This window comes from Listeria sp. Marseille-Q6474 (assembly GCF_946902005.1).
GTDB lineage: Bacteria > Bacillota > Bacilli > Lactobacillales > Listeriaceae > Listeria > Listeria innocua.
The window spans coordinates 922,744-980,414 of sequence record NZ_CAMPPS010000001.1; the positions used below are offsets into that span (position 1 = coordinate 922,744).

At 37.9% G+C, this 57,671-nt stretch carries 62 protein-coding genes (2 of these 62 only partly in view); 3 read left to right on the forward strand and 59 right to left on the reverse strand.

Annotated features, from left to right (window positions below):
- Positions 1-909 carry the start of a MucBP domain-containing protein gene (locus OC533_RS04625; RefSeq protein ID WP_194323282.1) on the reverse strand. Its footprint begins 981 nt before the window's first position, so the window shows 909 of its 1,890 coding nt (coding positions 1-909); it begins with the start codon at positions 907-909; its stop codon lies off the left edge, out of view.
- Positions 910-1,434: 525 nt separating this feature from the next.
- Here OC533_RS04625 and OC533_RS04630 point away from each other — a divergent pair.
- Positions 1,435-3,408, forward strand: coding sequence for a MucBP domain-containing protein (locus tag OC533_RS04630; protein WP_262265232.1), 1,974 nt, complete (start codon positions 1,435-1,437; stop codon positions 3,406-3,408).
- A gap of 61 nt (positions 3,409-3,469) precedes the next feature.
- Here the strand turns inward: OC533_RS04630 and OC533_RS04635 are convergent, their stop codons facing one another.
- The 6 genes from OC533_RS04635 to glmS all read right to left on the reverse strand — a co-directional run bounded on the left by OC533_RS04635 (position 3,470) and on the right by glmS (position 9,387).
- Positions 3,470-5,023, reverse strand: a complete 1,554-nt coding sequence (locus OC533_RS04635; RefSeq protein ID WP_226894216.1) for a leucine-rich repeat domain-containing protein — start codon at positions 5,021-5,023, stop codon at positions 3,470-3,472.
- 248 nt (positions 5,024-5,271) lie between these two features.
- A complete protein-coding gene (locus OC533_RS04640) occupies positions 5,272-5,667 on the reverse strand; it encodes a DUF4064 domain-containing protein (RefSeq protein WP_003770937.1) in 396 nt (131 codons plus the stop codon).
- 147 nt (positions 5,668-5,814) lie between these two features.
- Positions 5,815-6,153 (reverse strand): GIY-YIG nuclease family protein, encoded by a 339-nt coding sequence (locus OC533_RS04645; RefSeq protein ID WP_070753477.1) that lies wholly within the window; start codon positions 6,151-6,153, stop codon positions 5,815-5,817.
- A gap of 13 nt (positions 6,154-6,166) precedes the next feature.
- Positions 6,167-6,646, reverse strand: coding sequence for a DUF6530 family protein (locus tag OC533_RS04650; protein ID WP_003765864.1), 480 nt, complete (start codon positions 6,644-6,646; stop codon positions 6,167-6,169).
- Positions 6,647-6,731: 85 nt separating this feature from the next.
- The gene (locus OC533_RS04655) at positions 6,732-7,469 is read right to left on the reverse strand and encodes an FAD synthetase family protein (protein ID WP_185547062.1); all 738 of its coding nucleotides are present in this window, start codon (positions 7,467-7,469) and stop codon (positions 6,732-6,734) included.
- 112 nt (positions 7,470-7,581) lie between these two features.
- Positions 7,582-9,387 (reverse strand): glutamine--fructose-6-phosphate transaminase (isomerizing), encoded by a 1,806-nt coding sequence (glmS, locus tag OC533_RS04660; protein WP_045553507.1) that lies wholly within the window; start codon positions 9,385-9,387, stop codon positions 7,582-7,584.
- 447 nt (positions 9,388-9,834) lie between these two features.
- Between glmS and OC533_RS04665 the strand changes: the two genes are divergently transcribed.
- Positions 9,835-10,047 (forward strand): LPXTG cell wall anchor domain-containing protein, encoded by a 213-nt coding sequence (locus tag OC533_RS04665; protein WP_185481758.1) that lies wholly within the window; start codon positions 9,835-9,837, stop codon positions 10,045-10,047.
- Positions 10,048-10,087: 40 nt separating this feature from the next.
- Here the strand turns inward: OC533_RS04665 and OC533_RS04670 are convergent, their stop codons facing one another.
- The 3 genes from OC533_RS04670 to OC533_RS04680 all read right to left on the reverse strand — a co-directional run bounded on the left by OC533_RS04670 (position 10,088) and on the right by OC533_RS04680 (position 14,521).
- On the reverse strand, positions 10,088-10,816 hold the full coding sequence (locus OC533_RS04670) for a C39 family peptidase (protein WP_070753480.1): 729 nt from the start codon (positions 10,814-10,816) through the stop codon (positions 10,088-10,090).
- A gap of 13 nt (positions 10,817-10,829) precedes the next feature.
- Positions 10,830-12,629: a methyl-accepting chemotaxis protein gene (locus tag OC533_RS04675; protein WP_185485126.1), complete on the reverse strand. Its 1,800-nt coding sequence runs from the start codon at positions 12,627-12,629 to the stop codon at positions 10,830-10,832.
- Between the two features lie 161 nt (positions 12,630-12,790).
- On the reverse strand, positions 12,791-14,521 hold the full coding sequence (locus OC533_RS04680; RefSeq protein ID WP_194323279.1) for a pyruvate oxidase: 1,731 nt from the start codon (positions 14,519-14,521) through the stop codon (positions 12,791-12,793).
- Positions 14,522-14,792: 271 nt separating this feature from the next.
- Here OC533_RS04680 and OC533_RS04685 point away from each other — a divergent pair, with 271 nt between their 5' ends.
- Positions 14,793-15,440, forward strand: a complete 648-nt coding sequence (locus OC533_RS04685) for a FusB/FusC family EF-G-binding protein (protein ID WP_185481760.1) — start codon at positions 14,793-14,795, stop codon at positions 15,438-15,440.
- Positions 15,441-15,484: 44 nt separating this feature from the next.
- Here OC533_RS04685 and OC533_RS04690 read toward each other — a convergent pair whose 3' ends face one another.
- From OC533_RS04690 to OC533_RS04930, 49 genes are all read right to left on the reverse strand, one after another.
- Positions 15,485-15,808 carry a DUF1048 domain-containing protein gene (locus OC533_RS04690; RefSeq protein ID WP_033533285.1) on the reverse strand — a complete coding sequence of 108 codons (324 nt, stop codon included), beginning with the start codon at positions 15,806-15,808 and terminating at the stop codon, positions 15,485-15,487.
- A complete protein-coding gene (locus OC533_RS04695) occupies positions 15,801-16,133 on the reverse strand; it encodes a PadR family transcriptional regulator (protein WP_003760998.1) in 333 nt (110 codons plus the stop codon). Before OC533_RS04695 ends, OC533_RS04690 begins: the two co-directional genes overlap by 8 nt.
- A gap of 166 nt (positions 16,134-16,299) precedes the next feature.
- Positions 16,300-16,731, reverse strand: a complete 432-nt coding sequence (locus tag OC533_RS04700) for a hypothetical protein (protein WP_070753483.1) — start codon at positions 16,729-16,731, stop codon at positions 16,300-16,302.
- 15 nt (positions 16,732-16,746) lie between these two features.
- Positions 16,747-18,099 (reverse strand): EndoU domain-containing protein, encoded by a 1,353-nt coding sequence (locus tag OC533_RS04705; protein ID WP_194323278.1) that lies wholly within the window; start codon positions 18,097-18,099, stop codon positions 16,747-16,749.
- Positions 18,099-18,458 (reverse strand): hypothetical protein, encoded by a 360-nt coding sequence (locus OC533_RS04710; RefSeq protein ID WP_003770917.1) that lies wholly within the window; start codon positions 18,456-18,458, stop codon positions 18,099-18,101. Before OC533_RS04710 ends, OC533_RS04705 begins: the two co-directional genes overlap by 1 nt.
- Positions 18,451-19,107, reverse strand: coding sequence for a DUF5081 family protein (locus tag OC533_RS04715; protein WP_003770916.1), 657 nt, complete (start codon positions 19,105-19,107; stop codon positions 18,451-18,453). Before OC533_RS04715 ends, OC533_RS04710 begins: the two co-directional genes overlap by 8 nt.
- Complete coding sequence (locus OC533_RS04720; RefSeq protein WP_003770915.1) at positions 19,097-19,408, reverse strand: hypothetical protein; 312 nt, start codon at positions 19,406-19,408, stop codon at positions 19,097-19,099. Before OC533_RS04720 ends, OC533_RS04715 begins: the two co-directional genes overlap by 11 nt.
- The gene (locus OC533_RS04725; protein WP_070753487.1) at positions 19,398-19,742 is read right to left on the reverse strand and encodes a hypothetical protein; all 345 of its coding nucleotides are present in this window, start codon (positions 19,740-19,742) and stop codon (positions 19,398-19,400) included. Before OC533_RS04725 ends, OC533_RS04720 begins: the two co-directional genes overlap by 11 nt.
- A 616-nt stretch (positions 19,743-20,358) precedes the next feature.
- On the reverse strand, positions 20,359-21,003 hold the full coding sequence (locus OC533_RS04730; protein WP_194323276.1) for a hypothetical protein: 645 nt from the start codon (positions 21,001-21,003) through the stop codon (positions 20,359-20,361).
- A 13-nt stretch (positions 21,004-21,016) separates the two neighbouring features.
- Positions 21,017-21,688, reverse strand: coding sequence for a lytic transglycosylase domain-containing protein (locus OC533_RS04735; RefSeq protein ID WP_194323275.1), 672 nt, complete (start codon positions 21,686-21,688; stop codon positions 21,017-21,019).
- 16 nt (positions 21,689-21,704) lie between these two features.
- On the reverse strand, positions 21,705-23,006 hold the full coding sequence (gene fliI / locus OC533_RS04740; RefSeq protein WP_003760993.1) for a flagellar protein export ATPase FliI: 1,302 nt from the start codon (positions 23,004-23,006) through the stop codon (positions 21,705-21,707).
- Positions 23,003-23,695 carry a FliH/SctL family protein gene (locus OC533_RS04745; RefSeq protein WP_003770910.1) on the reverse strand — a complete coding sequence of 231 codons (693 nt, stop codon included), beginning with the start codon at positions 23,693-23,695 and terminating at the stop codon, positions 23,003-23,005. Before OC533_RS04745 ends, fliI begins: the two co-directional genes overlap by 4 nt.
- The gene (locus OC533_RS04750) at positions 23,682-24,788 is read right to left on the reverse strand and encodes a flagellar motor switch protein FliG (protein ID WP_003760986.1); all 1,107 of its coding nucleotides are present in this window, start codon (positions 24,786-24,788) and stop codon (positions 23,682-23,684) included. Before OC533_RS04750 ends, OC533_RS04745 begins: the two co-directional genes overlap by 14 nt.
- Before the next feature lie 3 nt (positions 24,789-24,791).
- A complete protein-coding gene (gene fliF / locus OC533_RS04755) occupies positions 24,792-26,444 on the reverse strand; it encodes a flagellar basal-body MS-ring/collar protein FliF (protein ID WP_194323274.1) in 1,653 nt (550 codons plus the stop codon).
- A gap of 67 nt (positions 26,445-26,511) precedes the next feature.
- A complete protein-coding gene (gene fliE / locus OC533_RS04760; protein ID WP_003724447.1) occupies positions 26,512-26,808 on the reverse strand; it encodes a flagellar hook-basal body complex protein FliE in 297 nt (98 codons plus the stop codon).
- A 16-nt stretch (positions 26,809-26,824) separates the two neighbouring features.
- Entirely contained in the window at positions 26,825-27,235 is a 411-nt protein-coding gene (gene flgC, locus OC533_RS04765) for a flagellar basal body rod protein FlgC (RefSeq protein WP_003721832.1), read from the reverse strand.
- Between the two features lie 11 nt (positions 27,236-27,246).
- On the reverse strand, positions 27,247-27,648 hold the full coding sequence (gene flgB, locus OC533_RS04770) for a flagellar basal body rod protein FlgB (protein WP_003760978.1): 402 nt from the start codon (positions 27,646-27,648) through the stop codon (positions 27,247-27,249).
- A 20-nt stretch (positions 27,649-27,668) separates the two neighbouring features.
- Positions 27,669-27,950: a hypothetical protein gene (locus OC533_RS04775; protein ID WP_003760976.1), complete on the reverse strand. Its 282-nt coding sequence runs from the start codon at positions 27,948-27,950 to the stop codon at positions 27,669-27,671.
- On the reverse strand, positions 27,922-28,308 hold the full coding sequence (gene fliS / locus OC533_RS04780; protein WP_003724443.1) for a flagellar export chaperone FliS: 387 nt from the start codon (positions 28,306-28,308) through the stop codon (positions 27,922-27,924). The genes OC533_RS04775 and fliS overlap by 29 nt, the downstream gene beginning before the upstream one ends.
- A gap of 18 nt (positions 28,309-28,326) precedes the next feature.
- The gene (locus tag OC533_RS04785) at positions 28,327-29,616 is read right to left on the reverse strand and encodes a flagellar hook-associated protein 2 (RefSeq protein WP_185311237.1); all 1,290 of its coding nucleotides are present in this window, start codon (positions 29,614-29,616) and stop codon (positions 28,327-28,329) included.
- Positions 29,617-29,627: 11 nt separating this feature from the next.
- The gene (locus OC533_RS04790) at positions 29,628-30,503 is read right to left on the reverse strand and encodes a flagellar hook-associated protein 3 (RefSeq protein ID WP_003760970.1); all 876 of its coding nucleotides are present in this window, start codon (positions 30,501-30,503) and stop codon (positions 29,628-29,630) included.
- An 11-nt stretch (positions 30,504-30,514) separates the two neighbouring features.
- On the reverse strand, positions 30,515-32,035 hold the full coding sequence (flgK, locus tag OC533_RS04795; protein ID WP_194323273.1) for a flagellar hook-associated protein FlgK: 1,521 nt from the start codon (positions 32,033-32,035) through the stop codon (positions 30,515-30,517).
- A 19-nt stretch (positions 32,036-32,054) separates the two neighbouring features.
- Complete coding sequence (locus OC533_RS04800; RefSeq protein ID WP_160464117.1) at positions 32,055-32,483, reverse strand: Myocilin; 429 nt, start codon at positions 32,481-32,483, stop codon at positions 32,055-32,057.
- Between the two features lie 9 nt (positions 32,484-32,492).
- Complete coding sequence (locus OC533_RS04805; RefSeq protein WP_003760964.1) at positions 32,493-32,957, reverse strand: YaaR family protein; 465 nt, start codon at positions 32,955-32,957, stop codon at positions 32,493-32,495.
- Positions 32,958-33,063: 106 nt separating this feature from the next.
- The gene (locus OC533_RS04810) at positions 33,064-34,230 is read right to left on the reverse strand and encodes a hypothetical protein (RefSeq protein WP_033533291.1); all 1,167 of its coding nucleotides are present in this window, start codon (positions 34,228-34,230) and stop codon (positions 33,064-33,066) included.
- A gap of 22 nt (positions 34,231-34,252) precedes the next feature.
- Positions 34,253-35,638 (reverse strand): hypothetical protein, encoded by a 1,386-nt coding sequence (locus OC533_RS04815; protein ID WP_194323544.1) that lies wholly within the window; start codon positions 35,636-35,638, stop codon positions 34,253-34,255.
- Positions 35,639-35,661: 23 nt separating this feature from the next.
- On the reverse strand, positions 35,662-37,203 hold the full coding sequence (locus OC533_RS04820; protein ID WP_194323272.1) for a flagellar motor switch protein: 1,542 nt from the start codon (positions 37,201-37,203) through the stop codon (positions 35,662-35,664).
- A gap of 2 nt (positions 37,204-37,205) precedes the next feature.
- Positions 37,206-38,198: a flagellar motor switch protein FliM gene (gene fliM, locus OC533_RS04825; protein ID WP_003765817.1), complete on the reverse strand. Its 993-nt coding sequence runs from the start codon at positions 38,196-38,198 to the stop codon at positions 37,206-37,208.
- A 20-nt stretch (positions 38,199-38,218) separates the two neighbouring features.
- Entirely contained in the window at positions 38,219-38,455 is a 237-nt protein-coding gene (locus tag OC533_RS04830) for a flagellar motor switch protein FliN (RefSeq protein ID WP_003721819.1), read from the reverse strand.
- A 13-nt stretch (positions 38,456-38,468) separates the two neighbouring features.
- The gene (gene flgE / locus OC533_RS04835) at positions 38,469-39,704 is read right to left on the reverse strand and encodes a flagellar hook protein FlgE (protein ID WP_003721818.1); all 1,236 of its coding nucleotides are present in this window, start codon (positions 39,702-39,704) and stop codon (positions 38,469-38,471) included.
- Positions 39,705-39,723: 19 nt separating this feature from the next.
- Complete coding sequence (locus OC533_RS04840; RefSeq protein ID WP_003760952.1) at positions 39,724-40,146, reverse strand: flagellar hook capping FlgD N-terminal domain-containing protein; 423 nt, start codon at positions 40,144-40,146, stop codon at positions 39,724-39,726.
- A gap of 1 nt (position 40,147) precedes the next feature.
- The gene (locus OC533_RS04845) at positions 40,148-41,194 is read right to left on the reverse strand and encodes a flagellar hook-length control protein FliK (protein ID WP_185562538.1); all 1,047 of its coding nucleotides are present in this window, start codon (positions 41,192-41,194) and stop codon (positions 40,148-40,150) included.
- A gap of 15 nt (positions 41,195-41,209) precedes the next feature.
- Positions 41,210-41,620, reverse strand: a complete 411-nt coding sequence (locus tag OC533_RS04850; protein ID WP_010990560.1) for a hypothetical protein — start codon at positions 41,618-41,620, stop codon at positions 41,210-41,212.
- An 18-nt stretch (positions 41,621-41,638) separates the two neighbouring features.
- Entirely contained in the window at positions 41,639-41,938 is a 300-nt protein-coding gene (locus OC533_RS04855) for a flagellar motor switch protein FliN (protein ID WP_003724429.1), read from the reverse strand.
- 12 nt (positions 41,939-41,950) lie between these two features.
- On the reverse strand, positions 41,951-43,807 hold the full coding sequence (locus OC533_RS04860) for a chemotaxis protein CheA (protein ID WP_070753496.1): 1,857 nt from the start codon (positions 43,805-43,807) through the stop codon (positions 41,951-41,953).
- A gap of 19 nt (positions 43,808-43,826) precedes the next feature.
- The gene (locus OC533_RS04865) at positions 43,827-44,186 is read right to left on the reverse strand and encodes a response regulator (RefSeq protein ID WP_003721812.1); all 360 of its coding nucleotides are present in this window, start codon (positions 44,184-44,186) and stop codon (positions 43,827-43,829) included.
- 274 nt (positions 44,187-44,460) lie between these two features.
- Positions 44,461-45,324 (reverse strand): FliC/FljB family flagellin, encoded by an 864-nt coding sequence (locus OC533_RS04870; RefSeq protein WP_003738355.1) that lies wholly within the window; start codon positions 45,322-45,324, stop codon positions 44,461-44,463.
- Positions 45,325-45,560: 236 nt separating this feature from the next.
- Positions 45,561-46,469: a chemotaxis protein gene (locus tag OC533_RS04875; protein WP_003760944.1), complete on the reverse strand. Its 909-nt coding sequence runs from the start codon at positions 46,467-46,469 to the stop codon at positions 45,561-45,563.
- Positions 46,470-46,481: 12 nt separating this feature from the next.
- Complete coding sequence (locus OC533_RS04880; RefSeq protein ID WP_010990558.1) at positions 46,482-48,395, reverse strand: glycosyltransferase family 2 protein; 1,914 nt, start codon at positions 48,393-48,395, stop codon at positions 46,482-46,484.
- Between the two features lie 22 nt (positions 48,396-48,417).
- Positions 48,418-48,918 carry a hypothetical protein gene (locus tag OC533_RS04885; protein WP_160464122.1) on the reverse strand — a complete coding sequence of 167 codons (501 nt, stop codon included), beginning with the start codon at positions 48,916-48,918 and terminating at the stop codon, positions 48,418-48,420.
- 9 nt (positions 48,919-48,927) lie between these two features.
- Positions 48,928-49,755 carry a flagellar motor protein MotB gene (locus tag OC533_RS04890; protein WP_003760940.1) on the reverse strand — a complete coding sequence of 276 codons (828 nt, stop codon included), beginning with the start codon at positions 49,753-49,755 and terminating at the stop codon, positions 48,928-48,930.
- Positions 49,715-50,566, reverse strand: a complete 852-nt coding sequence (gene motA, locus OC533_RS04895) for a flagellar motor stator protein MotA (RefSeq protein ID WP_003760939.1) — start codon at positions 50,564-50,566, stop codon at positions 49,715-49,717. Before motA ends, OC533_RS04890 begins: the two co-directional genes overlap by 41 nt.
- Positions 50,567-50,592: 26 nt before the next feature.
- Positions 50,593-50,928 carry a DUF3964 family protein gene (locus OC533_RS04900; RefSeq protein WP_003760938.1) on the reverse strand — a complete coding sequence of 112 codons (336 nt, stop codon included), beginning with the start codon at positions 50,926-50,928 and terminating at the stop codon, positions 50,593-50,595.
- A 24-nt stretch (positions 50,929-50,952) separates the two neighbouring features.
- Positions 50,953-51,741 (reverse strand): CheR family methyltransferase, encoded by a 789-nt coding sequence (locus tag OC533_RS04905; RefSeq protein ID WP_003760937.1) that lies wholly within the window; start codon positions 51,739-51,741, stop codon positions 50,953-50,955.
- Between the two features lie 28 nt (positions 51,742-51,769).
- Positions 51,770-52,549, reverse strand: a complete 780-nt coding sequence (locus tag OC533_RS04910) for a flagellar basal-body rod protein FlgG (RefSeq protein ID WP_003760936.1) — start codon at positions 52,547-52,549, stop codon at positions 51,770-51,772.
- Positions 52,546-53,769, reverse strand: a complete 1,224-nt coding sequence (gene flhF, locus OC533_RS04915; RefSeq protein ID WP_003770884.1) for a flagellar biosynthesis protein FlhF — start codon at positions 53,767-53,769, stop codon at positions 52,546-52,548. Before flhF ends, OC533_RS04910 begins: the two co-directional genes overlap by 4 nt.
- 21 nt (positions 53,770-53,790) lie before the next feature.
- Positions 53,791-55,866, reverse strand: a complete 2,076-nt coding sequence (locus OC533_RS04920; protein ID WP_003765567.1) for an FHIPEP family type III secretion protein — start codon at positions 55,864-55,866, stop codon at positions 53,791-53,793.
- A 46-nt stretch (positions 55,867-55,912) separates the two neighbouring features.
- Positions 55,913-56,959 (reverse strand): flagellar type III secretion system protein FlhB, encoded by a 1,047-nt coding sequence (gene flhB, locus OC533_RS04925; protein WP_003770881.1) that lies wholly within the window; start codon positions 56,957-56,959, stop codon positions 55,913-55,915.
- Between the two features lie 15 nt (positions 56,960-56,974).
- On the reverse strand, positions 56,975-57,671 hold the 3' portion of the coding sequence (locus OC533_RS04930) for a flagellar biosynthetic protein FliR (protein ID WP_003724417.1). The gene runs 65 nt beyond the window's last position; the window shows 697 of its 762 coding nt (coding positions 66-762); the start codon falls outside the window, past its right edge — the gene reads right to left on this strand; its stop codon occupies positions 56,975-56,977.

Consider the following 57,671-nt stretch of genomic DNA (forward strand, 5'->3'; position numbering starts at 1 on the left):
ATTATCAAGAACTACTTTAATCACATGTATGCCTGATTTAAAATTCGTTAACGGAATGCTAATATCCGATGTCAGCACCCCGTCATAAAGCACCTTGCCATCATTCGTATCGGTAATCGTCACATCATGGCCATCAAACAATTCCGAGTCAAACATATATACTACTTGTAAATTAATAAATGTAGGACTATTTTTTAAAAATGGCGTAAGCTTCATATCATTAGTTAGATTAGAAATAAAAGAATTATTCGCTTTAATATGACCGCTATACTCTGGTGTATTAGCTGGATAAATAAATGTATATGGTGAGTAAACACTTGGTTCTGGTTTTTGACTGTTAATCGTTACTTGGTTACCAGAAACATTTACTTCATTTGCGCCAGTTCTATTCTCATAAAGACTTAAAGGAAGTTGCCCGACTAATTTATTACTTTGCAAAGCGATGGAAGGAATATTTCCAAGACCATCCGGAATTTTTCCTGAGAATTGATTATAATCTAAGCGCAGTTCTGTTAGCTTTTGTAATTGACCTAATTCACTAGGAATCTCCCCTGATAAATTATTACTATAAAGCAAAAGTCTTTCGAGAGACACTAGGTTTTTAATCTCTGGTGGGACTTCTCCCGTAAGCGACCTATTGCTTAAAGAAATGGTCTTAATCTTAGCCAAATCCTCAAAAGTTAGATCAACACCGACTTTTTTCGGAGCTAATTGTCTATTTACCTCATTGATTAACCACGCTTGTCCTCCTAAATCTTCAGAAGTAACAATATCAGTATTATTTTGATTTAAATTAATTAGTTGATTTGTTTCTTTTGTTGTTTCTGTTGCTATTCCGGAAATGGGAAAACCCCAAACAAAATTTAATGAGAGAACAACAGCAGAAAGATAAAGAAAAGCTTTTTTCATTAATGTATAACCTCCAGTGTTTTTGATTACTCCTAAAATTATACGCTAAACAATATTATTAAAATGCCTAATAAGGTACCTAAAATTACCATTTGTGAACATTTTTAGAACATTTCATATCATAAAAGCAGCATGCCTTTTGATTTCCAAGCACTTTTCTTTGACACATTTACCTCAAAAAACCGAAAATTATTTCCGTGAACAAAACAAGTATCCACAGAAGAAAAATCTAATAACACATTGACACTACTTGTTTTCTAATTCAAAAAAGCATTCAAATCAATACCCTCTAAATAGCTCCCTTTAGTCTAAACAGCATCTAAAATAGTTATAAAACAGTTAAATCGGGTCTAAATTTGAACAAACCCTGTTTTTCGCCATTTTTGTGATTTCGTCACCAAATAGTCACATTTAAGAAATCATACGCGATTTTTAGGTCTGATTTTAGTACTACAGAAATATGGGAAAGGACTATAATTAACTCATAAATAATAAAACAAACTATAAAAGGATGTGCAATACCTCTTGAGAAAAACTTTTCTAATCCTCATTTGCTCCATGCTACTCGCAACACTCGTCCCCTTCACTTTCCCAAAAGCTACCACTGAACCGACGTCTTGGATTGAAACAGAATTAGATGGTAACGAAGCTTTTATCTCAGCCACAGAAAGAACCCTCAATAAAAAACGCGAAGATATTACATTGGCAGATTTAGAAACAATCACTTCTCTTGATCCAGAGGGTGCCTCTTCTATACCTGATAATATAACAGACTATAAAAATTTAACTAGGCTCTCTGTAACAAGAGGCTCTCTGACTGAAGTACCGGAGAGTATTAGCGAATTAAAAAAGCTAACCTTTTTAAGTTTTTATAGTAATAAACTGACAGAATTTCCAACGGTTGTTTTTGAATTACCAGCTTTAGACTCACTATCAATAGAAAAAAATAATATTAGTGAAATTCCTGAAGAAATTACGAATATGTCTTCACATTTATCAAGTCTCAATGTTCGTAATAACAATTTAATTTCCATTCCTGATAAGTTTTTTACAACTAAATGGGCTAGCCGCAGTGGCCTACTAATTATAGATACAGAAGGAAATCAAATTACTTCAGATATTCCTGTTGATTATTTAGATAACTATAATAATGGCGGAAACATGTTAGAGAATTACAATTATCGTCAAAAGCAAGATCAATTGGTTTATAAAGGCGATCCAATCGTAGTTCCTTACAAAACAGCCTTTAAACAACTGACTCCTGATAAATCCAAACTAGGATTAGCCTCTAATAATGCTTTATATCCTACTCACGAATTCGAATATTATGACGACGGTTCTTCAACGCTTGAAAACGGGGTAGCCACAACAGAAGGTGAAGGTTTCATTACGATTAAAAGCACCTTATCAACTACCTCCAACCCATTTGCAAAAGTACGGGTGCCAATCGTTGTGGAAGCTCCTCCAGAAGGCTCCGATGTCACAGTCGAATACAAAAGTACCACAGGAGAAACAATTGCTCCTTCTGAAACTTTAAAAGGTTTATTAGAAGCAAATTACACGTCTGAAGCTAAAACGATTCCTGGCTACACACTGACAGAAACACCCGCTAATGCGAACGGTACTTTTTTAAATGATCCACAAACAGTCACTTATGTTTATTCAAAAGACCCCGTTCCTGCTAAACCAGTTACTGTAAAATATGTTGATGATAAAGGTAAAGAACTAGCACCATCAGAAACATTCACTGGTTTTATAGACGATGATTATACTTCTACAGAAAAAACGATTGAAGGATACACATTAGTAGAAACACCAGCAAACGCCAACGGAAAATTAACAGCAGACCCACAAACAGTGAATTACATTTACACTAAAAATATTATCCCAGCTGAGTCTGTAACAATTAATTATGTGAGCGATACAGGTGAAGAGTTAGCAGAACAAACTGTCTTAGATGGCAATATTGGAGATTCCTATTCTTCTTTTGCCAAAACAATTCAAGGTTATAAGCTAACTACAACACCAACAAATGCGAACGGTACATTTTCTGATACTAAACAAAGCGTTAATTACGTGTACACTAAAGACAAATCTTTACTAAAAGCAAAAATTGGTAAAGTCGAAGTAGAATTTGTTGATTCCACAAACACGCCAATCAGTAATCCTTTAATAGTAGAAGGAGAAATTGGAAAAACGTATAAAATCACTCATAAAGAAATAGCAGGATACACACTAAAAAAAGAGCCCTCCAATGAGCTCGGAACATTTGATCAAACACCAAAAAAAGTCACTTTTGTATATCAAAAAGAAGACAGTTCAGAAAAATCACCATCGAACAAAACAACTTTTAATAAATCGATAACAAAAGCAGAATCAAGCACAGTAGGAATGCCAAAACTTCCAAAAACTGGTGATAAGAGTCCATTAATTCCTTCACTAGTAGGAATCTTCCTTTTAAGTTCTGCCATTGTTGTTTGGAGAAAGAATCAGCTGTAAATCTGAATAATAATTAATAAAAAAAGACGATAAACCGAGGTTTATCGTCTTTTTGAATGGCTTAAATTTGTTTTTTCTTCCAAAGTAAACTAGCAAATCCAACAAATAATAGCCCAATCAGCACCAAGTATAAGTTAGTATCACCTGTTTTTGGTAGTGTTCTTTGTTGTTTTGAGTCATCTAAAGAAGTTGCGTTTTCTGATGCCGCTATAGTTCCAGATTGTTCTCCCTTAATCTCCATATCACCCGATCCCTCGGAGGAGACTATTTCATCCGGTTTAACTGGATCTGTTGGTTTTGTTGGGGCAACTGGACTTGCAGGATCAACTGGATCTGTTGCTTGTTCTTCATACTGAGCATATAGTGTCATATTGTTTGCTGGCATTTTATCTGTAGCGAAGTTCCATTTCTTTCCACCAATTTTTGCATCGTACCAACCAGTGAACGTGAACCCTTTTTTGCTAGGCTTTGCGGGTTCAGTTACTAATTCATCACTAGCAAAAGTCCTTGTAGATAGTGTTCCTTCATTGTCAAAGGTTACTGTATATCCTCCAACAAGGGATTGTGTGACCTTTCCACTAAATTCCCCTGTCGATCTGCCAATTTGAGTTGTCTCAGAAAAAGAGTAATCTAGATTTGCGACAAAGCTTGGAAGTTGCCAAGATAAGATAGCATTTGAATAACTACCGCTATTACTAATATTCTTCGGCGTCACAAGTGTTCCATTGATATTTTTCACTTTATTTTCCAGTGTGAAATTTGTAGAAAAAGCTTTGGGTTGATTGACAATACTCTGATCCTCTGCAAAAAAGTAATCTAATTTGCCAAAATCAGCATTTTTCAACGAACTAATATCACTAATGTGGTTGTTGCTAATATCAATATAAAAATCATCTGTCAATGGATCCTCTGAATATAGTGTCATCTTACTTAACGGACTAATATCACTTATTTCATTATTGTTAAGTGTTAATTGTTGAAACGATTTACCAGCGAGCGGGCTAATATCCTTGATTTTATTATCGGCCAAATAAATATAAACAAATTGGTTTGCCGGGAAATCTCTTAACACACTTATATTACTTATACTATTATTATTTAGTCTTACCGAATTTAAATTTGGCAATGAGCTAAGTGTGCTTATATCACTTATATTATTATTCGATGCATCTAATATTTTTATTTTTGGAGATTTACTAAGCGGTGATAAATCATTAATATTATTTTCAGAAATATATACAGTTTCTAACTCTGATAATCCTTCTAACGGTGAAATGTTACTTACAGACTGCCCAGAAATATCAAATTCCGATAAATTTTGAAGATACTCGACACCCTCTATCGAATAAATTATTGGCCCCGGCATACGGTCAGAGGTGCTGCCATCTAACTTTGTAATGTTATCTAAATCTGCCTGAGATACTTCATCTGCTGAACTACTCTTATAAGTGACTTCAGCTATTACTTTAGCCATATTTTCATCAGGAAAAACCTCAATTATTGGTTTCGGTGATGTTAAAATACTCTTTTCGGCTGCATTGGCGTTTGGAGAACTAATAAAACTAATTAAGACGAGAGATACGACTAGTAGCGACATTGTGAGTGTTTTTTTCATGTAGTTAATCATTCCTCCTAGATGTATAAACGCTTATTTATGAAATTGGTACTTATCCAGTATACAATCAACATAAAATTAACAAGTACTAAAATCAGACTCAATTTTCTGAATTACATTTAAAATGTGAATAAAATGTGAAGTTCAAGAAACATTTACTGATTTCCAGTACTTTTTTTGTAAAAAAAATAGACTGTAAACAAAATGATTTCTCAAATTGTTACAATCTATTTTTTCTAAAGCCCCTTTTAGAAAGTTTGTACTTTTCTCGCTAGGCACATAATACCTGCGATAACTGCAAGTACGCCTGGAACGATCCATAGTAAGCTAACTAAGAAGAAACCGCCTACACCAGCTACTAGCGTTAAGATACCAAATACTTTCGCATTACGTTTAATTAATACTGCGAAAACTATCAAAGCAATACCAATAACTAAAGCGATTGCAGATAAAATTACTGCGAAACCTCCAGCAGCAGCAAGTGCTTCTGTATCAGTAGTAGACATTGTTGCAGCGCCAGATAGTTCTTCGCTACCAGATAAAGCAGCAAGAATACCTCCACCTGCGATTCCTGTAATACCAGCGATAATACCTGTAATTCCTGCTATTAATGTTAGAATGAATTCTGGTTTTCTTGGATTCATGTTGTAAAACCTCCCTTTTTTATAGTCATTTATTAGTATACCATTAATTCACACAAAAAATGTAGACATTTAGTGTATTTTTATTTAAATTATCTTTTTATTGTACAATTTTAACTGTTAAAAAAAGACCTCTCATCTGGAGAGGCCTTAAATATCTTCGCGTTCTAGCCATAAACTGAGAAGTACATCATTTTCTTCTTTAATATCTTCTTTTGTCATTTCAGGTTTAATGTCTACTTTTTCAAGAATTTCAAATTGAATGGTGTCGATACCATGTTCAGTTGCTTCTTTTGCCATTTCTGGTGGTAGCATATTTCCTGCTCCAATTTTCACTCCGAAAGCAAGCTTATTGGCTATTCCTTTTAAATCCATTGTATTATCGATTAAATATTTGCCAGTTTTTGTACTGATAAAACGGTATACTCCGGCGTCAGGGGCTTTTTCTTTGTATGCCCGAATCAGCTCTTTGCGGTTTTCTTTATCCATTTGTTTCACGTCCTTAGTATCCTGCTTCTTGTAAAAGTTTGCTAAGTGTCTTGAGGCGTTCGCTGAGTAGTTCATCATCATTTTTTAATGCTTGTTCAAATAATTGAATGTCTTCGTCGATATACTCGTTATCTTCACAAACTGCGATAGTCAGCGCATCTCCTTGCAAGCCGATACGATCAAGCGTTGGATTTTCTTTATCATAAAAATTTGGTAAACGGTAAGCATCTTTAAAATGAACCTTCGTTCTTGCAATTAAAATAGCTAAGTCAAGTACGCGGTGTAACGGAAGCTCTTCGGATTGACGCGACCATTTATCGCCCGTATGACGCCAAACTTTGGCTGAAATATCTACTTTTCCACGATCATTCCACTGCGCAAGACCAAGTGAAAGACCTTTAGCATCCGAGTGATACGCGCTTTTACCGTCTACTTCTTCGTAATTTTCGGCAACAATAACTGGTTTATGTTTTAAGGTAGTTGGAATCTTCATTAGATTTCTCCTTTTAAATTTTAGTAATTTACTAAATTAGTATATTACTAATTTTATAAAATGTAAAGAAAAACTTTCCTAATGACTAGGAAAGTTCATTTTTCATATGTAATTGTTGTAGTCCGTCTGGTAAATCTACTTTGATGGTTCGGCTATTCGTTACTTTTACGAGATTCTTGTCAGTTTGATAAGTGCCGGTTGCAGGAAGAACATAATCATCCAAGCCGACCATTTCACCATTTTCTACCATTCCTGTAATGTACCACGGGTGACCAAGAAGTTGTTCTGCTTCTAGGAAATGGCCGCGCCGAATAAAAGCTCGAATGTTTGTGGAGCTGATTTTTGTTTGGTTTGTTTCAATTACTGGGACAGATGTGACGCCGATACCATAGGGCTTGCAAAGGTCCCGGAGTAAATCCACATCAGAATCGCGCCCTTTTCCAAAATTAAACTCAGAACCAACGATGATATGCGATAATTGTAAATTGGTCAAATGGTCCGTAACAAATTCTTCTGGTGTTGTTTCCGCATACCTTGGTGTAAAAGCTGTTTCGATGAGATGGTCTACCCCGTAATGCGCGAGCCAGCGTTCTTTTTCCATTCTTGGTGTGAGCATTTCGCGGTATATTTCGATTTGTTTTAAAGCCCAAAGTGGATGTGGACTGAAGCTGATAGCAGTTAAAATTTCGTTTTCTTTTTTGATGGATAAAGCTGTATTTAAAATGGTTTGGTGACCAAGATGAACCCCGTCAAACTTACCGATTGTTAATACTGCGGGGCGACTATCTTTATTTGGTTCGAGTGTTACGTGTGATACTTCCATTGGCTGATTTCCCCCATTCCTCTCTAAGTTTATAGTATAACAAGGGGGTCGTGCAAATTTATTGATTGCATAAAAAAAGACCTTTTCGAAATTAGAAAAGGTCTTGAATACTTTATTCTACTGTTACACTTTTTGCTAAGTTTCTTGGTTTGTCGACATCGCAGTCACGGTGAAGTGCTGCGTAATAAGCTAATAGTTGACACGGGATAACGCTTGCTAGTGGTGTTAATAATGGATGTACTTGTGGAATAACAAAGCGATCACCTGGTTGTGCAACGTTCTCCATTGCAAATACACAAGTTTTTGCTCCGCGTGCTAAGACTTCATTTACATTTCCACGAATATTCCAATTGATAGACTCTTGCGTGATAAGTGCTAAAACTGGTGTGCCGTCTTCGATAAGCGCGATAGTACCATGTTTTAATTCCCCACTTGCAAAACCTTCTGCTTGAATATACGAAATTTCTTTTAGTTTAAGGGCCGCTTCCATCGCTACGAAATAATCGATGTTTCTACCTAAGAAGAAAGCGTTACGAGAAGTCGCTAAGTATTCGCCAGCAATATGTTCGATAACTTCTTTACTAGAAACCATTGCTTCCATTGCAGTTGCAACGATACCTAATTCAGCAGCCAAATTAATGCTAAGTGCTTCAGCGTCACCAATTTCGCGACCAAGTGAAACTGCAAGTACTGCTAAAACAGAAATCTGTGCGGTATATGCTTTTGTTGATGCAACCGCAATTTCTGGTCCAGCATAGAGATACATCGAATGATCTGCTTCACGGTCAAGCGTAGAGCCTGGTACGTTCGTTAATGTCAACGTCCGGTAACCAAGTTCTTTCACTTTTACAAGACATTGGCGGCTATCGGCAGTTTCCCCACTTTGGGTAATGAAAATGAATAACGGCTTTTTAGACATTAGCGGTAAATTATAGCCAAATTCACTAGAAACATGTACTTCTACAGGAATTTTCGCCATTTTTTCGATTAAATTTTTTCCAACTAAGCCAGCATGATAGCTCGTTCCGCAAGCGACAATGTGAATACGGTCAGAAGATAAAATTTCATCAAGGATTGTTTGATCGACGTTGATTTCCCCAGCTTCATTTTGGTAAGCTTGGATGATTTTACGTGTTACTGCTGGTTGTTCGTCGATTTCTTTTAACATATAGTGAGGGTAAGTGCCTTTTTCGATGTCAGATGCATCTAGTTCTGCAGTATAGCTTGCGCGGCTAACTTCTTCCCCTTCTAATGTTTCTAATGTAAAACCGTCTTTTGTAACGATAACGATTTCTTTATCCATAATTTCCACGAATTCATCTGTTTCTTTAAGAACAGCCATTGCATCACTTGCAATAACGTTGAAGTTTTCGCCTTTTCCGATTAGTAATGGGCTTTTGTTTTTTGCTGCGTATAGTGTTTCTGTGTCAGTTTGGTCAATTAAGCAAATTGCGTATGAACCGTGAAGTAACGATAAAGCTTTCTTGAATGCTTCTTTTGTAGAAAGATTTTCAGCAAATAATTCAATAAGCTGTACGATTACTTCTGTATCTGTATCACTAATAAATGAATGATTTTTTAAATATTCTTCTTTTAAAAGTGTGTAGTTTTCGATTACACCGTTATGCACAATAGTAAAACGACCTGATTTGCTTTGGTGCGGGTGAGCGTTCTCGTGATTTGGTTTACCGTGAGTTGCCCAGCGTGTATGACCGATCCCTGTTGTGCCAAATGCATCACTTGGTACGAGGCTCGCAAGGTCTGCAATCCGTCCTTTTTCTTTTACAACTGTTACTAGGTCTTTGTTTTGTAAGGCGATTCCTGCTGAGTCATAACCGCGATATTCTAATTTTTCAAGTCCTTCTAATAAAATACCTTTTGCATTGTTTGTTCCAATATATCCAACGATTCCACACATAATAAATTCCTCCAATAATTAACTTGAGGGCAGACTTGTCCAATTTCAAGCCCTCTACATTTTTTGGTTTCCTTGGAGGGTTCTTGCACATGTTTCATTACTACTCTGTCCACTTGGTCACCCAAATGATTTGTAAGTAAGACTTAACGACTGCATGCACAGCCGGGAGACTCCCGCCGAAATTTCGATTAATCTCCTCCTCGTCAACTGACTGTTTACTTTCCAGGAATTTCACCTTTAAGCATTTTCGTCCCAATCAGTTCTGGCGCTTCTATTCAGTTGTACTATCCTCCTTCAATACTTTTCAAGGAAACAAATCCATTTTACAATAATATGTATACTAGGTCAAGCATTATATATAGCCGTTTGTTTAAAATTGGTCTATACATTGACAAAAAATAACAAATGACTAATAATATAGTTATGATAGAAAAAGGAGCGAGCCGTATGGTTTTATCAAAAAAAATAGTTTCTAGTATTGCTTTAATTTTTTCGCTAGGTTTTATTTATTTTCGTGTGAGCACGGTTTATGCACTCGAGCATACAAGTAATACGTCACTTTTACCTTCGACCGGGGATGCATTTTCGGTTTGGCCGATTGTTATCGGAGTACTTCTAGTAGTCTTAGCAGTCGTTCTCTTCATTAAGAAAAAAATATAAAAAAACGTTTGGAAGCTTGCTTATGCTTCCAAACGTTTTTTTATGGTTTGCTTAAATAAATAGCTTGTTTTCCCATGGCAGACCAGCCTTCTTCTAAGACAGCTCTTTTTACAGCGCGATTTTTATGTCCGTATGGGTCGTTGATATAAAAATTCTCCTTATCAAATCCAGTAATGACAACACTATGCATGGAATAAGTGATCTTCTTTTTTCCTTCTTTTGTTTGGACGGTTTGCCAATTTTTTGGTGCATGGTAATCGGTCGTTGTGATAATCCAAACGGGTGCTCCTGTGCTAAGTACGGTGATAATATCGGTTATATCATTGCCGCTAATGTCATGTACATGCGCTTCATTAACATATTTAGCAGCAAGTTTGGCGATGGGAGCATGATTCACCCCGAGCCCTTTACTATCTCCACTGATGCTCCCAACAAATGCTTTATCAGGATTTCCGTGTAAGCCGTTTTGTTCAATAGGTGTGGTTGGAAGGTTCGCTGCTAATTCATTTTTGGTAACATTTTTCCCAGTGAACTGTAGGAGCATTGCAAGACTTGTTACTTCACAGCCGTTAAAAAGAATAGGCGCATCCATTTGATTAACGAGAGGAACGTCGAGTCTTACATTAAAAGGTTCATTATCTAATTTATAAACTACTTTGGCGCTTTCGAGTTTGACGGTTGGTGAATAAAAGGTATATTTCGTATTTAGAAGGGTCAAACTAAATATACAAGCTGTAATAACAAGTAGTGATTTTATCCAAATTCGCATTTGTACATGCTACCTAGACATTTTCGGCTAGGACTGGCTCTCCTGGTTCTTTTGTTTCCGGTTCTTCTTCTACTTCGACCGCTTCTTCGCTTACTTCGGTATTGAAGTTGGCGATATACCCTTCTAATGAGCCGGAAATTTTTTGCATTTCTTCTGAGATAACTACTAGCTCGTCCACTTTCATTTTGTTAACTTCCGCGAATTCAAGTGCGGCTGTGGATTTTTCACCAATTTGGTTAGAGATTTCTGTTACGTCGCTAATCGATGTGTTTACTTCTTCAATTCCAGCAGCCATTTCTTCTGTTTCTTGAGAGACGTTTTGCATTTGGGCGGAAATATCGTTCACACGGTTGAGTAAATCTGTAAATGTCGCTTCTGTTTCAGAAATGATTTTTTGACCTGCTTCTGATTCAGAAAGCCCAGTGTTCATTACTTCAATCGTTGTTTTTGATTCGGTTTGGATTTTTTTCAGTACCGTATTAATATCTACAACAGCAAGACGAGATTGTTCTGCTAACTTACGGACTTCTTCAGCTACAACTGCAAAGCCGCGGCCATGTTCGCCAGCACGTGCGGATTCGATTGCTGCGTTTAAGGCTAGCAAGTTCGTTTGGTCAGCGATATTTGTAACGGTATCAAGTGCTTTTTCGACTTCGCCAACACGATTAACGAGTTGAGATACGACGTCTGTGCTCGAACGCATTACACCGCTGATACGATCCATTTGTGATACTAAATTGTTAATAACAGCAATTCCATCATTTGTTTTTTCGGCGGAGTCTTTTGTTAAGTCAGATACTTTCAGGGCATATTCCGCAACGTTTTGAACGCCGCCTGTCATTTGATCCATTGCATCGGTACTTTCTTTCATGCTACCGATTTGCGTTTGGATTTGTTCGCCCATCATTTTCATTTCGATGTCCATTTCTGTTGTCATTGCAGAAATAATTTCAGAACTAATAATGACGTTATCACTGGAAGATTTAACGTCTGTAGAAGCTTTTTTAATATCTTCAATCATTAATCTTAGGTTTTCGCTCATTTCGTTTAGGTCATTCGTGATGTCGCCTAGCTCATCTTTACCATTGTATGTGCTACGGTATGATAAATCCCCGCTTGCTACTTTATGTACAGCTGTTTGTAAGTGACGAATTCCTTTTAAAATAACGCGTGTAATATAAGCGTTGAAAATGAATAGTGAAATCAGTACAGCAATGATAACGGCTGTGAAGATTAAACTAATTTTTACGCCAAAATCAGAAATAGCTTGCGAAGATTTTTCGACTTCATTATAGTTCATATCATTTAAAACGTTTAATTGTTTTGTAGCATCGTCAAATTTTGTTTTAACATTTTGGTAATATCGATTTTGTGCTCCTAAAAGTTCTGCGTCGTCCAGCGCACTTGAAGTATCACTGATGACAGAGGATGCTGCTGACTTCATATCTGCTAATTTTTCTTCAAAGTAAGCTAATTGTTTTTTATCTTCTGCTGTTAAATTGGCTTTTTTGAAATTATGGATTGCTTGGTCATTTTCAGCATAAAGCGTATCAATATCTTTAATAAGGGTTGATTTTCCGTTGATAGTATCGAACATGGTCAGGATGTCGATATTGATTTGTGCCATGTTTGTTTGGATTTTTGCGATTTCTTTCATTGGAGCAACATTATTATCAACCATATTATCTGAAAGTGTCGCTACATGACGAAATCCAAGGAAACTCGTTGCGCCAAGTCCGATTAACATGATGGTGGTTATAATAATATTAATGCTTAGTTTTGTTTTCAATTTACGATTTTTAATTAAATTCACCCATTCCACACTCCTATTCTCTAATTCTAGTTCATTATCTCATATTTTTTAAAAAAACTCCATATTTTATTGTAAAATAATTAGTTTTAATAAAAAAACATTATAATAACTAGCGAATATCGGCGTAAAATGGGTGATATTGTTATTTTTTTATTTATTTTTTATAAAAATCTTCGTAAAATAGTTTTAAGTGGTGGCATTTTGGCGAAACGGTGGTCTTCTAGGACTGATTGGATTTCGAATTTGGTGTAACCTAATGCTTCGTCCATCACGATTTTTCCTGGTAGTGGAGCGGCTGCGCTATCCACGGAAACGTCGATGATAACTGGTTTTGTTGCTAGTTTGGCGTTTTCGAAAGCAGCTTCTAGGTCTGCCATTTTTTCTACTCGGAAACCAATTCCGCCACAACTTTCGGCGAATTTTGCGTAATTGATGTCTGGAAGGTCGATTGCGTAATTTAATTCTCCGGCAGATTGTTGTTCATATTTAATAAATGATAGTTGTTGGTTATTTAAAACGACGACAATCATTGGCATATCAAGACCCACCGCGGTTACGAAATCTTGCATAACCATTGAAAAGCCACCATCACCGACAATTGCAATTGCTTGGCGGTCTGGATAGGCTTTTTTCGCTGCGATAGCTCCGGGAAGACCGCAGCCCATTGTACCAAGCCATGCAGATACGATAAAGTCATTTTCTGGTGTTAAGTGTAAATAACGCGTGCCCCAAACTGTTGCTGTTCCTACGTCAATGGAGAAAATAGCATCTTTATCAGCGATTTTTTGAATATTAGCCATCACGACTTCTGGGGCAATTGGGTCTGTTGTTTGTGAAATATCTTCTTCCAACCATTTCCACCATTCTTGCATGTTTTCTTGGCATGCTTGAAGGAATTTACGTTCTTCAACCGGTGCTATTTTGGTTGTTAAATTGCTAATTATTTCTGCGGCATCGCCAACTAAACCAACTGTCGCTTGATAACGTTTGCTGATTTTGGCTGGGTTAATATCGATTTGAATACATTCAGCTTTTTTAGGTAAGTAGTCGCTATAAGGATAATCATTGCCAAACATTAAGAGTAAATCAGTTTCTTGCATGGCTTCATATGCTGGTTTCGTTCCTATTTTACCAAGGTTACCAAGTGCATTTGGGTGGTCATCTGGAACGATTGTTTTTGCTGGTAAAGAATGAATAATCGGGATTTTTGCTTTTTCTGCAAAGGCGATTAATTCTGGTCCAGCGTGTTTTGTTCCTAGGCCTGCTAAAATAACTGGTTTTTCAGCTTTATCAATTAATGTTACAGCTTCTTGAATTGCTTTTTCATCTAGTTTTGGAATTTCTTGTTCAAATTTTACTGGTTTTGCTTTTAGGCTCGCTTTAATTTCTTGAGATGGAATGTCATTTGGGATGGTTAAAACAGCAACACCTTTTTCTTGATAGGCAGTTCGAATCGCTTCATCAACGACATCTGCAAGCGTTTCAGCATTATCGATTTGTTTATTATAAACGGCAACATCTTCAAAAATAGCTGGTAAATTGACTTCTTGGAAAAAGCCTGTATTTAAGACGTCCGTTGTCACTTGACCAGCTAAAACGAGCATTGGTACGTGGTCCATTTTTGCATCATACATACCGTTTAGAAGATGAATCGCACCAGGTCCGCCGATAGATAAAGCGACTCCGATTTTGCCGGTTAATTTGGTATAGGCAGCTGCTGCTAGTGATGCGACTTCTTCGTGACGCACATGAATAAATTCAATTGCCTCTTGTTCTTTTCTGAGTGCATCGACCACGGTATCAATCGAATCACCGGGTAAACCATAAACATGATCGATGTCCCAATTTTTTAATGTTTGTACGAGTGTTTCACTTGCTTTTACTTTTTTCATTTTACTTTCTCCTCCCATGGATGTTTTCTCTAATGTCCAATAGTTTTCGTTTACCCTGTTTTTAGAAGAATATTCATGAAAGAGAATTGACGAACAATTCAGAAGTGCTTATAATGAAGGCAAGGTGGTGATCAAAGAGATGCAAACAAAATTGCACTGCTCTCGACTTTCTAACAATGGCTTTAGGATTGTTTAGAAAGTAAGAGTGAAATAAACTCTTCAATCCTTCAGCTAGTTTAACCAAAATTAAACTATTAAAGGAGAATTATTAATGAAAGAGTTTATCGAACCATACCAATATAATTTTATCAAAAAACAATTAGAAAATGTCTCACGCGCTTATCGTTCCGCGAATGATAGATCCACTTTGAAGGCGTTAAAGTCTTTGACGGAGGAGAAAATCAACGAACTATTTCCGGAGAGCGTGCTAGAAGAGCATAAGGAACTTTTTAGCGAGCTCCATTCGATTACTTCAACCAAAGAAGCAGAGCCGTTTTTAGAAGGGTTAAAAGCCTATGTGATTCCTTTCGCTCCGCCTAGTGATGTGAAACTTAAAAAACTTTTTGCGAAAACGAAAAAATTAAAAATTCCTGCATGGTCGAAACTTGATTTGCGCGATTATACTTTTTACGGCTGGAATGATATTGCTCAGCAGCGTAAATATATCGTGACTTATGAGGACGGAAATTTGGTCGGCGTAAATGGGACTATTTCTCCGGAGATTCAAAAGGGTGTTTGTTCCATTTGCCAAACGCATTCCAAAGTATCACTGTTTATGGCGAAAACGAAATCTTCTAGTGATGGCGTTTATACGACAAATGGTAATTATATTTGCTACGATAGCGATGTTTGTAACGAGCAAATAAAAGCCCACGAAACATTAGATGAATTTATTGAAGTTGTGAAGAAACGCAAATAAAAAAACAGCAAGTCTCTCTTATATTCGGAGAGACTTGCTGTTTTTTATTTGATTGAATCGCGTAATTTCGAGCGTTGTTTATCCATCCATGTTTCTTCTGGATATTCGTTTAGTAAGCTGTCTGCGAATTCGGCTAGGTCATCGCCTACAACAGCTTTTAATTCTAATTGATCAGCGGCTGCGTTTTCGAACATTTCGAGGACATTTTTTAGGATTTCGAACATCCCTGCGCCTTTTGCGAAGTTCCATAAATAGGTTTCAACGGCTTTCATTGCTGTTTTATAGTCTTCTGGGAGCGCGTCTATTCTTTTTTTGTATTGTTTATAGTCTCGTTTTTCTTCGCGGTATTTTGTGTACCATTTAAACATATGCTGGTCCTCCTTTAATTTGGACGATTCTCGATTGGATAAAGTCCCATCGTTTCCAAAAAGTTGCTAGTTCTTCTTCGCCGGCTGGGCTTAATGTGTAAAATTTTCTAGGTGGACCTAATTCTGATTTTTTCTTTTCGATATTGACTAATTCTTTTTTCTCGAGGCGAACGAGAATGGTGTAGACGGTTCCTTCAACGATTTCATCAAAACCTAGGTCATTGAGATACTTGGTGATTTCATAACCGTATGTTTCACCTTTAGAAATTCGCTCTAATATCATTCCTTCTAAACTACCTTTGAGTAACTCGGTAAGTCCTTTCATTTGAATTCACTCCTCTACTAGTTGTTACTAGGTACAAGTATATAGTAATACAAAGTAGGTTGATTGTCAAATGGAAAATAAAAAGCCTCCTTAAATGCTTAGACAATCTTAAAAACGTAATATGATCGGCTTAATATCCAACATATTACGTTTTTAATTATAATATTCAAATTTCAAAAACCTCATCAGTCAAACCAAGATACCCATTATTTTTACTGTACGACTTTTTAATTTCATAAAAATGCTTGCCAATAGTTAACAGCACATCATTTTTTATCCAAGTTTTCTCAAAAGAAACTCCATCTTGCTCATCAATCCAATTCCAAATAGCAGTTTCTTTTGGATAAACTTGCCAACAAACAGCCTCTCCAGAATCATGCAAAGTTGATCCATCGGATTCTTTCGTATGACTATCCATTTGTTTAATTGCACATTCTAAATATTCATACGACAGATACTCACTACCCAGTAAAATACTTATATTATCGCTAAGCTCTTTGTTTTTTTCTCCATTACTTTTTAAAATATCAATACTAAGATTAAAATATTTTCCTCCGTTAGAAAAACATAGTTCTTTTTGGTTAAATTTATATCTCATGACTAACTCCTTTCATTAATCAATTATCGGAAAAGCACTTATGATTTTCCCTTCAGCATTAAGGTAAAACATTAGCTTCATTCCGGACTTCGTTTCCCCAATCCATTGATTTCGTGTGCCAGTGTATATTTTAGTCTGGAATGCTTCTTGTATCGCTTTATCAATTTTTTCTACACTCCAATTTTTAGGAAACATAGTCTTTTCTGCCATAACTTCTCCAGAAACCAAGTTTTGTTGAATTCCTTTATAAGGTTGGTTCTTAACTGGTGGGTTGGGAATAGTATCAATTACTTTAATTTCATTACTTAATGTATCCTCTATATGCCCACCAGCAATACTTCCTTTAGTTTTTGCAAATCCATGATAAGTGTGCCCTGCACCACCTTGACGAAGCTCTCCATTTATATATTTTGAATTCTGATATATATTTTCTGTTTCATCTAGATTATTAATAAATAGCATATTAGCTTGCTTTCTTAAAATTTTACTGAGCCCAAATCCTGCAACCATAAAGGCTATATCCGTCCCTGCACTCAGAATATATGCTTCACGTTCTTTTTGACTAAGTGGGTTGCCGTTTATATCGAGTCCAGTTATCGCATGACCGATAGACTGAGCGCTCATAATTCCACCTGCCACCATTGATGTTGTGCTTATCCATCCAGGTACAGCTATCCCCGCAAAAGTGCCCCCCGTTGCTACTACTAGACCTCCAACACATACAATAACTAGTCCTGTTGTAAGCATATTGGTTACTTTTTCTAAACCAGTTTCATAGTTAAAATCAGTCTGACGATAGAGAGTGTTTACAAAGGTTTCGTAATTAATTTGAAAGTCTAACTGACCAGTCATGGCTAAAAAGGTTTGATATTGTTCTTGTTTCATTTTACGTGTAAATGAACTATTCATCAAATCCATAAAATCTACATCGTTTTTGGTTTTAAATGTATTATAGGCCGTTGAAGGAGCAGAAATGCTCTCACCTGGTTGCCAAGCTTCTCCTTGAACAGCTATACCACTTGTTGAAACAGAGTGACGGTTAATATCTACTAAACTTAATCGTTCTGCAAATTGTTCCATATTTTTCTTAAATGGACTATCAATCTTCTCACTGGCTTCACGATAAATTCTAACAATATTATTTGTCAAATTCCATAATTTTTCGTTTAAATTATCAATTTTAAAACTCTGTGAAGAATAAGTGAAATAGAACTCATTGGCTAAGCCTTCATCGTGTAAATAATCATCCATTTGTTTGAATAAGTGGTCAACTCTATAAAATTGATTGACAGCCTCGTTCAAGCGGTTAAACAAATCTTGTTTATAGTTTTCTAATGAATCATCGTTTATATAAATTTGTTCTGCCACTATCCCAATGCCTCCTCACAAGTTTTCTCCCAAAGTTTAGCTATCTTTTCATCAGTATCTTTGAATGTGATCATAGCATCAATGCAGTATTCGTTGATAAGATTATAATAAGTTGCAAGCATCTGCACTTTTCCAGCAAAGTCCGCCCCCATTTGCATCATATCTGAACCATTCACTTCAATCATACTTTTACTTAAGATACGCTCCACTTCTTCTTTTGCTTCACCTTCAATATAGAAAGCACTATTTTTCACAGCATTAAGAGATGGCAGAGCTGTATTTATAATAGATTCCATTAATTGTTGTAAAGTGGTAGTTACTAGCTCTAGTTCATCCGGATTAATAACAATTTCACTCATGATTTTTTACCTCCTGGATTCGCTCTTGGGCGATAGTTACAATTTGTGGTACTTTATCAACAAACCATTTAAAAGGGTCAATATCAATTTTTGTAGTTAGTTTATTCCTTTCATCTAACTGATAATATTGATTATTATCTTGTCCAATAGCTAATTGAGCTTCGAGTTGATATTCATTGTTAAATATTTCTATCACCAAAGTGGGCGCGCTATGTGAAAAGGGAAGTGTTCTTTCATCTAATGTCTTAGTAGTTATTTTTTCATAATATATACTTGCTGACTGTTTTAGGATTGGATGACTAAGAGCTATCTCTAGCATACTCAAGGCATCGCCAACAAAAAGTTCAAATCGAATAGTATCTTGAACAGGGACTTGTTTCAAAATAATGCATAGCCCATCGTTAAATAAACCAAAAATATATTGTTGAATATGTACATAACGATCAGCTTGAGCGTATTTTTTTAGTACCTCCACATAGTTAATTGTAACTAATGATAAACCTCCAGTAGATGTTAGTATTTCTTTTTTTATTAATCCTTCTACAGAGGCAGAGCTTGGTGCTTCATAAGGGATTCCAAATAGCAAGGATATGTTTTGATACTCTGCTAAGTAGTAAAGTTCATCGGCATTTAATACTTTACCAGTCATAAACAATACCTTTTATTCCAAGATAGGATTCCATTCTTTCAAATTCTTTATAGGTTTGACCAAATTGATAAAGAGCTTCATTCAATTCAACAGAACTGTTCAATAAAGCACCATGATACACAACAACCATTTCAAGTAATGCTCGAATATGCTTGTAGTGTTCACCGTTCCAATTCATATTCTCAACATTTGCTTGTAAAGTTTTGGCTTGCGAAAGAGTATCATCTAACATTGTTTTTACTTTCGCTAGTTCTGTCCACGCTTCATACCAATTATCATTATATAATTGCTCACGACTCATTTTCTTTTGCCTCCAATTGATTGATTTCCAGTGCACAAGAATACAACTTTTTTTGCGCTGAGTTTTTCAAGTCACATAAATCTTCCAATTGATTATCATGCTTTTTACGCATTTCTCGAGCCATCTCAAGAACAAGACGAGTTTTGTCATCAATGAGCATATTGGGTTCGTAGTTGGTATCCAGCCAACCTATTGAATCTAAATCAATAGCACACATACGAGCGTTCTCAATTTGGGTTTTTAAATAGTTTGCTTTTTTAATTAAATCTTCGTATTTCTGATGTTTTATTTTTGCATTTGTTAATTCCTCACTTGCAAACAACGAATTAAACATGGTATATTCCTCCCGTATTTTATTTTGTATTAAATTTCACAATATACCTTTGAATCAATTATAATGTACTTTATTTTCTGATACAACAAAATTTTATAATAAATGCGATTATAAAGTTTACTAGTAATCTTGCAACAGAATCATTCCTATACTAAAATGAAACTATCAAATAGATGTAAAATAGAATTAAATTCCAACTTATCTACTTATACTTCTTAGAAAGGAACAATTAATATGTTATCTTTAATAAAAACTTTAGTATGGTCTGCCTGTTTTTTAGAATTTGTTTTTGCCTTTTATACGCTAAAAGTTCTGGGAGACGCGATAACTTTATTCCCTATCATTAGTTTGATAGCATTTCTTATGCTAGCTCATTGTCTTTGTTGCATTATCCGTTTAAGCTCTCTAACTCCTAACAATAAAATTATCTTTCTATTTATTAGTGGTATTCTATTGTTAGGCGCCAACCTAATAGAAGGTTTTTACATAAATCCGATTCCTGGTTCGCTTTATATTATAGCTGGTGTTATCGCGACTATTTATGATCGAAAAATCGATGCATCACAAAATTAGCTTTATAAAAAAGAGAGGCGCATAGTAGCGGCTCTCTTTTTGTTTATTGAAATAGTACTTCTGGGTTTTGTTTCATCGCGGTTAAATTGGCGATGTTAACTGTTAAAAATTTCTTTTTGGGCGCTTCTAATGTTTCAAGCCATTCGCTCGTTAAGTTTGCGGCCATTTCGGCTGCTGCATCATTTTGGCAGATGAATCCGATATTTTTGTATTGGCATTTTTCATGAAGGTTAGCGTAGTGATGTTCTTCGCTTTCTTCGGGGTTAAAAATATCCATATAAAAATTGCGGTTGCCTTTTAGAAATTGCATGTGGGTATCATGTGAGTCTACTAGATTGAAATCGCGTTTGGTAAACTGACTGATTGCTTCTGATTTTACGCTGGCGAGGTCGAAACTTACTGTTGTACTTGGTTTTTCTAGGTTTTGAAGTTGGCTTGCTTCGAATGATTTAGATGCTTCTTGGTCGGATGTGAAGGCTTGGAGTTGTTCTTCGACGCGGTTCATCTTTGCTTCAAAATCAAGTTCATTTAGGAGATTTTCGGTTTGTCTGATGACATTGATTGCTTCTTCAAATTGGTCATTTTTTATGTAGGAAGTTACTTTGTCGGCTGCTTCGATTTTAATTTCTTGCTGCATTGCTGCTGTCATATCGCGCCATGATTCCCACTTTTGTTGCCAGTTTCCCATGATTTATTCTCCCTTACCCGATAATTTTCGTTAAATAGTTTTGCGTTTCTTTGAATGGTGGGACGCCGCCGTATTTATGTACGTTGCCTGGTCCAGCGTTATAGGCTGCTAATGCTAGTTTTAGGTCACCATCGTATTTTTTGATGTAACCGGCAAGCTGTTTTGTCCCTGCGTCGATATTGGTTGCTGGGTCGGTTCGATTAGAGCCATACATTAGTTGCATTAGACCAGTGGCACCAGCACTTGAAACCACATTCGGATTAAAATTAGATTCTACTTGGATAACTCGTTTGATAAGCGCTTCTGGTACACCGTATTTGGTTGCTGCTGCTTTAATTAAATCGCTATATTTGCCTTCGTTCTCAGCGCTAATAGGTTTAATTTGGTAGTTGTTCCAATTAGTTAGTTCTCCGGTTGTTGCTGCTGGAGTTTCGGTTGTTACACTTGAACTTGCACTAGGAGTTTGTTTAGTTTCGGATTTATTTATTAAAGCTTCGTATGCTTCACGGGCGCGAGCTAGTTCGGCATCGGTGACTGTTTGCACATTAGCTGTTGTCGTTTGCTTTGTCGCATTTAAACGTTCATTTAATTTCGTTTCAAAAGTGGTAGCCGATTGTTTCGCTGCTTCAAAAGCGCTTTGAAACTCGGCTTGTCTAGCACTAATAACTTGTTCTACTGGATTCATCCACGGCACTCCTTTGTTATACTAACGTTTCCATCATTTTACTCGTTTCTTCTAGCGTGACACTCTCATCCCGCAGCTGTTTTAAAAATTGATGAATAAAATAGGATTTTTCCTTACTTGTAAAAATGGCTGCGTTGTCGCTTGTTTGTTCAATTGTTCCTAATTTGAAATACAGTTCATTTTCTTGGTAAATGCTCATCCATTCGCGGATTTTCGAAGCAGATTTCCACTGACTTTCTGGAACGATTTCTTCCATTACCCGGCTAACGGAGCCAAGGACATCAATGGCTGGATAGTGGTTTTTTGTTGCCAGTTCTCTGGTTAGAACGATATGTCCATCTAAAATCCCCCGCGCTAAATCGGGTACTGGTCCGTTCATGTCATCTCCATCAACGAGTACTGTATATATACCTGTGATCGATCCATTTTTAGTTTTACCGGAACGTTCTAGCAGTTTTTTCATATAGGATTCCATTAGCAAGGTTTTTCCGCCAATTGGTAGGTCTTTGACGGCAATATCAACGCTTCTTCTTGCATCAGCGAAACGAGTGACAGAATCCATCATTAATAGGACGGTTTTCCCTTGATCGCGGAAATGTTCTGCAATCGAAGTGGCTAGTTTGGCAGCGCGCAGTTGCATGAGATGGCTTTCATCTGAAGTGGCTGCGACAATAACGCTTTTACGCAACCCTTCTTCGCCAAGATCTTTACGTAAGAAATCTTTTACTTCTCGACCACGTTCGCCAACAAGACCGATAATATTAATGTCTGCCTTGGCGTTACGTGCTATCATTCCAAGCAAAGTCGATTTACCAACGCCTGATCCTGCAAAAATACCGATTTTTTGACCAATACCAATGGTTAGCATTCCATCAATCGCTTTGATTCCAGTTTCAAGTGTTTCCGTAATTTCCGCTCGGTTAAAGGCATGGATTGGCGGTGCTTCCAGTGGCATTTTTTGTTTAAATTTAGCAGTGCCAGCTTCTTCATTTAAAATATCACCGGATGCATTTAGTACTTTTCCGAGTAAAAATTCATCGGCTGGAATGGTGATTTTCGTGTCAGTCACGTACACCCAGTCACCATATGCTACTTTATCGCTTTGGTTAAATGGGAGTAGCATGTTGTTTTCTTTTTCGATAGAAATCACTTCACAAAGCACTTTGTTTTCGCCGACCATGACGGTGTCGCCAATTTTCACTTGTGGGCCTTTGGAAATATAGACTTGTTCTTGGACGGTGTGGATTTTTCCTTTTTGGATGTATGGGACGGTGTTTTTTAATTCTTGCCAAGCTTCGGTTTTTGGCGACCAATTCACGATTTATCTCCTCCTAGAATTTTCCGTTCTGCATTTTGCTTATGTAAGGTTTGGAAAATTTCTGTGATTCGGTAGTCGAAGTATTCTTTTTCTTCTTCTACAGTGAATTCGCCGTAATCAAGCCGCATATCGAAGTTCCAATGAATATTTTCTAAAAGCCAGTCGTACTTTGTTCCGGTGTTTTCTTCTTTGAGTGCTTTTAATGTTTCTGGGTGGGTGGTGACGTTTAGTTTGTCGAAAGCAACTGGGAGTTTTTGAATGACTTCGGTTAGCATTGGTAAGACTTCAATTTGGCGGGTGTCGATTGCTTGGTGGACAATTCTTTCCGCGAGATCGATGCTTTCATCCCAAAGAAAATCGGTAATTGTTAGGTAAAGCTGTGTTTTTTCTTGTTCAAAAGCTAGTTTTTGTGCTTTAATTTCTGCTTCTGCACTTTGTTTTAATTCTTCAATGGCTTGGCGCTCAGCTTTTAGTGCTGCTTTTTCATTTGCTAGCTTTTGTTGTTCGATTTCGATAGCTGACATATGCTTTTCGAGTTCTTTTTGGTGGTTTTCTAGTTGTTCAAGTTCTTTCGAGTACGGTGATTCGACTTCCTCTGTTTCTTCCATATCTTCTAAATAGAATAGTTCCATTTTCACGTCGGATAAAGTTACTTTGCCTTTTGGGATTCTTGGATTAGATAAGGACATCCTGTTCCCCCCGTTGGATAACTATTTTGCCATCTTTTTCCAAGTTTTTAACGACATTAGCGATGTCTTGTTGTGCTTGTTCGACATCAGAAAGTCTGATTGGGCCAAGGACTTCGAGTTCTTCGGTAATCATATCGCGACGGTTTTTCGATACGCAAGAAAGAATTTTTTCTTTGAGTTCTTCTTTTTCGTTTTTGAGTGCACGGGCGATTTTGTTGTTGTCTTGAATCTCGGCAAGCACTTGTTGCAAGGTCATATTGTCAAGCAGAATAATATCTTCAAACATAAACATTTTCTCTTTAATTCGTTCAGAAAGTTCGGCTTGTTCTGCGTCTAAATGTTCGAAAATAGTACGTTCCAAACCACGAGTAACGTTATTTAAGATATTCGCAACATTTTTAATTCCGTCCGTTTTGTTAAGCGAACTATTCGACATTGTATCTAGTTTAATTCTTAGTAAATTCGATACATTTTGCATAACTTCACTATCAAATTGCTCTAAGCTAGCGATGCCGATTACCGTACTAATCATTTTTTCTTCTGGTAAAAGGGCTAGGAGTTTAGATGCTTCTTCCGGTTTCATGTATGAAGCAATCATCGCGATCGTTTGCGGTGATTCGTCACTAATAATCGTAAACAAGGAATCGACATCATCAATTTCTCGTAAAATATCTAATGCTGTTTCGCCGATACGCGATTCTGCTTCTACCCCGTAAATTAATTGGTTCAATTCTTCTGTTGTCATGTCAGGGAATAGGCGTTGCAAGTGTTCTCGGTCAAGTTTAGCAATCCCGCCAGAAAGAAGCTCTAGTTCATCAAGAAATTCTCTTGTCGCTTCTTCTACTGCGCCGCCATCCATTTCTTTCATTTTGGCCATTTCACGTGCAAGGCGTTGTTTGGAGGCATCTGGAAGTAAATCAACAACTTCAGTCGCGATTTGTTCATCTAGGCTCCAAATAATAAGGGCGGCTTTTTCACGTCTTGAAATACCTGAATCTAGTTGAGTAGCGGCTTTTTCTTCTGGTTCTGCTACTTCGACAGTTTCCAGTTCAGCGCTAGTTTCTTCTAAGGTTTCTTTGAGTGTTTCTGCCATTTTTTATTCCTGCCTTTCATTGAGCCATTTTTGGATGACTGCTGCGGCGCGACCTGGATCTTCTTTGGCCATTTCGCCGAGTTTATTTTTCAAGCTTTCTTTACGAGCTTTAAGTTCTGGTTCTGATAAATCGAATGCGTCTGTTTGGAAGTTGAAATCTGGATGTTCTTCTGGATTAACTATCGCCTCTTCGGCTGGGATGAAGTCTTTCTCTTCTGCTTCTAGGGCTTCTTCTATTTGTTCTTTACGTTTCAGGAAGATGATATAGGCAATTATTCCAGCTGCAATTAGGGCAAATAGTAAACTTCCTACAAGCCACCAAACCCAAGCTTTACTTGCTGGTTCTGCTTTTTCAGTAGTATCTTTTTCTACTGGTGTTTGATTGTCTAAAAATTGGATTGGCATAATGGTCACGTCGCCGTTTTGGAATGTTCCTTCGAATGTTGGTGTGGCTGCTGCTTCTCCGCCTTCACCAGCTTCTTCGGTCGTCATGTTAGGTGTTAGTCCTGCCGAAACGCCAATAGCTTTCGTGAATTCAGCCATATCAACGCCATTTTTATTGAGCGATTGTTGGTCCACCCAAACAACGACATTTGTTTTAGCTAGGGCTGGATGTTTTTTAATTTCTTGAATGGTAGAATCAAGCTCATAGTTCGTAGTTTCGCTAGATTTTTCACTCGTGTATGTGTTAGTATCATCGCCATTTTGTTCGGTGTAATTTGGTACGTCAGCGTTCGAAGCAGTTCCTGACTCTGTTTGGTTGGTGGAGCCTTTTGATGTATCGGTGGACGTTTCTTTTTGGTTGCTTCGGACTTTACCGTCATTTGGATAATGCTCGGTATTTTGTTTTATTTCATCAAAATTAACTGTGACATTTGTATTTACTCGGAAATTATCTAGAGCAAAAATGCTTGAAAGAGTGCCTTCAATGTCTGTTTTCACATTTTTTCCGATTGCGTTTTGAATGTCGACTTCATTTTTATAAGCTGAGCTACCTTCTTCTTTAGAGGTATCTGCTTCTGAAATCACACCATTTTTTGTATCGATTATTGCAACGTCATCGCTTGTAACGTTTGGCACAGCCGCACTTACAGTTCGTTGGATACCGAGAACTTGTTCTTTTGTTAGCGTTTCGTTATTTTTGGTTTTTAGCGTGACTGCTGCCGTTCCTTTTTGGCTCGCTTCTTCAAAAATCGAACTTGATTCTGGCAACGTTAGTTGGACTGATGCGCTGTCCACGGTCGTGCCATAACTTTGAACGATTTCTTTTTCTAAGTTAACTTTTGTGCCGACTTTTTCTTGCATTTTTTTATCTTCTTCACTAGCTCCAAGCGAACTATTTAAAAGAATATCATTGCCATCTTGGCCTGTATACGGGATTCCTAAGTCAGCAAATTTGTCACGAACAAGCGTCTCCACTTTTTCATCGACTAAAATATTGCCGCTTTTATCAACGGTATAATCAACGCCCATTTTGGCTAATTGGTCTGTAACTTGTTGTTGGCTAGTTTCTGATAAATTTTTATAAAGGGTAACTTCTGTTTTGGGCGTGTTCATGTAGAGTAATAACACCGTGACTACGACAAAAAGGCCGACAAAAATCGCGCCTTTATGCCAATTCTTCAATTTCGAATACATTGTTTTTATTTTTGCCATCTTAAAAACTTCGCTCCATTTTTCTCGTGTGGACGATTGACTAAAACTCCCCCGACTAGTCTAACCGCTACACTTGCATATTTAAAAGCTGTTTGTAGCTTTCGATTACATTATCACGAATGACCGCAGCAGTTTTCATTTCTGATTCTGCTTTTTTCATTTGAATGAGTACATCGCTCGCATTACCTTCGCCAGTTGTTAAAAGGTTTGATACGGAAGTTTGTGCGTTTGATTGTGTATCACTCATACTATCCAGCATTTGCGTAAAGGTATTTCCGGCACCTGTCGCATTGTCTGTTTTTGCGGTTTCACCAAGCGTAACTTTAGGTAAGACGCTTGCTGCATTAATACTTTCAATTGCCATTCCTTAAAACACTCCTTTATACTTTGCCTATTTCTAAATCTTTTTCCATCATTTTTTCATTTGCTTGTAAGGCGGAAGTATTTGCAGCATACATTTTTTGTCCGACCATTAAATTGGTCATTTCGGCTGTCATATCCACATTTGCGTAGTTGACGTAACCTGCTTCATTTGCGTTAGGATGAGTTGGATCATAGACACGCTTAACGCTTCCTGTATCGCTTGATATTTCGCTTACTTTCACACCTTTTGTACCTGTTAAAGCTGTTTCAAATGGCGTGATTTCGGATAGTACGACGCGCTTTCTAAGAAAAGGTGTCTCACCTGGTGCGGCGCTTGAATCAGCATTTGCAATATTGTTAGAGCTAACTTCCATCCATTGTTTCGCAGCATTTAATGCGGAGCCACTTGTGTTTATTCCTTCAAACATAGGTCTTCACCTTACTTTCCACGGGCTGCTGTGTTGATAGATGAATTATAGTTGAGTGCACTGATAGCGAGCGCGTACATTTGGTTATTTTTAGTTAAGCTAATCATTTCAGAAGTGACGTTGACATTGTTGCCGTCTTCGTTGATGGAGCCGCTTTTAGTCGTGAGTTTCGCATTTGTTTCGTCTATATCGGTTCCGGCTAAATGCTTCGTGTTCGTTTTCGTTAAATTTCCCGTTGATTCGATATTGTTCGAACCAGATGCTCGCAAGCTCGCGCCGAATGATTCTTCAAAACTCGCTTCACTTGCTTTAAAATTTGGCGTATTGGCATTCGCGATATTATTTGAAACTACTTGGTTCGCTGTTTGAAGATAGTTCAAGTAGTTGCCAATATGCGTGGTATAATTTTCCACTTGTGATTTCCTTCTTTCTTTTAGAAAAATTTCGCATAGTTCAAGTTGGCGGCATTGCGACTTTTATTTTCAGAAAAGGCATTTTCAGTGGATTCTAATTGTTTTTGGGTGAAAAGAATACCTTTATTTATAACTTCTCTTGTTTCTTTTAAAATGGCTTCTTTTGTGTCTTTTGGTAGATGTTCGGTGCTTTTTAGTAGTTCATTTAGTTTCGCTTGATATTCTTCGAGGTTAACGTTTAATTGTCCCGTCGAGTGAAACAGTGCTTTTAACTCAGCCAAATGTGTCTTTGCTTGATTCATGTTTCATCACTCCCTCGTAGCCTTCTTTTAGCTGCGTGATGACGTGAATGATTGTATCGATATTAACTGGTTGTTTTAGTAGTTGCATTTGACGAATTTGTTCTGAAATCCATTCGTATAAGCCGAAAATATTATCGTAAAGTTCTTGTCCGGCTTCGGGATTTAATTGTAATTTTAGTTCTTCAAAGATCTTTTCCATTTTATCGAGAATAAGGTCTGCTTCGGAAAAATGCAGTTGTTCGAGTGCTTTGTCCAACTTTTTAAATTCAATAATACAACGTTCGTATATATAAATGGTGTTTTTAATGGGGTTGCTCGTATTTAGTTCATTTTGGGTATATCGTTTCCAAGCTTGCATTTTTTTCACCTACCATTTTTATTTATTAGAACTGTTCATGCCATCGATTAGAGCGTCGAGAGTCATTGCGTCACTTTGCATGGCTTGCATCATTTCGAGCCATTTGTTGTACTGGTCGGTAATATTCGTTAGTAAGGTGTCATTTCGGCTAGTAATGTCGGTTAGTTTGAGGTTTAATTTATTGATTTCATTCGTCATCGAGGTTGTTTCATCACTGATAAAGCCTGTCGAGCCAAATGTTTTATTCAAAGATTGATAAAGTTCATCGCCAATTCCACCAATACCAAAGAAAAATCTTTCGACGGCGGTTGGATCTTCAGCTACCATTTTTTTCATCGCAGTTTCATCTACTTTTAAAACGCCTTCTTTATCGACGCTTATGCCAAAATCAAATAATGTATTTCCGTCTTTTTTATGTTGGAATACATTGTTTAGCGCGCGATTTGCTTCGAGGTCGGCAGCAGATGCTTGTAAAATGGTTCCTTTTCCCGTGTATGTTTTCATTGTGCTTGTTAGCGCATTGTATGTATTTACAAAACTTGTAATCATGCTGGCTGCTTTTTCATCGCTTTGATCTTGAATTGTTAATTTTTCAGCGCCAGTTGTTTCTTTTTTGAGGTTGATTGTTACGCCTGGAATGTAGTTGGTTACTTTGTTTGTTGCACTTGTGACAGTTGCTCCGTTGATTCTCAGTTTGGCATCTTCTGCCGCTAAATGGTCTGGTGAATTTTGTACTAAACCAAGCGCTTCTAAAACCGCGGAATCGCCTTCAAATTTAATGCTATTTTCGACACCAGTGGTTGCTGCAGTGACCACCATATTTTCGCCTAATGTGTAGATATTTACTTTCGCACCAGCGCTATTAATAGAGTTCATCACATTTTTCATCGAGCTATCTGCATCGACTTTAATTTCTTTGCCGTTGATTTTAATTGTTCCACTTACACCAATTTTTGCTTCAATATCAGGTACTGCTTTGTTGTAAGTGTCTGCGGTCGCCAAGTTTTGTACTTCGATGGAATAGCTGCCATTGACGGAGCTGCTCGTTGATGAAACGGTAAAACTTGTTTCGTTGGATGAAGTCGCTAGTTTGGTTTTACTTTCATAAGTCGTGAAAGAACTCATCGTTTTCAGCGAGTCAGACAAAGCATTTTTTAAACTAGCATAAAGATCAATCCGTGATTGGTAGCTAGAAATTTGGTTTTGATATGGTGTTTTTGCTTTTTCTAAACTGGCTTTTTGGAGACTAATAAATTGCGAATAATATTGCGTCGGATCCATTAAACTACTTGCAATCGAACTTCCCACTTGGTTTCACCTCACATATAATTTAGAATGCTTAATTTTTGTACCATCACACTGGATTGCAGTGCGGCTTGGTAAGCGATAGACGTTTTGTTTAAATTACTTACAGCTTCTGGCATGTTGACTTCTTCGACATTGGATTTTCGTTCTGAGAAATCAACAATTTTGCTAGAAAGTACATTGTCATATGCTGTCACGCCGTTTTTTTGTCCGCCGATATTTGTCATCGAATTGGTAATAATTTCGATGTTTTTGCTATTTGTTTCTTGTAGGGCAGACAAAGCATCTTTATCGCCACTTTTCATTGCGTCAACGATTTTTTGAATGTTGTTAAAAACATCCGTCATCGCGCTGCCATCATGGAAAACTTCTACTTCTAATGTGTCCGTTACGCGGAATTTTTTATTTTCTGTCGTTCCGTTATAGATGATTTCTCCGGTTGTTTTATCTGTTGTAAATGGCTTAACGCTTGTACTAGAACCACTAAAAACATATCTGCCATCGTCTTCTGAGTTAGCAACAGAAATAAGAACATCAAGTAAACCTTTGATTTCTTCGGCTGATTGCGACATATTGTCTTTATCGCTCGTGCCGTTAATTGCTTGCAGAACTAAAGCATTTACCCGGTTCATCGATGTGGACATGGATGAAAGGGATGTTTCTGCGGTATTTAATAGTGATTTTGCTTCGGTTACGTCTGTTTTTTCACGATTAAGCTGACTAAGCACGTGATTATAGGATAAAATTTGCGCTGTAGCACCAGGATTTTCGCTCATCGATTCATACTTTTTCCCGGAAGATACTTGTAATTGGTATTTTGCAAGGTTTCCTGAGACATTATTCAGCTGGTTAATTATTGAATTTGCTTGTTGATTCGTTGAAATTCGCATTATTTTCCTCCTTATAACATGGCTAAGAGAGCTTTCATCATATCGTTCACTGTGTTCATGGCTTTCGTATTGGCCACATAATAGCTTTGGTATTGCATGATATTTGTCATTTCCTCGTCAATATTAACTCCTTCAAGAGATGATTTTGATTCAGAAAGGGAATTTAAAGCTTGCGTGTCTGCCGTGGAAGTTGCACTACTTTTACTCGCATCTGTTGCAACTTCTGTAATGATTCCATCCATGAAGCTTGGGAAAGTTGTTCCTTGAATATTTTTATCGGTTTTTAAAGATGCAATATCTGCCGCGACAACACCTAAGAATGGCTTGTTTTCAGCATTGCTAGTGATTGCGGGATTTAGGATCCATTTACCAGAGCTTTGGGTAAAAATTGGAATCGAAAAATCGTTCACATCAGTTACATATGTACTTGTACCAAGTGTGTCAATCGCGTGGTCAACTCCGCCAATGGTTAGCGTATCACCAGAACGTGTCACACCAGGGAATTTTTCCAATTGACGTAAGAGTTCTTCGCGGTTGCTGAGTAATTTTTCGTCATTCGGATTAGCTTGAAGGGCATCATTGATTTTTTGCAAGTCGTCCATTGTTTTGTTGACGTTTTTGACTTGAATATCATCTAATGCTTTTGCTAAGCCATTTGAAAATGTTTCGATTTTTTCTTGGTAGGATTTAATTTCATTTTGGTTAACGCGTACAGAAGCGATGATGGAACCTTCTGGCATATTGAGTTTTTGACCGTCCACGGAGAATTCGAAGCCTGTCGCTGTCCGTGTCGAGGTAATTTCAGTTGTTTCATCACCTTGTACGACAAGACGTCCGCCAATTGTCACATCATATACATCTGGGTTATTTGGGTGGGCGCTAACAGAAATACCAGCATAGCCCGACATCGTACTAAGCAGCTGATCGCGCTGGTTAAGTAAATCGTTCGGCGGATTAGAACCTGCATTCCCGATTGCTTTATTGATACTGCCTAGTTTTTTAATTAATGTATTTAAATCTTGAATCGCAGCGTCTGTATCTGCTGCTATCGTTGTTTCTAATTCCTTTAAGCCAGAATGAAGTTGATTTAATTGATCGGTAAAAATCGTCATACTGGATAAAAGTGCCGTTGTATTCGTTGCTTGATCGGGATTTTTTGCTAACGCAGCCCAAGCGGTGAAAAAGTTATCTAAATTATCACTTGGGGTATTTTTCCCGGGAGTACCAAATAAATTAAGCGCTTGACCGAGCGCCCCACTTTGATATAACGAAGCGGATTGTTTGGCGATTTGATTATTATATTGTGTCGTAAGAGCTGCGTTTGTCAGTCGTTTAATATCTGTTACTTTGACCCCGTAGCCTGTTTGTTTCCCGCCGAGAAGACCTCCGTCACCGTAAACTGCCGTCTGATCCACAGCTTGTCTAATATAACCCGGCGTATTCATATTACTAATATTTTGCTGAGCGACCATATTAGCGATTTGCGCCGCTGACATGCCCGATAATGACGTATTAAAATCACTTAAACGCACAAAAAATCCCTCCGTTTACTTAAAAAGTTTCGTTAATCATCATATTATTTTCTGCTTGAGTTTCCGCGTGATGCCCCGTAATAACATCTACCATATGTTCCGAAAAAGCTAATTGCATTTCTGTTCTAATTTGATTTTCAGAAACAGTTACTCGTAAAAGGCTTTCTTTTTCAAGCAGCATTTTTTTACGTTCATCGATAAATGCATTTTCAGCAGGTGTCCATGTTTTTTGCAAGCTTCTAAGCGTATTATCATCGCCAATAATTGTTTTTAAAACGTGATATTCGTTTTGTAAACCGGCAAGTTCGCGCTGAAGCCCTAGTTGGCGTTCTTCTGCTTCAATCCAATTTTCTTCCTGTAGTAATTTACCTAATACATTCGCTTCATCGGCCGCTTTGACATTTTTTTCGATTAAGATTTCTAATTGATTAATTAATTCGTTTTGCATTCCCATCACCTACAATACGACATCGAGAATCATGCCAGTAATCTCACCAATTCGGTTTAGCATATCTAAATGTCCAGTTTTTGTATCAATTAAATTCATTACATCATCTAGTTCATTGGTTTGTTTTTCTACTTGTTTTAAAATCGTCATTTTTTGCGAAAACCCGTATTTTGGATGTCGGCTTTCGATATTGTCATAATCCATCACATTATTAACATAAAAATTCAAAAATGTTTGGACTGCTTTTTTGTAGCTCAAAACGTTATCTACAGTCATATCCATTTCAACAAGTGATTTTTTATCTGTCACTTCGGTAATTAGTTCATTGATTTCAGTCAGGGAAGGAGTTTGTTTTTTGCCATTTGCCTTCATTTGCTCAAAATAGAGCTGTTGTGTTTGATTTAATTCTTGCATTCCCCTAACTAAGTTCGTCTGTTTGGACTGCGAAATCTGGCTAATTGAAACATTATTCATCCTTTTTCCCCCGAAAAACTCATTTTCGCTTTCTAAACCTTATTTTTCTATTTAATTATACTGAAACAACCTGAAAAAGTATATATTTTTTCAAAAAATATCTTTTTTAAAATAAAATAATTAATAATAAAATAATAAATATAGCAACTATCATGAAAAATATTGGTTGTTTGGAGACGCTTCGAAAATCTTTTACTAATAAATCTAAAAACGACATTTCTTGTTGCGCGAGTAGCATCATCTTTGTCATATCACTAGCGAATTCTGCGTCTACGCTTCCTAAAATTCGCTCAGAATCTGTAAAGCCCGCTTCGATTTCCATTTTTTGAAAAAGTTGCGCGAGTCTTGAGAGCTGACCTTGCATTCGGTCGAGAATAACAGCAATCCCGCCTTGAGTCATTTGTCCATCAGCTAGTCTTTGTAGTTCTTGGAAAAGCTCCGTTAATGGTTTTGTCGCTTGTTGGTGAAAAATTTTAATGTTGCCATTTGGAAATGCGCCAATTTGTGGTAAAAGTTGGTTCATTAGTTTTAAGTATTCGCTACCTAGTTTCCAGATGTTGATGTTTTCAGCTTGTAATTCATATGGTAGTAAGTGGCGGGAATGGAACATATTGCCAAACTCACGTAATACTTTAATCATCCAGTTTGTTTCTTGCTTAGCGTCAACTACTGGATCAAGTCTTGTCGCATGTTCCAGATGACCTTGAAACTCTCGCATCATTTGGATACCAGTTTCCATATTTCCAGAGGCGATTTGCATCATACGGAGAAAATCATATTTTCCAGTTGTTTCAAATGTTAAAGTTGGTAACATTTTTAGCAAAAAGGAAATTTCGTTCATAATTTTTTGATTGGCTAAAAACAACTTTTGGTTGGCTGGATTTTCAGAAAAATATGCTTCAAAATTATGTTGTTTCATTAAGATGGTGCTTAATTGGCTGCTGATTTCGCTTCTGACTGTTTGCCATTTTGCCGAGTCAGTTGGATTTTTTATACCTGCGCGCATGACGTAAAAAATTAAGTCATTCGCTTTTTTGGCGTTGTTCATCATTAATTTCATATATAATTCTAGATTTGCGGTTGTTGTGCCGTTTAGTTGCAAACTGCTTAGTTCTTTAAAGGAAAATGATACTGGTGGCGTTTTTGGTACCGCGACTTCTGTATTCATTTGTGCCTTTGCACTACCTTCTTTTAATAATGGATTTTGTTTAATTAATTCCCGTTCTAGCTGATTACGATTTTCTGCGGATTCTTGAATGCCATCTATTTTCATTCCGTCCACCTCACTTCTGCTTTTATTTCATTGCTCTATTACCTGAAAAAATAATAACGCCTATAATCATGAGTGCCGGAATCCAAAACGGGATACTACTTGACTTGTTTTTAGTTGAGGTTTCCTTCTTAGCCTGCTTCTTTGGAGGTTTTTCGCTGGATTCAGTAGATGGTTTAGGGGCAGGTTTTGCAAGTATTGGCTCTTTTTCATTTGGTATAACTGGTGGTGGTGCAATTATTTCTTTACCTGGTACAGGAATCACTGGCTTGATTTCTTGACTCAATTGTTTAGAATAAGCCCGGCCGTCCCAGTCGATCCAATGTAATATGATTTTTCCAGTTGTTGAGATTTCCGCACTTTTGAAGCTATTATCCGTTCTAACGGTGCGGAATGTTTGCCCATTTACTTCGACAGATAATGCTGAGATTAAAGCAAAATCCGGATTAATTATCCCAGTTAAAACCGTATTATTGATTAAGTTAATCTCCGCAAATGGCTCGCTTGTAGAGCGAACGAGTATCGCTATGTTCATTCCTTGGAAATGGATAATTTCGCCGGATAATTCTTTTGTTAAAGTGAGACTTCCAATCCATTCGTTGGCGTTTTTTTGCCATTTTAGCGGAATTTTATTACCACTTTCCGTTTCAGCTTCTGGAAATTCGGTTGTATATTTATCGAGCGTTAATTTGATTTGATTGCCAACTTGGACGATTTTTTTCTCGTCGTTGGTGATGTCAACAGCGTCATAACTTAGATGTGGCTCATTCGGCTGATACATCTGAATCGTTTTTTCTAAGTCAATCGTGATTTCATTCTCCGCAAAATCAACTAATTTCAACTGAAAAATGAGTTTTTCTCCTGATTGAAATTTTTCTAACGGTACTTCGCCTTCAAATTTTCCAGTCCAGTTATTTTGTATTAGTTCAGCTTCTGCATCGTTCGAATCACTATGAATTATCAATATCGCTTGTTTTACACCTGTTTCTGCATCCGCTAAATCTGCTGCCACATGAAGGGCGCTTGTATGTAAAACATCTTCGTCATGTGCGAAGGTAATATCTGTTAAACTAGGTGCCGTTTCATCTTTTTCAACTTCCTTCAGTTGTTGCACTTGGAATAAATCGTCTACAGTAACAATCGCTTCAGGGTTGTCGTTTGCGTAAAATTCTGCGCGGTAGCTTCCCTCCAAATCAAAGTCCGTCACCGTATATGTTTCGCCATCTAGGAGTCTTTTTTGACCTTGTTCATTCACTAAAACGATTTTCATCTTTTCCGCATTTTCGATATGAAACGAAATCACTTCACCTGACGTGAAAATCTGCTGTTCCTTTTCAAGTGAAATCATCGGAAGTTCCGGTTCTGCCGCGAATACTTGAACAGAAATAAACATCCAAAATAAAATTGTCATCAGTCCAAGTTTTCGCACATTTTTCACCTTACCAACTCAGTCATTTGTATACCAAAATGATCATCTACGCGAACTAAAATTCCTTTGCCAATCGTTACGCCATTTAGCGCTAAGACAAGTGGTTCATTCATGCTTTCTTTCAAGATAATCACGTCTTTTTCACACCATGAGATAAATTTTTCTAGTTTTACTTTAGCTGTACCGAACACAACTTCAAGCGTTACTGGAATATCTTCCAAAATTTGTTCCATTTCGGATAGTGTTTCTTTTTCTTCCATTACTACTGGTTGCGCTGGCTCATGCGTTTCATGCTCCATTATTTCTGCTGGTGTTGCTTCTTTTTCTGCGACTTCTTTCGCTTGAATCCCAAGCATTAGTTGCGCCATTTCTTTTGCTGCTGCTGGATTAAAAATTTGATACATGGGTGTTTTTAACAAGCCTTCTACTTCAAGTGGGAAGATAACTTCGACAGTTTTTCCTTCTGCAATATTTTTTTGAATCATCGTATCACCAAAATTGCAGAATTCCATCGTTGGCGGGCTAATATCAATCTTTGTTCCGAGCATTTCTGACATCGCTGTCGCTGAGAAGCCCATCATTTGGTTCATTAATTCTTGCACTGCACTGACTTCAAGTTCTGTTAATTCCGCATCTTCTTGAACGATTCCGTCCCCCATCATCATCAAGTCTGCCATGATTAATGCGGCATTTTTGCTAATGATAAAGGTGTTACTTGAACGCAGTCCTTCGACAAATTCCACACTGGTTACTAAGCAAGGTCGTTCATTAAACTCGAATTCTTTGCTATCAATCACGCGAGCTGTTGGGATTTGTAGCGAAACTTTACGATTAAGTAATTTCGATAGAACAGTTGATGCAGAGCCAATGCCGATATTACAAACTTCTAAAAAGACATCTAATTCTTCGGCAGTTAAGCTAATTTCTTCTTTTACAGGTTCTGGCTCAGGGATTGCATCGCCAAGCAATCTTTTCGCAAGTTCGCGACCTTTATCAACGGGAATAAGTTGCATTAAATTCGATGTAATTAAGTCGCCGATAATTAAATCAAAACCAACTTTTATCATTGTTTGGTCATTTGTGTCTTCTAATTGCTCTTTTAACGCGATTACTTTAATGTCTGGTGTTGTAATATCAATCATTTCACCAAACATATTGCTCATTGCTGTTGCAGAATGTCCCATCATTTGGTTCATCGCTTCTTGTACGGCGCTGAGATGAAGTTCTGAAAGCTCTTCGTTTGGATCGATATTCCCGTCGCCCATCATCATTAAGTCCGCGATAGCCGCAGCCACCTCTGATTGCAGAACAAATAAATTCCGCATTTCGATTCCTTTGTGAAAATTCACTTCTAACACGACATGTGGAATATCAATGTCTTTCGTATTATATAAATCAACAATCTCTACTTTTGGTGTAGAAATAGTGACTTGTTGGTGTAGTAAATCAGATAAGACCGTAGAAGCTGAGCCAAACGAAATATTGGCGATTTCTCCTATCACATCTAGTTCCATTTGCGTGATATTTTTCTCTAGTAATTGCTCCACTTCTACCTCTCCTGCTCTGTTCGCCCTGTATGACGCATAAATTTAACGGCTTTTTGGTTACCACTTTTTCCCATATAGCATTCAAATTTCCATTTTTCGGTGACGTAACCTTTAAGTGTGTCACGTATATGAGTTTCTGTTAGAAGCACGTCGCCAACTTCCAGCATATTAAGCTCTTTCCATGTTGTTTTAATTTCTCCCACCCGAATGCGCGCTTCTTTCTCAACTTGATGCAATTCTTGTTCGACTTCCGCATCAAAGTTCCGTCTTTTATCAAACGTATATTCAACAACGTTTTCCAGTTTATTCATAATCTCTTCCACCGAGAAAAATGGTACGCCAATGCGCATCGTACTAATCCAGAATTCCGATTTAATATCGACACTCACAAGCGCCATCATATCGTTTGGTGATGTGACACGTAGAAGCGCTGGATTGGTTTCGATATTAACGATTTCTGGTGAGATTGGATGCACTGATTTAAAGCTATCTTTAAGTGCTTCACAAAATTTCTCTAAAATAGATTTTAACGTCAATTCTTCAAAAACGGATAATAGTCTGCGCTCGCTTAATTTTCGTTTTGGATTTCCGCCAGATAAGCATTCATGGATATAAATGATATAGGCTAAATCGAGTTCGATAATAATTTGGCCGAGCTCCGGATTCCCAAGGTCAATAATGCAGAAAATGTAACTATCGTTCGGCATTGTTTCGATATAACCGCTCGCAAAAGAAACTTGATCTGCAAGGGTTGCTTCGGTATGAATTGGAATCCGGATACGCTGGGAAACAAACTCCATACTTTTTTTCGTAAATGCTGATGCAATCGTCTTTAAGCTTTCGAGGTGTTCAGCACCAAATTTCTCTGGTTTATGAAAGTCATAGGGATGAAAGCGCCCAAAGTCGCCAATTTCCGTACTTTCATCAACTACCTTACCTTCACTCATTTGGGAAAGCAGGGCGTCAATTTGTTCTTGACTTAATTTATCGCTCATTTTTTGTCACTCCCTAGCTCTCATGAAGAACTTCCCTCTCCTAATTTCGTTATTTTGACAAACATCTTGCCGTCTTTTGTCAAAATCTCGCCGTAACCGATGCATTTGCCTGAAATTGTAATTTTAACCACATTGGCTGTTGAATCTTCTAACCGAAAAACGGTCCCTTTTTTTACATCTAGCAAACTACCGACTGGCTGTTTCGTGCGTCCTAACTCGAAGTCGATTCTGAGTGGAATAGTATGATTAATTTTCATTTAGCTAAACTCCCTACTGAATCAAGTTCACAATTTGTTTCATCACGTCATCTGCAACACGGATAACTTTTGTATTGCCTTGGAAACCACTTTGATACGTCATTAAGTTAACGAATTCGCGGGATAAATCTACGTTTGAGCCTTCTAATGAAGAGCCGCTAATTCCACCTGCGCCATTTTGGCCAGCAACGCCGTAAACTGCATCTCCAGAAGATAATCCTGGAACATATTCGCCGTTCCCCATTTTGACTAAGCCGTCTTCATTGGAGAAAGTAGCAACCGCAAGTTGGGCAACTGGGATAACTGTACCGTCTGAGTAACTCACTGCAATATAACCAGAATCGGTAACTGCGTAGTCTTTTACAGTTGCAGCGCCTTTTCCGTCAGAAGTTGGTGAGAATACTTGGTTTGTACCATAGTTTGTTAAGCCACTTAGGTTTAAGCCCATATTGACTTGTTTGCCGTTAACAGTGGAATTGATTTGAATGTTTTTAAGTGCATCAGGGTTTGTAAGTTCGCCTTGCGCGTTGTAATTAAGTGTTCCTGTTACTGGAGGAGTTAAGGCTTTTCCGTCCATTTGAATTTCATATTCATAGGAAACATTGCCACTCGCATCTGGTGTCGCAGCTTTCATATTGACTTGAAGTTTATGTTTTCCACCAGCATTATCGTATACAGAAAGCTCGGAAGAAATCGTATCTTTTTCGCCCCAATCAAGTGGAATGTTACCGCTTAAGCTACCATTTTTTGTTGCTTCGCCAGGAATTGCGCTATTTAATGGGATTTGAATTGGTTGCAAGTTTCCGTTTAAAACGTTGCCATTTTTATCTGTTGCATATCCCATAACGTATTTTCCTTGTTGCGTTGTTAAATAGTTATTGTCAGATACTGCAAAGCTACCGTCACGTGTGTAAACGATATTCCCACCAGCGTTATCGCCAGCAATGAAAAAGCCGCGGCCTTGTAGTGCTGCATCTTTGTTTCTGCCAGTTGATGTCGGAGAACCTGCTGTATAATCGGTTAAAATTGCCCCAATTTTCGAACCGGAACCGAAGCTCATTGGGTTTGTTCCTGCATAAAGTCCGCCTGCAACAGATCCCATTGTGTTTTGGTAAAGTAAATCATTGAAAACGACGCTTTGTTTTTTATATCCTGTCGTGTTCGCATTGGCAATATTATTTGATGTCACTGATAATGCTTGTTGGAACGCATTCATCCCAGAAATAGCTGTATACATAGTTTGATTCATAATTCACACTCCCAAATTTTTAATTAATTTCTGTTACATAAGTCATTGGCACGAGGCTATCTTGGTCTTTTATTTTCAGCATGACGCCGTTTGTCGTTTGTTGAACGCTTTCGACTTGGCCGCTAATTACTTCGCCGTTTAGTGAAACTCCTTTTATATCTTTACCGATGAAATTAACCGCGGATTGTAAGGCGGAGTTTTGTGCTTGTTCAGATAGCTTATCTACGGCAGTGGTCATATTGGCAACTTGTTCCATTAAGGAAAGTTGCGCCATTTGTGACATCATTTCATTCGTATCAAGCGGGCTCGATGGGTCTTGGTATTGTAAACTTGTTAAAAATAGTTTCATGAAGTCATCTTTGCCAAGGGTTTTTGATACGCTTGATGTTACTGCATTATTCGTATCCTGACTCGCTCCTGATAAACTACTAATTCCGTCCAAATTACGTCTCCTCCTCTAAATCAAATGCTTCTTGTTTAGCTCTTTCCTGATGTGGATTTTCGCGTTCTTTCTCTTTTTTAGATTCGCCTTGGTGTCGTCCATCTGACCCTTGACCATTTTCTTTTGGTGCTTGTTTTTCGGTCATTGTTACGGCAACTTCTACACCGCGATCTCGAAAGCGATTATGCAAATCTTGCGCCATCTGTTCGAGTTTTTGTTTCGCTGTTTGCTCCTGATATTCGATATGTACAAATATTTTATCGGGCATTTTTTTAAGTAAAACTTCTACTTTTCCGAGTGACTCTGGTTGAATCGCGAAAAAGGCTTTATTTTGCTTTACTTGAAATTTTTGCAACTGTTCGATTTGGTCGGTGATGGTTTTATCGAGTTGTTTCAGCGTTACTGGTACTTCGGGTTTGGCAGCTGGTGTGAGTTGTTTTGCCGTGTCGTGCCAAATATTACTTGATTCAGCTGGCTTTTTGACAGCGACTTCTTCTTTTGCTATTACTGGTTCTTTAATGCTCGCTTTAAAAAGTTGCACGACTTCTTTTTCTTGAGGTAATTTGGCTAGGACTGGTTGATTTTTGGCCACAGTTTCCGCTAACTTAGGTGATTCTTTTGTGGGCATGGTAAGTTCTGGTGGCGGTTGTTGCTCTCTGGTAGCATTTTTTGTGGGTTCATTCGGTGTATTTGTTACTGGAGTTTGCACGGCTTGCGGGGCGTTTTCTATTTTTGGTTGTTCAATTGCTTGTTTGGCGATTGCCGCAAGTGTGTCTTTAACTTCTTTCAGCTCAAGTGGCGCATCCGGTAGTTTGGTCTCCGGCTCACCTTCAAGTAATTTTGCTGAAACGAGTGGTGGTGCGATTTCCTTTAATGGAATGGTGGCTAGCTCTTCATTTCCCGCTTCTCCCTTTAAGAGCGGCGCAGGGCTATTTTCCATTAAAAGTGAAATAAAAGGTAATTCTACTAATTCTTCTGCTAACATTTCTTTTGGTTCGATTTCTTTTTTTCCGACGAGTGGTTGTAGCAAATTATCTGGGATTAGCATGAGTTTTCCTCCCTTTTACTTTAATAGCACCATTTTCAAATCGCGTAATAGTTGTTCTTCTTTTTTATTTTCAAGCTGTTGCCATTTTTTTCTTGTGTCATCGTACATTTTTTTCGCCTGTTTCCCTTTTTCCTCGAGTTTTTCTAAGATTTGTTCATTGCTTTTAATGTACTGGCTAATTTGGTGAATTTCTCGCTCCATTTGTTGAATGCGGCTCGGGGAAAAGGCATCAAGTTGCATGCTTCCGGCTAATACCGCCACTTGGAGTCTTTCTTTTTTCGTTCTGGAGTAATAGACTTCTTTTTCGTGTGCTAATTTTTCTGTAACTTTTTCCCGTTTGGATAGTAATAATTGCAATTCTTTTAAAATGGCCGTTTTCTCTTGGTCCACTTTCATCTTCACTGCGTTGTAAGCCTCTTGCTTCAAATCACTTGCCCTCTTTCTTTAGTCGATTTCTGAAATAACGATTCCGAAGTTCTCGTCCATCAAAATAGCTTCACCGATGCCGACTTTCTTTTCATCGAGGAAAATTTCGACTTTGTGGCCAGGTTTCTTTTCCACTTCGAGGACATCGCCAATGCTTAACTCGGCAATGTCCCCTACTGGCATTTCTTTTTTTCCAAGGCGGACGATTAAGTTAACGCCAATATTGTCTACTTGACGGATAGAGCCTTTTTCGCGTCCTTCTTGGCTCGGTTCTTTCGGTTCCCATTCAGGAAGTTCTACTTGAAATACTTGTTCCATCATGGTCCCTCCTTAAAATGTTTCTAAATTTAAAATTAATACGACACGGCCATCGCCTAAAATCGTTGCCCCAGAAAAGGCAATTTGACTTTCGCTGAAAAAGCCGCCAAGTGTTTTTAAAACGATTTCCCGTTGACCGATAATATCTTTAATAATAAGTCCAAAAGTTCGCTTGGCATTTTTCACGACGAGTAATAGTAATTCATCCGTATCGTTCAAAGGTGTTTCATGGAAGCATTCGCCTAAATCGAGTACTTCGATAATGGTTTCACGGTAGTTGATTAAGTCTTTGCCGTGAACGTGTTGAATGTCTGCAGGATTAATTGTGATGGCTTCGGCCACGTTTGCCAGCGGTACCGCATAGCGACGTTCTGATGTTGCAACGAGCATCGATTGGATGATCGATAATGTCAGCGGAATCTCAATTCGGAACGTCGAACCAGCGTTTTCACTTGATTCTACGCTGATTTTTCCGCCGATTTTGAGAATCGTATTACGGACAACATCTAGTCCCACGCCTCGGCCAGAAAGATCGGATACTTGATCCGCGGTACTGAAACCGGAATCAAATAATAAATCAAAAATTTCCGCGTCCGTCATTTTGGTTGATTCTGCTCTTGTAACGACATTTTTCGCAATTGCTTTTTCTAAGACTTTGCGTTTATTGATTCCCGCACCGTCATCGGCAATCTCAATCACAACATTGTTCCCACTATGGAAAGCTTTTAGGTTAATTGTGGCGGTTTCATTTTTCCCATTTTTACGTCTAACTTCCACTGTTTCTGCGCCGTGGTCTACTGAATTACGAATTAAGTGAACAAGTGGGTCACCAATTTCATCAATGACGATTTTGTCGACTTCCGTATCAGCGCCTTCAATAACTAAATCGATTTTCTTGCCTAATTCTTTGGCAAGCGTACGTACCATTTTTGGAAAACGGTTGAAAACACTGTCTACTGGTACCATCCGCATGTTGAGTAAACCATTTTGGATTTCTTTTGAGATGGAGCTGAATCGTCCTAGATGCTCCATCAATTCTTTGTTATTGGTTTTTTCTGCGATTTCATCAATTCTCGCCCGTTCAATGACGCTTTCTTCAAAAACGTTCATTAGCTTTTCGATTTTTTCAAGTTGTACACGAATGGTTTTATTTTCTAATCGTTTGGTTGTTTGTTTTGCGGCTTTTTTGATTGGTTCAATAATCTGAACTTCTTCCACTTCTTCTGTTACTGTCACTTTTTCGATTTCAGAAATATCTAGAATAACCGCTTCGATTTCTTCTTTTGTTTGCGCAGTTTCTAAAACTACTTCAAACGTCTGTTCAAACTCTTCTAGCTCGATTGCTTCTCTATCTGGTGATGTTTCTGAGATAATTCCAATTTCTGCAAGTCGCTCTAAACACATCACTGCCCGCACTGCTTTCAAAATAGCTGCTTCTTCAATTTGAATGCTAATACGATAAGTTTCTTCTACGGCTAAACCAGTTTCTTGTTCTGGATGTAAAAGCGCCTCTAAGTCAGCTACGGTTTTTGAAATATCCGCCGCGCCTTGTCCGCCGTGCTGGATATCCGAAACCATTGTTTCCAAATGAGATGTACATGTAAAAATAATGTCTACCAAATGTTCTGTTACAGCCAATCGATTATTGCGTACCTCATCTAGTACATTTTCCATTGCATGCGTTAAATCAGCCACCTGTTGGAAGCCCATCGTTGCGGACATCCCTTTAAATGTATGTGCTGAACGGAAAATTTCACTTACTAACTGACCGTTCGTCGGGTCTTTCTCAAGCTGTAACAGATTATCATTTAGCGCCTGTAAATGTTCTGAAGCTTCTTCTATAAACAGGTCTAACATATTTGTAGTCATGCTATCCACCTCCATTTCTCTACTTAGCTGCTTTTTCTAACGCCTCTAAAACCCGGTCCGCTTGGAAAGGTTTTACGATAAAGTCTTTGGCACCTTTTTTAATGGCATCAACAACCATGCCTTGTTGGCCCATCGCCGAACACATAATAACTTTAGCAGATGGATCTTTTGCCATAATTTGCGCAAGTGCTTCTAAGCCGTCCATTTCTGGCATTGTAATATCAAGTGTTACAATATCCGGTTTTACTTCATCGTACTTTTTCACTGCTTCCAGTCCATTTTCCGCTTCTGCAACTACTTCAAAATCGCTATCTTTCACGATATTCTTAATCATCGTACGCATGAACATTGCATCGTCGACAATCAACAACTTCAACATAAAATACAACTCCCATTCCTATACCTATAAATATTTTTTAAAAAAATCGCATAATATCATTTTATAATAAAAATAAGACAATTTCTACCTTTTTCTTAAAAAATATCCGTTTTTTATAATAAAATTATTCAAAAAATAGTTAACCAGCTTAACATTGGCTCTGGGCCATAATTTCAATCCGAAAATATTTTTATAAAACAAAAGAAAAGCCTCTCGTCCGGGGTGACGAGAGGCAAAGGGTAAACAATGTTCGATAAATGAATTTGATATGTTATTAGCTGTTAATTAATTGAGTTAACATTTGCGGTGTTTGGTTTGCTTGAGAAAGCATGCTGATAGATGTTTGTGTAAGAATTTTGTATTTAGTCATTTCGGACATTTCAGCAGCCATATCTGCATCTTCAATAGAGGAAGCAGATGCTTTAGTTGCGATGGATTGGTTGTTCACGTTAGATACATTGTAGCTAAGGCGACTCATACCAGCACCTAGAAGCGCACGACCGTTAGAGATGTTATTGATTAATTCATCAATAGCTTCAGTTGCTTCTTGAGAAGAATCAGCATCAGCAACAGATAATGCACTATAACCAGCAACTGTAGAACCACTACCTAGAGTGATTGTTCCAGCAGAAAGACCTTTCGCATTGAAAAGATCGATATTGATTAAGTCATTAGCTTTATCAGACGCTTGGATGCTTACTTGAGTAGCAGCATTTGTAGCAGTTTGATCTAGTAATTTGATGTTGTTGTAGTTAGTAGTGTCAGCAACGTGATCAAGTTCTTTGATCAAGCTACCGAATTCAGCAGTATATTGTTTACGATCTTCGTCACTGAATGAACCGTTAGAAGATTGTACTGCTAATTGACGCATACGTTGCAAGATTGAACTCATGGAGCTAAGAGCTGAATCCGCTGTTTGTAACAAGTCAATACCCATGGATGAGTTTTTGCTTGCTGCATCTAAGCCTGTAGATTTAACGTTCATACGAGTAACAACTGCAAGACCAGCAGCGTCATCAAGAGAACTGTTAATACGTTTACCAGATGCTAAACGTTCTTGCGCTTGAGTCATGCCTTCGTTGTTTTTACGAAGATATTCTTGTGTTTTCAAGCTAATGATATTAGTATTTACTTTCATTTGTGTTTCCCTCCTACATTCGGTTTAGAAAAGACTTCTCTTCTCTATATGCTTTATTATATCTTCATTTTTTTAAAAAATCAAATGTTTTTTGTTAAAAATGCAAAAATAAGTTATTTTTATTTATATAAAAATGGTTAAACTGCTATACATCAACGTTTTTCCGTTTTTATAAATTATTTTTTTAAATAAAATAAAGAAGTGTTTGAACAGAAAAATTGTCCAAACACTTCTTTTTATAAAACGAGCTCATCCAAAATATTAATGAGTTGGTGAATATTCGGTTTACTTACTTGCGCGTCCGCACCAACCCCAGCACCTTTATGTTCCAGGTCTTCTGTAATTAGGGAAGAGAAAATAACAACTGGTAATTCACGACCAATTTCATCTTCTTTAATTACTTTTGTTAAATGGTGTCCGTCCATTTGTGGCATTTCGATGTCTGTAATTAATAAGTTAACATTTTCAAACGTTTGCTCTTTTTGTTCTTTGAGTAATTTGAAAATATGTTCTTGGGCTTCACGACCATTAGCAAAGAACTGCAGATTGGTATAGCCAGCTTCATGAAGTGTATCTTCCAGTAATTGACGTAGCATTTGCGAATCCTCGGCAATGAAAATAGTCTTCTCTTCGCGGTTTACTTTTCGAGTAATACGATCTTCACCAGTAACGGCAAAATCGGCATTTCCGCTAATTTCATAAATGATTTTTTCATAATCAAGTAAGAGTACTAAATTACCATCTAGCTTCACGATTCCAACAGCTAATTCTTCTAAGCCAATCGATAGTTTCTCTGGTTCTTCAATTTGTTCCCAAGAAATGCGCTGAATACGGTGAACCTCGTCGACACGGAAAACGATTTTCATTTGGTTTAGTTCTGTGATAATGAATTTCGTATTTTCTGGTTCGATTTCTGGTAATTTCATCACACGCGCAAGATTGACAACTGGCATGATTTCGCCGCGAACTTGGGAAACGCCTTCAATTGCCGGATTCGAATCTGGTACGGGCGTCACTTCTAGCGGATGAATAATCTCTTTCACTTTTAAAACGTTAATACAAAATAAATTTTCGCCAACTGTAAAAGTAACAATTTCTAATTCATTTGTTCCACTTTGTAGTAAAATTCCTTTTTCTTCTGTCATATTACTGGCCTCCTATCGATTGTTTGTAACTGTATCTTGTAGCATCGTAACTTCATCTAACAATTTTGCTAAATAGCGATTATTTGGGAATTCGTCCATTGCTTCGCTAATACGATTCGCGCGGTTTTCGGTATCAATTTTGATTGCCCAAAGGTAGAAACGGAAATCGGTACTAAAATTATCGATACCTCGTTCTGCAATCGCAAGCGCCTCATCCAGTACATCGGCATCTACTAAATAATTGATGAGGTTAATATAGCCTTGTTTAGTCACTTCGTCTGCGTCGACGATATTGTAAAAATCAAGCGCAATATCGGCAAAATCATATTGGAAGAACAAGTCAGCAATGTGGCTATTAATGCTATCATGGTAGACATTTCGAAGCGCAAGTAAGTAATCAGCAAACTCGCCTTTCCCAAGCGCAATCGCCCGTTCTAATACAAATAAATAACGTTTTTTGCTGATTTTCGGACCGTTTTCAAAGATAAAATCATAAATTTCTCCAACATCGCTATTTTTCATGACGCGTTCGATTGGTAATTGTGGATTTTCATAGTGCCACAAGCATAAGTCAGCAGCATCAATTAATTCTTCTTTAATCCCGAATAAAATGGCCGATTCGCTAATTACTGGGAAGACGTTACGAATGGTCGCGATTTTCACTTCGGTAGCTTCTGCGACTGGCGGGTAAACATCCGTTAGTGACTGAACGATGAGTTCAGATAACTCTGCGTATCCTTGTTGTGTTGTCATCGAAAGTAACCGCAATCCTGTTTCCGTACTAGAAATAAAGTTATGACGTTCCATAAATGCGAAAATTTCTTTTGGTTGATGGAATTTGCTAAGTAACATGATCATTTGGAACATCACGCCGTAATCAGAACTATTTTCTGCATATGCTTTGGAAAAATGAGTCATTGCTCGTGTGTAATCTTTTTCTTCTAAGTAAATCGTTCCAAGCATTTTGTGCGGCATAAAGTTCGTTGCTTCGTATAAAACAATTGGTTGATAGTCGATCGCAGTATTTTCTAGCAAACTTTTATAAATTTCTTTCGCATCCTCGAGTTGGTGATTAACGTATAAGATATTTGCTTTTTTCAGTGGAAATTCTGGTACGTTCGGCCAAATGACTTTCGCTTCTTCAATAATTGCCAAACTTTCATCGTAGCGTTTTTCTTGTTCAAGTAGTTCGGAAATATGATAGGCGCTTAGTTTTGCCCAAATATAATGGTTATTATCACGTAAACGGAAGGCCTCCGAAAATTCTTTCAAAGCTTCTTTTTTGTTTCCAAGGCGATTCATTTCCTGCCCAATATTAAAGTGAACAAAGCCGCTGTTTTTATTATTTTTAACTTCTTTTTCTAATAAGCGCAAATTACGGTCTGATTTGTCTTGTTTTTCAACAATTTCAGACATATAACCATAATGATAAATTTTTACTTCGGCAAGACCTGCTTCAATCGCATGTTTATCGACTGCCTCTAGTTGTTCGTGAATGACGCCGCGGAAACAAATCGTCCCATCATTTTTATAAACCCGCGCCATTTGGTTCGTTGTTGTCACTCGCCCTTTTTCCCCTGTAAAACTAATAATTTGTGCCATTTGAATTGGTTCGATTGGTGATTTTAATTGTTTTTCTAATTTGCGATAACTTTCTTCTTCTAAACATTCGTCTGCATCAATGGCTAAAATCCATTTTCCCGTTGCATGTTTAGCTGCAAAGTTTCTTGCATCAGAAAAGTTGCCTGTCCATTCAAAGTCATAGACAAAATCAGTGAATTCTTTTGCGATTTCCTTGGTGTCGTCAGTGGAACCTGTATCTACAATAATGATTTCTTCTGTAAATTTTCTAAAAGACGCTAAACTTTGTCTTAAAATATGTGCTTCATTTTTGACTATCATACAAATCGAAATTAACGGCCGCATGAATCTTCCCTCTTTCTATCAATTAATTCACTAATTTTATTTTATCGCTGCTCGCTCGGTGTAGTAGATGTTTTTTCGCTTTAGGTAAATCATAAATCATACTTTGCACATCGAACGATTTTGCTACATCGACTGGTATCACATCAGTCGGCTTATCCCCGTTATAAAAACAACAAACCAAATCCATTTTATTAATAATTTGTGCTAAGAATTTCTCATAAGTCGGCTTGGTAATTACCGTATCAAAATAACCAAATGATTGATAGCTACTGCCTAGGCGCTCCAAGTAGTCTATCGCGGATAAAAATGGCTCTGGTAAACATTCTTTTGATGCAAATGTATAAATCGACAACCGCGGAGCCAAATGCTCTTTTTTTAGAAAATATTGTAAAACTTCATTTTCAATTGATTTATAACAAAGCAAGTGAATATGGTTCACTGGTGCAAATTTTTCTAGGTATGCTTGTATTTCTTGTTTGTCATAATCTGTTAATGTATGGGAACCGCTTAAAAAAAGTTGCAATCAACTCACCTACTTATCTTCATCAAGTGTATCGCGATTAATTGGGCGCACCATGATTTCTACACGCCGATTTTTTTCGCGATTTGTTGCAATGTCATTTTTGGCGACGGGTCTGAATTCTCCGTAACCACGAGCACTAAACTCACCTGGGTTGACTTCGCTGTTTTCTTGAATAATTGCTTCCATGAAATTAACAGCACGCGCGACGCTTAGTTCCCAGTTGGAGGAATATATCGATGTACTTATTGGCACATTATCGGTATGTCCGGAAACAATACCTTCCATCGTTCCTTTACCTTGCGCAAATAGTTCGCCGATTTCTTTGGCTATCTCGCGTTTGTCTGCAGATAATTCTGCGCTACCAGATTGGAATAAAATATCATCGCGAATGGTGATTAAAAGCCCTTCGTCTGAGTATTTCGTCGTAATTTTTGCTCCCAAATGCTCTGCTGCTATATAGCTATCGATTTGTTTTTTAAATGCTTCAATCTTTTCTTCGTTTTGCTTTTTAAGTAAGGCAGCTGCTGCTTTTTTGGCTTTCTCTTGTTCGTTTGCTTCTTTCTTTTTATCCTGCTCTTCCATCGCCTTCAAGACTGCATTCACATTTGGATCATCTGGTCCTTTTTCTTTGGATACATATGCTTGATTGCCTGCCGCGCCTTCCTCAACAATTTTCTTAAATGCATTTCCCATTTGTTCGAATTTCTTAGCATCAACGGAACTGGAGGCAAACAGAACGATGAATAGCGCAAGTAAAAGTGTCAGCAAATCACTATATGGAATTAACCACGTTTCATCAACGTGTTCCTCCTGCGGTTTCTTGCGACGCTTGGCCACGCTCAATTTCCTCCACTTCTCTCGTTTTCTTCCCTTTTCCATTTCGCAGCACATCTTTCTCTTTTGGACTTAAAAAAGATAATAAACGTTCTTCCACAACACGTGGTGCATTTCGTTCTTGAAGCGCGACGACTCCCTCAATCATCATATATCGCAAATGCACTTCTTTTTGTGATTTTACTTTTAATTTATTGGCAAATGGTGTCCAAAGCACGTAACCGGTGAAAATACCGAAAATTGTACAAACAAACGCCGCGGCTATTGCTTCGCTAAGCTTATCTGGATTCGACATTTCTCCCATCGCATGAATGAGTCCCATTGCTGCTCCAAGTACACCAAGCGTCGGCGCATAAGCTCCGGCTGATGCAAAAATCTTGGCATAAGCAGCATGACGTTCTTCCATGCTCGCAACTTCTTCTTCCAAAACATCCCGTAAAAATTCTGGGGAAGATTGTCCATCTACTACTAGACGCATGCCTCGTTTCATAAATGGATCTTCAATTTCATCAACAGAGTCTTCTAGCGCAAGTACGCCGCTACGCCTAATTTCATCGGCATATTCTTTATACTGAACAAGAATCTCTACTTTGTCTGGCATCTTTTCTTTAGTGAAAAGAATTTTAAACAGTTTCGGCACTACTTTTACATCACTCCATGGGTGCGCCATCATAACAGCCGTAATTGTCCCAAGAATGATGACAATTAAAGCTTCAGCGCTAAATAACATCGCCAGTGATATATTTTGAATCATAAACGAACCTGCAATGACTATCACTGCCAACACAAGTCCTATAATCGTTGTTATTTCCACGTTACTTCATCTCCCACCTACTTTTTTCAGCGAACTAATTCCACTTCATTTAACCAAAAAGCAATTAACTCGTTTTCCATTTCTGGTAAATGAACGAAAAACGCTTTGGCATCCGCTTCACTGGCAAATGCTTGCGAGCGGTAATTATCTTCTTTAACACCTTTTAAAGCGAGAAAATAAAACGACTCGAGCCGACCAAGAATGACTTCTTTATCCCCGATTTCATAGCCAACTGTTTGTCTAATTTCAAATTCATTTGGTAAAAAAAGTTGCTCTTTCTTTTCAAGCATTAAAATTTGTTCTGCGAGTCCTGGTTTGTCCTCAAAAAACGCTAAATTTTTAATGTTTTCCATTCGTCCCATCTAACCAACTCCATTTCGTTTTTGCTAGGTTTTTATGTAGAAAAAATTATTTAATGTGGCCAGCCCGTAGTCAGCCGGGTTCAAAATCTGCTCTGAACCTCCGATGAAAAGAACACCGCCACGTCTTAGTGAATCTGCAAATTTTTGATATGCTTGATGTTTTCCTTCTGCCGTGAAATAAATCAGCACATTGCGACAGACAATTAAGTCAAAACCTTTTTCGTAGTAATCCGTCAGCAAATCGTGACGTCGAAAACGAATAGCTTTACGATATTCAGGTAAAATCTGATATGTATCCCCTTTTTCAATGAATGCGCTACGTCGTTCTTGTTCGTTTAATTCTTCCATTTGGCGGCTTTGATATTCTCCGATGACTGCTCGTTTTAAAATAGCTGGTTCGAGATCCGTTGCCAAAATATCATAGTGCCGCGTGCCCACCGAACGTTCCATCATAATTGCTAGCGAGTACGGCTCTTCCCCTGATGAACAAGCCGCACTCCACACGCGAAGCTTCCCGCGACTATCTTCAAGCAGTCTCGGAATCACTTGTTTTTCTAGCACATCCCAACGATTGCGGTTCCGAAAAAAAGCAGAAACGTTGATTGTAATCAAACTAATGAACTCATCTAAAAGCAATGCATCTTTTTTGAGATGTTTGAAAAATTCTCCAAATGTAATATATTTTTTCTTCACGATAAAAGATAAAATCCGCCGTTTCATTTGTGTTTCTTTATAAAGCGTTAAATCTAAACCTAAGTCCCTTTTGACGACACGAGTAAAGTAAAGATAATCCTTCTCCAAATCTGGAATCATTCTTTTTCCCCTCCCCTTAGCTAGGTCGTTACTGACGAATTAATCCGGTTGCTTCTTTGTCGTATACTTTGTCAAACATATTCACGACATTTTTTGAAGCTTGTACCATACGCTGGTTATCCATCAGTTGTACCATTTCCACGCCTAAATCGACATTGGACGTTTCCAGTACACCGTTTTGAATATTCCCTTGTCCAGCTGGTAGATTCATGGTGTTTATTCCATTGACGTGAAGTCTTCCTTCTCCGTCTTTCACTAAGCTGTCCACTTGATCGGCTGAAACAAATTTTGTTCCAAGACGTCCCAAGTATTGATTAGTTTCTGCATTATATAGATCACCGTTTGCTTCGGCTCGGATAGCTGTTTTTTGGCCAACTTGAATCGCTTCTCCTGTTGAGCTGAGTATATTGGCGCCATCTGCCGTCCGCAAAAAACCAAATTGATCAGTATGGAACTGTCCGCCTCTTGAAAGAGAAATCTCACCATTTTTGGCAGTAATGAAAAAATTACTACCTTGTTCTGGATTTGTGTCTTGCATAAAGAAATCTCGGTCGCGGTTCGTAATATAACTTGATCCAGCCGTTAAATTAATATGTGTCGCCGCTGGTCGAACGCCGTAATCAATCGTTCCAACTTGCCTAGCGACAGGACTGTTCTGATAGTTCACCTTATTCCTAGAAATAACTTCACTTGTGAGCTGATCAAATTTAAAACCTGGCGTCTGCGCATTTGCCACGTTATTAGAATGAACCTGAATATGTTGCATATAGTTCATCATTCCAGCTGCTCCAATGTATAATCCTTTCATTCCAGTACCTGCCTCCTATCCGTCCCAACAAATCGTTCTGCCAACCAACGACTTTTTGGTCTGAAAATATTTTCGGTTATATTTTGCCCGTCAGTCATATAGAGTACCGGCAAATTCGTTTCTTGCATTACCGTGTATAAATCACCAATTCGGGTCGTTTCATCCATTTTTGTAATAATAAAACCATCGATTGGAATTTCTGCTAGTTTTGGTAAAATCGTCATCACATCAGCACTTTTCATACCAGAAGAAAATGTAAAACAAGTTAAATCTGGATGAACAACATTCGTATATGCAGCGATTTCACTCACCGATTCCTCCGCCAAATAGTTCCTGCCAACCGTATCAATCAAAATATGATCCACACCGCTAACATACGTCATGTACTGCACAGCTTCTTCCAGTTCAGCAGGGCTTGTCGCAACAATGAGTTCGACGTCAAGTTTATCCGCGTAACCTTGGAATTGTTCTACCGCACCCGAACGGAAAGTATCTGTTGTGATAAAACCAACTGTGCGATTTTGCTTCAAAAGTTGCCAGCCTAGTTTTACAAGTGTCGTCGTTTTCCCAACACCAGTTTGCCCAATTAAAGAAATAATTCGGTGGTTGCTTAAGTCAAATGAATCTTCCACCGCTAATTTTCCTGATAAATACGGGACGAACCAATCGGTAATATCGTCTAAATGAGCTGTTTCCACTTGCTTAAACTGTTTCCGTCCCGCCTGCATAAAGTCCGCCACATACGTATCGCTTATTCCGCGGCTCTTCAAAAATTTCACGAAATCACTGTTTTGCTCGCGTTCCTCACGCATTTTTACAGCAAGCTCGCGGTTTAATGCCGCCAGCTCAAGGCGCATAGTTGTAAGCTCTTCTTCTTGCGTTTTACGTTCTTCAAGGAGTGGCGTTGACTGTGCAAGTTCCGCCCCCGCAGCAAGCATCTCTAGTAGTTTTTCTTTTTTTAATAAATCGTCCGTTTTTGGTCTCGTTTTCACAACTGATTTTTGAAAGGTTTCTTGGAAGTCCATTCGACCATCTGCTATCGCTACTTCGCTCATAATGACCGCCGTCACTTCATATTGTTTCTTAAAAATCCCAAGCTTTGTGACACGTTCATCTGTAATTTTATATGGCTCGTTCGTCACTAAGCGAATTTTTTTATGTATTTCTCGCTTGGAATTCGCCTTAAAAATTTCCATCTTTTCCACTAAATGTTTTCCCATTTCTACGGATTACCTCCCTCATCAAGTTGGTTCAATCAACGCAATTTGCTCCACTTCCGTTTCCGGCGACAGTTCACTAATAGAGAGCACCGGTACATCCAATTGATACCTTTCTAGAACTCGTACAAAGCCAAAACGAAAATCTTTCCGCCTTGTTAAAATGACTGGTTCGCGTCCAGTAAGTTGCGCTTTATTTACGGTATCTCTAACTTTTTGGATGATTGGCAGTTCTTTATCGAGCGCCCAGTTCAGCGCGTAGCCATAATACGGCGTGTTAACAATTTCCGTATCCATTTCAATCGAATCTTGTAAAAGTAGCGCGTAAATTTTGCCATCTTGGTTTTTTGCTTGCTCACAAATGACTTTTGAAATCCGCTCTCTGACAAAAGCTGTAATTCCATCAAGATCATTCGGATAAATTGTTTGTCCGTCAATAATTCCTTCGACAATCGTTGGTAAATCACGAACTGAAATACCTTCTTTCAAAAGTTGTCTAAGTACCCCTTGAATCAACGAATAATCAATTTCTTTTTTCTTAATTTCATCAATTAAAATTTGGTTTTCATCAGCAAGCCCGTCAATTAAATCTTTAATTTGTTGGCGCATCAGTAGTTCATGTAAGTTTTTCCGTAAAACGACATCCAGATGGGTAATTAAAATACTCAGCGGCTCAAGCACCTGATAGTTTTTCATTTGCGCATCTTCCAACTCTCCCGGCAAAATCCAATAACCATCTTCCCCGAAAATCGGATCCTTCGTCGGCTCAGCGTCAAGGTCCATCATCACGCCTGGTGTTTTTAACGCTAATAAATGTCCTGCTTTTAAAACCCCGCTCGCAACCGCAACACCTTTTACTTTAATTTCGTATTTTCCGCGCGGCTGAAAACTTGTATTATCTTTAAAATTAATCCCAGGAACGCCAATGCCTAAATCTTGTAAAATCGATTTTCGCATCAAGACGACTTTATCTTTTGCCGTTTCACCATTCATTTTTTGTTTCACGAGTGCCGCGATATTTAAGCCGAGTTCGACCACCACTGGGAATTTCTCGCGTGCTGCCCCAAATGCTTGATTGTGTTCCGCTTCAGCAGAGCTTGTTTCCGACTGGATAAGCTCCATTTCTTTTTCCAGTTCCAACTGTTCTTTTTTCTTTAAATTAAATTGCGTACGGTAACCGATAATACCAAGCACAATCCCAATTCCGACAAAAGGAATCGCAGGGAGTGGGCTAAATACGCCCATTAAGATAAACATTGCAGCAAGCGTATATACAACCACCGAGTTTTGCATTAATTCTTTAAAAATTCCGACCGCAACGTTATCATCCGAGCCATCAAATACTCGAGTAACAATAACCCCGGCTGACATCGCCATTAGTAGTGAACCGATTTGGCTCACGATACCGTCCCCGATAGTTAACTCCGTATATTTAACCGCAGCCTCTCCGAATGACAGTCCGCCTTGAACCATTCCGACAATTAAACCAAAAACGATATTGACAACAGCTAGCAAAACGGTAAAAAGAACGTCCCCTTTTACAAATTTCCCAGCTCCGTCCATTGCCCCGTAAAATTCGGTTTCCATATTCAAGTATGCGCGTTTTTCTTTCGCTTCCGGCTCTGTAATCAAACGTTGATTCAGATCCGCATCAATCGCCATTTGTTTACCAGGTAAAGCATCAAGCGTAAATCTGGCAGCAACTTCAGCTGTCCGCGATGAACCATTTGCCACAATAAACTGAAAGACGATTAGAATAATAAAAATTACAATCCCAACAACAAAATTACTGCCAATAACAAAGTTCCCGAACTGTTTAATTACTTGACCCGGATCTCCTGTAGTTAAAATCGCCCTCGTCGTAGAAATATTAATCGAAACACGAAATATCCCCATCAAAAGTAGTAAAGACGGAAATGACTTCAATTCATTCCAATCTTTAATTGATGTGGCACGCATGTAAACTAACACTGAGAACGCCAAGATCGTCACAAGCACTAAATCCAACACAAATGGAGGTAATGGCACAATAAGTGCAATAACAAACGAGACCGCAATCAAGATAGCAAAATATTTTTTTATAGCACCTAAATTCCCCATTTTGAAACCTGCCTTTTCTAAGTTTAGAAAGGTCGCTCATATGTTGTTAGAACTTGATTTTGTCTGCGTCCATCAATTCTTTCATCACTTCAATAACATCTTTATATAAATCTTCTTGTATGTATTCATCTGGATTCGTCGTATAGTAAATACTTCGCGCCAGTTGTCTATTCGTAATCATCGGTACCCCGTCCGTATCCGCCACCTGTCTTATAAACAGTGCCAGCTCATCTTCCCCTTTAACGAGCAATTTTGGCGCATGGTCTTTTGTTTTGTCATAGCGCATCACGACCGAGATATGCGTCGGATTATTAACGACAAAAGTTGCGTCCGCCATTTTTTTCGTAATCGAACCTTGGAGAAGACCCCGTGCAATGCTTCGTTGGCGTTGTTTCACTTCCGGGCGCCCTTCCGAATCCTTCATTTCGTCTTTAATTTCTTGCTTTGACATCCGTAAGCCTTTTTTATAATCGTAGCGTTGGTAAAAGAAGTCGAGCAGCCCAATTACTGCGATTACTAGGAATAAAGCTAGAAATTCATTTTTGAATAAAGCGAAAATTTGACTGAGTGAGTAGAGCCAATTTTGTCCAGTGTAACTAATGAGTGTATCTAAGTGATCCCGAAAGCCAATGTAAGCCACATAAGAAAGTAATGTGATTAGAAGTAATGCTTTAACAACCTCGACAATCCCCTTCACACTAAACACACGCTTAAAATAGTTCGCCGGATTCAGTCGTTTGAACTGAGGTTTCACAGCCTTCGCGGAAAACAAAATCCCGACCTGCACCCCGTAGTTCATTAAACCGAAAATAACCACCATCACCATGACAGGCATTAGCACTTTGCCAAATTCCATTAAATAAAACAAACTATAACTTTCCATGCTAGCAAGCTTCGGCGGCTGTTTTAAAAGAGCAACAAATGCTTGGATCGTGTTTTTAATAAACATTTCTCCAAAAAAATAAAGAAGCCCAGCTACAATCAGCAGTGAAAAAGCATTATTAAGTTCTTTACTTTTCGCCACATTACCTTCGTTTCGAGCTTTCTTAATGCGGCGCGGCGTTGCTTTTTCCGTCTTATTATCCTTCGCCAAGCTTTTTTCTCCTCCCTATTTTTTCAGTAAATAATCAAAAAACGACACATATTGTTGAATCATCTCATCTGTCAAATTTTTAAAAACTGTACTCAAGATAGGAACTGCGCACGCAAGGATGAAAATCCCAAACGTAATTTTTATAATAAACGCATTCATAAAAATATTGATTTGCGGAGCGCTCTTAGAGATAAAAGCAAGAATGATATTAACGATAAAAATACTACCCATAATCGGAAGTGCAATCGAAACCGCTGATGCGAGCGCAAAACCAAGCGTCCCAAGCAGCAAATCAATAAACCCTTTTTCAAATAAAATCGAAACCGAAGCCGTAAATTCAAACGATTTCATTAAGTAATAAATTAAGTAATCCATGCCTTGAAGTGACAAGAATATCACTACAAAGAAAGTATCTAAAATCGCAGCAGTAATCGAGTTTTGCGTCCCGTAAGAAGGATCAATCAAGTTTACTTGCGAAAATCCTAAATCATAATCAATCATAAAACCGGCCATTTTTGGAATTACCGCAATAATTTCCACCAATTTCGCCAGTGCTAATCCAAATACCACTTCAGACGTTACCCGGAGTAGCAAATCAGGTAATGTCGTAATACCAGAAACATCGACCCCTGTCGCAACTGGAATAGAGATCGCCATCCCAAAAACAACTTTGACACTGTTCGGAATGTTACGTCCTTTTAAAAGCGGAAAG

Bases quoted from the DNA above. Each gene is read 5' to 3' on its own strand.
- OC533_RS04645 (WP_070753477.1), bottom strand. From the start codon at position 6,153: ATGGATAAAGAAAACCGCAAAGAGCTGATTCGGGCATACAAAGAAAAA.
- OC533_RS04775 (WP_003760976.1), bottom strand. From the start codon at position 27,950: ATGAATCAAGCAAAGACACATTTGGCTGAGTTAAAAGCACTGTTTCAC.
- OC533_RS04900 (WP_003760938.1), bottom strand. From the start codon at position 50,928: ATGGGACGAATGGAAAACATTAAAAATTTAGCGTTTTTTGAGGACAAA.
- flhF (WP_003770884.1), bottom strand. From the start codon at position 53,769: ATGGGAAAACATTTAGTGGAAAAGATGGAAATTTTTAAGGCGAATTCC.
- OC533_RS04750 (WP_003760986.1), bottom strand. From the start codon at position 24,788: ATGGCAGAAACACTCAAAGAAACCTTAGAAGAAACTAGCGCTGAACTG.
- OC533_RS04695 (WP_003760998.1), bottom strand. From the start codon at position 16,133: ATGAAAGGACTTACCGAGTTACTCAAAGGTAGTTTAGAAGGAATGATA.
- OC533_RS04910 (WP_003760936.1), bottom strand. From the start codon at position 52,549: ATGAAAGGATTATACATTGGAGCAGCTGGAATGATGAACTATATGCAA.
- OC533_RS04725 (WP_070753487.1), bottom strand. From the start codon at position 19,742: ATGTTTAATTCGTTGTTTGCAAGTGAGGAATTAACAAATGCAAAAATA.
- OC533_RS04845 (WP_185562538.1), bottom strand. From the start codon at position 41,194: ATGCTAATCCCAGATAATTTGCTACAACCACTCGTCGGAAAAAAAGAA.
- flgE (WP_003721818.1), bottom strand. From the start codon at position 39,704: ATGAATCAAACTATGTATACAGCTATTTCTGGGATGAATGCGTTCCAA.
- OC533_RS04715 (WP_003770916.1), bottom strand. From the start codon at position 19,107: ATGACTGGTAAAGTATTAAATGCCGATGAACTTTACTACTTAGCAGAG.
- OC533_RS04920 (WP_003765567.1), bottom strand. From the start codon at position 55,866: ATGGGGAATTTAGGTGCTATAAAAAAATATTTTGCTATCTTGATTGCG.
- OC533_RS04860 (WP_070753496.1), bottom strand. From the start codon at position 43,807: ATGACTACAAATATGTTAGACCTGTTTATAGAAGAAGCTTCAGAACAT.
- OC533_RS04655 (WP_185547062.1), bottom strand. From the start codon at position 7,469: ATGGAAGTATCACACGTAACACTCGAACCAAATAAAGATAGTCGCCCC.
- OC533_RS04745 (WP_003770910.1), bottom strand. From the start codon at position 23,695: ATGTCCTTATCTAATCCAAGAATCCCAAAAGGCAAAGTAACTTTATCC.
- OC533_RS04690 (WP_033533285.1), bottom strand. From the start codon at position 15,808: ATGTTTAAATGGTACACAAAATACCGCGAAGAAAAACGAGACTATAAA.
- OC533_RS04700 (WP_070753483.1), bottom strand. From the start codon at position 16,731: ATGAGATATAAATTTAACCAAAAAGAACTATGTTTTTCTAACGGAGGA.
- OC533_RS04905 (WP_003760937.1), bottom strand. From the start codon at position 51,741: ATGATTCCAGATTTGGAGAAGGATTATCTTTACTTTACTCGTGTCGTC.
- fliS (WP_003724443.1), bottom strand. From the start codon at position 28,308: ATGCAAGCTTGGAAACGATATACCCAAAATGAACTAAATACGAGCAAC.
- glmS (WP_045553507.1), bottom strand. From the start codon at position 9,387: ATGTGTGGAATCGTTGGATATATTGGAACAAACAATGCAAAAGGTATT.
- fliE (WP_003724447.1), bottom strand. From the start codon at position 26,808: ATGGCAATTGAAAGTATTAATGCAGCAAGCGTCTTACCTAAAGTTACG.
- OC533_RS04805 (WP_003760964.1), bottom strand. From the start codon at position 32,957: ATGAATAATGTTTCAATTAGCCAGATTTCGCAGTCCAAACAGACGAAC.
- OC533_RS04880 (WP_010990558.1), bottom strand. From the start codon at position 48,395: ATGCGGCCGTTAATTTCGATTTGTATGATAGTCAAAAATGAAGCACAT.
- fliM (WP_003765817.1), bottom strand. From the start codon at position 38,198: ATGAGCGATAAATTAAGTCAAGAACAAATTGACGCCCTGCTTTCCCAA.
- OC533_RS04640 (WP_003770937.1), bottom strand. From the start codon at position 5,667: ATGAATCCAAGAAAACCAGAATTCATTCTAACATTAATAGCAGGAATT.
- OC533_RS04810 (WP_033533291.1), bottom strand. From the start codon at position 34,230: ATGAAAATAGATGGCATTCAAGAATCCGCAGAAAATCGTAATCAGCTA.
- OC533_RS04870 (WP_003738355.1), bottom strand. From the start codon at position 45,324: ATGAAAGTAAATACTAATATCATTAGCTTGAAAACACAAGAATATCTT.
- OC533_RS04710 (WP_003770917.1), bottom strand. From the start codon at position 18,458: ATGAGTGAAATTGTTATTAATCCGGATGAACTAGAGCTAGTAACTACC.
- OC533_RS04830 (WP_003721819.1), bottom strand. From the start codon at position 38,455: ATGAAAATTAATCATACTATTCCACTCAGAATCGACTTCGAGTTAGGA.
- OC533_RS04670 (WP_070753480.1), bottom strand. From the start codon at position 10,816: ATGCGAATTTGGATAAAATCACTACTTGTTATTACAGCTTGTATATTT.
- flgC (WP_003721832.1), bottom strand. From the start codon at position 27,235: ATGTTTGAAGGAATAAACACAAGTGGCTCCGCATTAAATGCTGCGAAA.
- OC533_RS04875 (WP_003760944.1), bottom strand. From the start codon at position 46,469: ATGACAGAAGAAAAAGGAATTTTACTACAAAGTGGAACAAATGAATTA.
- OC533_RS04800 (WP_160464117.1), bottom strand. From the start codon at position 32,483: ATGCAAAACGAATTAATTAATCAATTAGAAATCTTAATCGAAAAAAAT.
- OC533_RS04720 (WP_003770915.1), bottom strand. From the start codon at position 19,408: ATGAGTCGTGAGCAATTATATAATGATAATTGGTATGAAGCGTGGACA.
- OC533_RS04730 (WP_194323276.1), bottom strand. From the start codon at position 21,003: ATGGGAAACTGGCAACAAAAGTGGGAATCATGGCGCGATATGACAGCA.
- OC533_RS04685 (WP_185481760.1), top strand. From the start codon at position 14,793: ATGAAAGAGTTTATCGAACCATACCAATATAATTTTATCAAAAAACAA.
- OC533_RS04790 (WP_003760970.1), bottom strand. From the start codon at position 30,503: ATGCGAATTTCAACGAATCAACAAGCAAATTCAATAATTAACCAGCTG.
- OC533_RS04855 (WP_003724429.1), bottom strand. From the start codon at position 41,938: ATGGAACAAGTATTTCAAGTAGAACTTCCTGAATGGGAACCGAAAGAA.
- OC533_RS04635 (WP_226894216.1), bottom strand. From the start codon at position 5,023: ATGAAAAAAACACTCACAATGTCGCTACTAGTCGTATCTCTCGTCTTA.
- OC533_RS04865 (WP_003721812.1), bottom strand. From the start codon at position 44,186: ATGTTGAAGTTGTTGATTGTCGACGATGCAATGTTCATGCGTACGATG.
- fliF (WP_194323274.1), bottom strand. From the start codon at position 26,444: ATGGCAAAAATAAAAACAATGTATTCGAAATTGAAGAATTGGCATAAA.
- OC533_RS04815 (WP_194323544.1), bottom strand. From the start codon at position 35,638: ATGACAATTTTATTTTGGATGTTTATTTCTGTTCAAGTATTCGCGGCA.
- OC533_RS04665 (WP_185481758.1), top strand. From the start codon at position 9,835: ATGGTTTTATCAAAAAAAATAGTTTCTAGTATTGCTTTAATTTTTTCG.
- OC533_RS04680 (WP_194323279.1), bottom strand. From the start codon at position 14,521: ATGAAAAAAGTAAAAGCAAGTGAAACACTCGTACAAACATTAAAAAAT.
- OC533_RS04735 (WP_194323275.1), bottom strand. From the start codon at position 21,688: ATGAATCCAGTAGAACAAGTTATTAGTGCTAGACAAGCCGAGTTTCAA.
- OC533_RS04650 (WP_003765864.1), bottom strand. From the start codon at position 6,646: ATGAAGATTCCAACTACCTTAAAACATAAACCAGTTATTGTTGCCGAA.